The 57671-nt window shown below is 68.0% G+C and carries 46 protein-coding genes and 1 pseudogene (1 of these 47 running past the window's edge); 14 read left to right on the forward strand and 33 right to left on the reverse strand.

Going from position 1 to position 57671, the window contains the following annotated elements:
* Positions 1–48 precede the first annotated feature (48 nt).
* Entirely contained in the window at positions 49–204 is a 156-nt protein-coding gene (locus EV655_RS13385; protein ID WP_165905354.1) for a DUF2478 domain-containing protein, read from the reverse strand.
* A 252-nt stretch (positions 205–456) separates the two neighbouring features.
* Here EV655_RS13385 and EV655_RS13390 point away from each other — a divergent pair, with 252 nt between their 5' ends.
* The 3 genes from EV655_RS13390 to EV655_RS13400 all read left to right on the forward strand — a co-directional run bounded on the left by EV655_RS13390 (position 457) and on the right by EV655_RS13400 (position 7756).
* The gene (locus EV655_RS13390) at positions 457–6486 is read left to right on the forward strand and encodes a metallophosphoesterase (protein ID WP_132545684.1); all 6030 of its coding nucleotides are present in this window, start codon (positions 457–459) and stop codon (positions 6484–6486) included.
* A gap of 61 nt (positions 6487–6547) precedes the next feature.
* Positions 6548–6964 carry a hypothetical protein gene (locus tag EV655_RS13395; RefSeq protein ID WP_132545686.1) on the forward strand — a complete coding sequence of 139 codons (417 nt, stop codon included), beginning with the start codon at positions 6548–6550 and terminating at the stop codon, positions 6962–6964.
* 81 nt (positions 6965–7045) lie between these two features.
* Entirely contained in the window at positions 7046–7756 is a 711-nt protein-coding gene (locus tag EV655_RS13400) for a transketolase-like TK C-terminal-containing protein (protein WP_243645081.1), read from the forward strand.
* Between the two features lie 98 nt (positions 7757–7854).
* Here EV655_RS13400 and EV655_RS13405 read toward each other — a convergent pair whose 3' ends face one another.
* Positions 7855–8838: a GlxA family transcriptional regulator gene (locus tag EV655_RS13405; RefSeq protein ID WP_132545688.1), complete on the reverse strand. Its 984-nt coding sequence runs from the start codon at positions 8836–8838 to the stop codon at positions 7855–7857.
* A gap of 123 nt (positions 8839–8961) precedes the next feature.
* Here EV655_RS13405 and EV655_RS13410 point away from each other — a divergent pair, with 123 nt between their 5' ends.
* The 4 genes from EV655_RS13410 to EV655_RS13425 are packed head-to-tail and all read left to right on the forward strand — an operon-like array spanning position 8962 to position 14046.
* Positions 8962–10215 carry a sarcosine oxidase subunit beta family protein gene (locus tag EV655_RS13410; protein WP_132545689.1) on the forward strand — a complete coding sequence of 418 codons (1254 nt, stop codon included), beginning with the start codon at positions 8962–8964 and terminating at the stop codon, positions 10213–10215.
* 8 nt (positions 10216–10223) lie between these two features.
* Positions 10224–10526: a sarcosine oxidase subunit delta gene (locus tag EV655_RS13415; protein WP_132545691.1), complete on the forward strand. Its 303-nt coding sequence runs from the start codon at positions 10224–10226 to the stop codon at positions 10524–10526.
* Complete coding sequence (locus EV655_RS13420) at positions 10523–13534, forward strand: sarcosine oxidase subunit alpha family protein (protein WP_132545693.1); 3012 nt, start codon at positions 10523–10525, stop codon at positions 13532–13534. The genes EV655_RS13415 and EV655_RS13420 overlap by 4 nt, the downstream gene beginning before the upstream one ends.
* Positions 13531–14046: a sarcosine oxidase subunit gamma gene (locus EV655_RS13425; protein WP_132545695.1), complete on the forward strand. Its 516-nt coding sequence runs from the start codon at positions 13531–13533 to the stop codon at positions 14044–14046. Before EV655_RS13420 ends, EV655_RS13425 begins: the two co-directional genes overlap by 4 nt.
* Before the next feature lie 174 nt (positions 14047–14220).
* On the opposite strand, the gene EV655_RS13430 is transcribed toward EV655_RS13425, so the two are convergent.
* The 8 genes from EV655_RS13430 to urtA form a co-directional block, all read right to left on the reverse strand.
* Positions 14221–15258: a Hint domain-containing protein gene (locus EV655_RS13430; protein ID WP_132545697.1), complete on the reverse strand. Its 1038-nt coding sequence runs from the start codon at positions 15256–15258 to the stop codon at positions 14221–14223.
* A 107-nt stretch (positions 15259–15365) separates the two neighbouring features.
* A complete protein-coding gene (locus EV655_RS13435) occupies positions 15366–15695 on the reverse strand; it encodes an FmdB family zinc ribbon protein (protein ID WP_132545699.1) in 330 nt (109 codons plus the stop codon).
* A gap of 53 nt (positions 15696–15748) precedes the next feature.
* Positions 15749–16978: a formamidase gene (fmdA, locus tag EV655_RS13440; RefSeq protein WP_132545701.1), complete on the reverse strand. Its 1230-nt coding sequence runs from the start codon at positions 16976–16978 to the stop codon at positions 15749–15751.
* A 33-nt stretch (positions 16979–17011) separates the two neighbouring features.
* Positions 17012–17701, reverse strand: coding sequence for an urea ABC transporter ATP-binding subunit UrtE (urtE, locus tag EV655_RS13445; protein WP_132545703.1), 690 nt, complete (start codon positions 17699–17701; stop codon positions 17012–17014).
* Between the two features lie 12 nt (positions 17702–17713).
* Entirely contained in the window at positions 17714–18463 is a 750-nt protein-coding gene (gene urtD, locus EV655_RS13450) for an urea ABC transporter ATP-binding protein UrtD (protein WP_132545705.1), read from the reverse strand.
* A gap of 8 nt (positions 18464–18471) precedes the next feature.
* Positions 18472–19632, reverse strand: coding sequence for an urea ABC transporter permease subunit UrtC (gene urtC / locus EV655_RS13455; RefSeq protein ID WP_132545707.1), 1161 nt, complete (start codon positions 19630–19632; stop codon positions 18472–18474).
* 13 nt (positions 19633–19645) lie between these two features.
* The gene (gene urtB / locus EV655_RS13460; protein WP_132545709.1) at positions 19646–20572 is read right to left on the reverse strand and encodes an urea ABC transporter permease subunit UrtB; all 927 of its coding nucleotides are present in this window, start codon (positions 20570–20572) and stop codon (positions 19646–19648) included.
* Positions 20573–20665: 93 nt separating this feature from the next.
* Positions 20666–21931, reverse strand: coding sequence for an urea ABC transporter substrate-binding protein (urtA, locus tag EV655_RS13465; protein WP_132545711.1), 1266 nt, complete (start codon positions 21929–21931; stop codon positions 20666–20668).
* 275 nt (positions 21932–22206) lie between these two features.
* Here urtA and EV655_RS13470 point away from each other — a divergent pair, with 275 nt between their 5' ends.
* Together EV655_RS13470 and EV655_RS13475 are read left to right on the forward strand one after the other, a co-directional pair.
* Positions 22207–25581 (forward strand): hybrid sensor histidine kinase/response regulator, encoded by a 3375-nt coding sequence (locus EV655_RS13470; RefSeq protein WP_132545713.1) that lies wholly within the window; start codon positions 22207–22209, stop codon positions 25579–25581.
* Positions 25571–26491, forward strand: coding sequence for a response regulator transcription factor (locus tag EV655_RS13475; protein ID WP_132545715.1), 921 nt, complete (start codon positions 25571–25573; stop codon positions 26489–26491). Before EV655_RS13470 ends, EV655_RS13475 begins: the two co-directional genes overlap by 11 nt.
* 342 nt (positions 26492–26833) lie before the next feature.
* Here EV655_RS13475 and EV655_RS18715 read toward each other — a convergent pair whose 3' ends face one another.
* The 11 genes and pseudogenes from EV655_RS18715 to EV655_RS13520 all read right to left on the reverse strand — a co-directional run bounded on the left by EV655_RS18715 (position 26834) and on the right by EV655_RS13520 (position 38709).
* A complete protein-coding gene (locus EV655_RS18715; RefSeq protein ID WP_243645082.1) occupies positions 26834–27127 on the reverse strand; it encodes a hypothetical protein in 294 nt (97 codons plus the stop codon).
* Positions 27128–27130: 3 nt separating this feature from the next.
* Positions 27131–28023, reverse strand: a pseudogene (locus EV655_RS18895) (DUF4857 domain-containing protein); the annotation flags it as partial.
* A gap of 231 nt (positions 28024–28254) precedes the next feature.
* Positions 28255–28467, reverse strand: a complete 213-nt coding sequence (locus EV655_RS18805; protein WP_207901965.1) for an ATP-binding cassette domain-containing protein — start codon at positions 28465–28467, stop codon at positions 28255–28257.
* 479 nt (positions 28468–28946) lie between these two features.
* The gene (locus EV655_RS13490) at positions 28947–30122 is read right to left on the reverse strand and encodes a M20 aminoacylase family protein (protein WP_132545719.1); all 1176 of its coding nucleotides are present in this window, start codon (positions 30120–30122) and stop codon (positions 28947–28949) included.
* A gap of 3 nt (positions 30123–30125) precedes the next feature.
* A complete protein-coding gene (locus tag EV655_RS18810) occupies positions 30126–30593 on the reverse strand; it encodes an L-2-amino-thiazoline-4-carboxylic acid hydrolase (protein WP_207901967.1) in 468 nt (155 codons plus the stop codon).
* Positions 30594–30605: 12 nt separating this feature from the next.
* Positions 30606–31910 (reverse strand): NAD(P)/FAD-dependent oxidoreductase, encoded by a 1305-nt coding sequence (locus EV655_RS13495; protein ID WP_207901969.1) that lies wholly within the window; start codon positions 31908–31910, stop codon positions 30606–30608.
* Positions 31907–33547, reverse strand: a complete 1641-nt coding sequence (locus EV655_RS13500) for an aminotransferase class V-fold PLP-dependent enzyme (RefSeq protein ID WP_132545721.1) — start codon at positions 33545–33547, stop codon at positions 31907–31909. The genes EV655_RS13495 and EV655_RS13500 overlap by 4 nt, the downstream gene beginning before the upstream one ends.
* Before the next feature lie 10 nt (positions 33548–33557).
* Positions 33558–35195 (reverse strand): ABC transporter ATP-binding protein, encoded by a 1638-nt coding sequence (locus EV655_RS13505; protein WP_132545723.1) that lies wholly within the window; start codon positions 35193–35195, stop codon positions 33558–33560.
* Positions 35192–36070 carry an ABC transporter permease gene (locus EV655_RS13510; RefSeq protein ID WP_132545725.1) on the reverse strand — a complete coding sequence of 293 codons (879 nt, stop codon included), beginning with the start codon at positions 36068–36070 and terminating at the stop codon, positions 35192–35194. Before EV655_RS13510 ends, EV655_RS13505 begins: the two co-directional genes overlap by 4 nt.
* A complete protein-coding gene (locus tag EV655_RS13515; RefSeq protein WP_132545727.1) occupies positions 36067–37050 on the reverse strand; it encodes an ABC transporter permease in 984 nt (327 codons plus the stop codon). The genes EV655_RS13510 and EV655_RS13515 overlap by 4 nt, the downstream gene beginning before the upstream one ends.
* A gap of 63 nt (positions 37051–37113) precedes the next feature.
* Positions 37114–38709 carry an ABC transporter substrate-binding protein gene (locus EV655_RS13520; RefSeq protein ID WP_132545729.1) on the reverse strand — a complete coding sequence of 532 codons (1596 nt, stop codon included), beginning with the start codon at positions 38707–38709 and terminating at the stop codon, positions 37114–37116.
* A gap of 206 nt (positions 38710–38915) precedes the next feature.
* On the opposite strand from EV655_RS13520, the gene EV655_RS13525 reads away from it, so the two are divergent.
* Genes EV655_RS13525 through EV655_RS13535 form a run of 3 tightly spaced genes read left to right on the forward strand, consistent with a single transcriptional unit; the run spans position 38916 to position 41026 of the window.
* Entirely contained in the window at positions 38916–39644 is a 729-nt protein-coding gene (locus EV655_RS13525) for an SDR family oxidoreductase (RefSeq protein ID WP_132545731.1), read from the forward strand.
* A 9-nt stretch (positions 39645–39653) separates the two neighbouring features.
* Complete coding sequence (locus tag EV655_RS13530) at positions 39654–40514, forward strand: VOC family protein (protein ID WP_132545733.1); 861 nt, start codon at positions 39654–39656, stop codon at positions 40512–40514.
* Positions 40511–41026: an Lrp/AsnC family transcriptional regulator gene (locus EV655_RS13535; RefSeq protein ID WP_132545735.1), complete on the forward strand. Its 516-nt coding sequence runs from the start codon at positions 40511–40513 to the stop codon at positions 41024–41026. Before EV655_RS13530 ends, EV655_RS13535 begins: the two co-directional genes overlap by 4 nt.
* Positions 41027–41186: 160 nt before the next feature.
* On the opposite strand, the gene EV655_RS13540 is transcribed toward EV655_RS13535, so the two are convergent.
* From EV655_RS13540 to EV655_RS13585, 10 genes are all read right to left on the reverse strand, one after another.
* Entirely contained in the window at positions 41187–41858 is a 672-nt protein-coding gene (locus tag EV655_RS13540) for a cysteine hydrolase family protein (RefSeq protein ID WP_132545737.1), read from the reverse strand.
* 22 nt (positions 41859–41880) lie between these two features.
* Positions 41881–43674 (reverse strand): ABC transporter ATP-binding protein, encoded by a 1794-nt coding sequence (locus tag EV655_RS13545; protein ID WP_165905356.1) that lies wholly within the window; start codon positions 43672–43674, stop codon positions 41881–41883.
* Positions 43671–44615 carry an acetamidase/formamidase family protein gene (locus EV655_RS13550; RefSeq protein ID WP_132545741.1) on the reverse strand — a complete coding sequence of 315 codons (945 nt, stop codon included), beginning with the start codon at positions 44613–44615 and terminating at the stop codon, positions 43671–43673. Before EV655_RS13550 ends, EV655_RS13545 begins: the two co-directional genes overlap by 4 nt.
* Positions 44605–46230, reverse strand: a complete 1626-nt coding sequence (locus EV655_RS13555) for an ABC transporter substrate-binding protein (RefSeq protein ID WP_132545743.1) — start codon at positions 46228–46230, stop codon at positions 44605–44607. Before EV655_RS13555 ends, EV655_RS13550 begins: the two co-directional genes overlap by 11 nt.
* A gap of 22 nt (positions 46231–46252) precedes the next feature.
* Positions 46253–47173 (reverse strand): ABC transporter permease, encoded by a 921-nt coding sequence (locus EV655_RS13560; RefSeq protein WP_132545745.1) that lies wholly within the window; start codon positions 47171–47173, stop codon positions 46253–46255.
* Positions 47173–48066 (reverse strand): ABC transporter permease, encoded by an 894-nt coding sequence (locus EV655_RS13565; protein ID WP_132545747.1) that lies wholly within the window; start codon positions 48064–48066, stop codon positions 47173–47175. The genes EV655_RS13560 and EV655_RS13565 overlap by 1 nt, the downstream gene beginning before the upstream one ends.
* Positions 48063–48653, reverse strand: a complete 591-nt coding sequence (locus EV655_RS13570; RefSeq protein WP_132545749.1) for an ANTAR domain-containing response regulator — start codon at positions 48651–48653, stop codon at positions 48063–48065. Before EV655_RS13570 ends, EV655_RS13565 begins: the two co-directional genes overlap by 4 nt.
* The gene (locus tag EV655_RS13575) at positions 48650–49777 is read right to left on the reverse strand and encodes a transporter substrate-binding protein (protein ID WP_165905357.1); all 1128 of its coding nucleotides are present in this window, start codon (positions 49775–49777) and stop codon (positions 48650–48652) included. The genes EV655_RS13570 and EV655_RS13575 overlap by 4 nt, the downstream gene beginning before the upstream one ends.
* A gap of 192 nt (positions 49778–49969) precedes the next feature.
* The gene (locus EV655_RS13580; protein WP_243645084.1) at positions 49970–50473 is read right to left on the reverse strand and encodes a TRAP transporter large permease subunit; all 504 of its coding nucleotides are present in this window, start codon (positions 50471–50473) and stop codon (positions 49970–49972) included.
* Between the two features lie 170 nt (positions 50474–50643).
* Positions 50644–51069 (reverse strand): hypothetical protein, encoded by a 426-nt coding sequence (locus tag EV655_RS13585; RefSeq protein WP_279389341.1) that lies wholly within the window; start codon positions 51067–51069, stop codon positions 50644–50646.
* 27 nt (positions 51070–51096) lie between these two features.
* On the opposite strand from EV655_RS13585, the gene EV655_RS13590 reads away from it, so the two are divergent.
* Positions 51097–51978, forward strand: coding sequence for a polysaccharide deacetylase family protein (locus EV655_RS13590; protein WP_132545757.1), 882 nt, complete (start codon positions 51097–51099; stop codon positions 51976–51978).
* Between the two features lie 218 nt (positions 51979–52196).
* Positions 52197–53588 (forward strand): sigma-54 interaction domain-containing protein, encoded by a 1392-nt coding sequence (locus EV655_RS13595; protein ID WP_207901973.1) that lies wholly within the window; start codon positions 52197–52199, stop codon positions 53586–53588.
* A 175-nt stretch (positions 53589–53763) separates the two neighbouring features.
* On the opposite strand, the gene EV655_RS18815 is transcribed toward EV655_RS13595, so the two are convergent.
* The gene (locus EV655_RS18815; RefSeq protein ID WP_132545759.1) at positions 53764–55842 is read right to left on the reverse strand and encodes an eCIS core domain-containing protein; all 2079 of its coding nucleotides are present in this window, start codon (positions 55840–55842) and stop codon (positions 53764–53766) included.
* Positions 55842–57671: the end of a DUF6519 domain-containing protein gene (locus EV655_RS13605; RefSeq protein WP_132545761.1), read on the reverse strand. Its footprint extends 2637 nt past the window's final position; the window shows 1830 of its 4467 coding nt (coding positions 2638–4467); its start codon lies off the right edge, out of view; its stop codon occupies positions 55842–55844. Before EV655_RS13605 ends, EV655_RS18815 begins: the two co-directional genes overlap by 1 nt.

The raw sequence follows: 57671 nt of genomic DNA on the forward strand, positions 1-57671 counted from the left end.
TCGAGCCATGTGATCCTGGCCCTGCCCTGAGCCCCGGCGGGGGCCTGATCAGGCGCGGACCGGCATCGCCCGGCGGCACCAGTCGAGCACGGCCTGCGGCTCGGGCGCCAGCCAGTCGGCGCAGCCGACGGTGAAGTCCCCCCACGAGGCGATGCAATCGCGGCGGACCGCGGCAAGGACGGGGATCGGGAACGCGAGCAGCATGGCGCATCGCCCGCAGGCCGCCGGGTCGCGCGCACCCCACGTGCCCCGGGGCTGCGCCGGCATCGCGGCGCAGAACTTCGCCGGGAGTTATCGCCACGTGCACATCATCAAGGCCCGGCACCGATGACAGGCGGCCCGGCCAATGCTGTCACAGGAACGATACCGGACCGCCCCATCAATAGCGCGAGCCACCCCGAGTCGGGGCACGGACGGGATCAGGTCCAGAACGGACCGATGGGAACGGGGGTTACCATGACGCGCGATCTGGGAGACGTCTTTCTGGGCAAGGCCAGCGCCTTCGGCGTGCCGGCCATCGGCGGCATCGACACGGATGTGCTGGCGCTGCCGGCCTTCGGCGTTGACCGTGCGCTGACGCTGAAGGTCGGGGCGGCCACGGACTGGGCCATCGGCTTTGACCTCTATGTTCCGCAGCCCGCCGGCAGTTATGTCTCACTGCTTCAGACCGGCACCGGCGACGGCGAGCTGTTCCTGCGCGACAACGGTGACGGGACCGCGGGGCTCGGCATCTCGAGCGTTTACGAGGGCGCGGTGCCCTTCGACACCTGGGTGCGCCTCGTGGCCACCTTCACCGTCGAGGGCGGCGAGACGATCCTGCGCAAATTCGTGAACGGCGCGCTGGTGGGCGAACAGAACCTCGGCGCGACCGACCGCTGGGCGGTGCCCGAGGTCGGGCTGCGGCTGTTCACCGACAACGACGGCGAGACCGCGCCGGTCTTTGTCTCGTCGATCTTCTTCACCGACGAGGTGCCCAGCGCACCCGAGGTTGCCGCGATCCTTGGCGCCTATGCCAGCCCCGACGCCGCGGGCTTCTTCCCGGTGCAACCCTCGGAGGGGGCGGTGCAGGTCGACTTTGCCAACGAGGACGTGGTGCCGACCTATGGCACAGCCGAGGTGATCCTCGATGGCGCGGGCTTCCGCACGCCGGTGGTCTTTGGCGACAGCACCGTGGCCCTTGCCTCACAAATCGGGATCGAGGGGCCGGGCGGGGCCGATATCCCGGTGCTGGCCTTCCCCGCCTATGCCCGCGACGAGGGACTGCGGCTCGACCTGCCCGCGGGGCTGGGCACGGTGACGAGCTACACCATGGTCTGGGACGTGCGCGTGGGCGCGATGGAGTCGGGCTGGTTCGCCTTCCTTCAGACCGACGTCACGCAATCGGGCGATGGCGAATTCTTTGCCCGCGCCTCGGACCGCGCGATCGGCATCGGTGGCGATTATGACGGTGCTCTGCCCCAGGACGCCTGGGCGCGGGTGGCGATCACCGTCGCCGACCAGGGCGACGGCACCGCGCTCCTGTCGAAATACATCGACGGCACGCTGATCGATACGCAATCCGTGAACTCGGACCGCTTCGCGCTGAACAGCGACACCGGCTTCCTGATCCTGACCGAGAACGACGGCGAGACTGCCAAGGGCTATCTGTCCCATTTCGGCGTCAGCGCAGCGGTGCTGGATGCGGGTGCGGTCGCGGCGCTGGGCTCGGCCGATGCCGCGGGGCCGTTCGCCGATGATGGCCTGTCGGCGCAGATCGGCTTTACTGGCTATGTGCCCACGGTCGAATTCGGCTTCGCCGGGGTCTCGCTGACCGACACCCTGCCGGCCGAGGAGGCGGGGATCGCCAACCCGATCAAGGACATGCTGGTGGCCGAGGGCGCGGCCGCGATGACGTTCGACCTGGCCCAGGTGTTCGGCGCGGGCGCCACGGCCTTTGCCGTCACCACGTCGCACGGCGAGGTGGCCGCCGCCCGGATCGACGGCACAACGCTGAGCGTCGACTTCGGCGCGCTGGGTTTTTCCGATCTGGTGATCTCGGCCACAGCCGCCGACGGCACCGCGCTGGCCGACAACGTGCGCGTCCGCGTTGCCGGCGAGGGCGCCTATACCATCGCGATCCTGCCCGACACGCAGGATTACACATCAAACGGGTCGATCACGCCCACCTTCGCGCACATGACCCAGTGGCTGGCCGACAACGCGGACGGCAAGAACATCGGCTTCGTCACCCATGTGGGCGACATCACGCAGACCGCCACCACCGGCCAGTTCGATATCGCGCTGGCGGCGATGGACGTCCTGCGTGACGCGGGCATCCCGTTCTCGGTTCTGCCGGGCAACCACGACATTGGCACCGGCGGGTCGTCGGACGTTCGCGAGACCGACGAATACAACGCCGCCTTCTCGACCGTCTACATGTCCGGCGATCCGACCTTCGGCGGCGTCTATGACCAGGAACCCGGCCGCTACGACAACAATTATCACCTGTGGACCGCGCCCGACGGGACCGGGTGGATCATCCTCAACCTCGAATTCGGGCCGCGCGACGACGTGATGCGCTGGGCCGATGACGTGCTGACCCAGCACGGCGACCGCAAGGCGATGGTCCTGACCCATTCGATGATGAACTGGGACGGCCGCCACGACGCGCTGGGCGCCCCGCTGCAGGACGAGGGCGCGGGCTACGACTACGGCCTTGGCAACGACCCCCGGGGCGCCTGGGATGCCGAGACGCTGTGGCGCGAGGTGCTGTCGCGCCATCCCAACGTGGTCTTCACTGCGGGCGGCCACATCTTCGGCGACGGTGCGCAGACGCAGGTGTCCTACAACGATTTCGGCAACGCGGTGTACCAGTTCCTGGTCAACTACCAGAACGGCGTCGCGAACGAGACCAACGGCGCGGGCGATCCCGCCGCGGGCGGCAATGGCGGCAACGGCGCGATCCGTCTGGTGACCGTCGACCCGGCCAACAACGCCTTCTACACCGAGACCTATTTCACCGAGTTCGATGAATACTTCTCGGGTTCGCGCGGCTCGGACGAGCTGATCCGCGACGGCCTGCAAGGCCCCTATGCCGGGCACGAGGAAACCTATACCGGCGTCGATCTGGGCGCCCGCGAGGCCGAGGCCATCGCGGATGCGGGCGACGACATCGTGACCGCGGACCCGGTGACGCTGGACGCCGCGCGCACGTCAAATCCCCGGGGCGAGGAGTTGACCTATACCTGGACCGACGCCGCGGGCACCGTGATCGCCACGGGCGCGACCGCGACGGTTGCCCCGCCGCCGGGCGTCAACGATCTGGTGCTGACCGTGACCGCGCCCGATGGCGTGACCAGCCGCGACGACCTGCGGGTGATCGTCACCGACGCGAACACCCATCTGGCCGAGACCTTCGACGATGGCGATGCCGCGGGCTGGGTGCCCCCGGCCGCCGCGCTGGAAGGCGTGACCTCGGTCGGCACCGACCTGGGCTTCGCCCTGCCCTCGGCGGCGGGGCTGACGCAGGGCACCTATACGCTGGCCTTCGACAGCCACTGGCGCCCCGAGGACAGCCAGACCGCGCAGGTCCTCGTCTCGATCGACGGGGCGGCCCCGGCCGAACTGCTGCGGCTGGACAGCGATACCACCACCGATGACGGCTCGAACCAGAACGAGCATGTGGAGCTGTCCTTCCTGGTCCCCGACGCCGCCGCCTCGGTCGAGGTGTTCTTCCGGATGAGCGAGGCCGGGAACGACTGGTTCTGGGCGATCGACAACGTCACCCTGACCGGGCCGGACGGTAGCCTGCTGATCGACGAGGATTTCGAGGGCCTGACCCTCACCCCGGCGGTGAACGAATCCATCGCGGTGCCGGGCTGGACCCATGACGCCCCGGCGGGCTGGACCGTCGACACCCCCGCCAGCGTGCCGCAGGGCGCCGACGAATGGCGCGGCTGGTCCTTCACCACGCCCGAGTTCTGGACCTCGGCCGACGGGCAGGACCGGGCGAACTTCACGCTGGGCACCGGCATCATCGCGGTGGCTGATCCCGACGAATGGGACGATTTCAACGGCGGCTCGGAAACCGGCGCCGACTACGAGACGACCCTTGCCGCCCCCCGGATCGACCTGGACGGGGCAGGGGTCACCGGCACCGGCGTGCTGCGTGTCCCGGCGCTGGCCGACACCCGCGGGCTGAAGGTCACGCCCACGGTTTCGGGCCCTGTGACCGACTATACCCTGGTCTTCGATCTTTACGTCGAGGACGGGCAGGGCACCTGGGCCGCGCTTTTCCAGACCGACACCGGCAACACGTCGGATGCCGAGTTGTTCCTGCGTAACGCGGGCGACGGGACCGGCGCCATCGGCACGATGGGCGACTACGACGGTGCCGTGACCTATGGTGGCTGGACCCGGCTGGCCTTCACCTTCTCGGTCGAGGGCGGTGCGCAGGTGCTGCGCAAATATGTCGACGGCACGCTGGTCGGCACCCAGACGGTGGATGCGGACATCTCCGATGGATCGCGGTGGACCATCGACGGTGACCGGGGCTTCCTGCTGTTCTCGGACGAGGATGGTGAGACCGCCGAGGTCCATGCCGCCGCCTTCGCCTTCGCGGGCCGGGCGCTGGATGCCGCCGAGATCGCCGCGCTAGGCGGTGTGGACGGCGACGGCCCGTTCGACGCGGCGCCGGACGCGGCCGCGGTGCAGTTCGGCTTCGACGGCACGCTGGCGGGAACCGACTTCGGCACCGCGGGGCTGGAAGAGGTCACCTTCGGCACCGAGACCGGCACTCCGTTCTTCGTCAAGGGCTCGGCGCTGTCGCGCCCCGGCAGCGATGGCCTGGCCGCGCCCCAAGGGGCGCTGTTCGACCAGTCGAACGGGGCCGACAACCTGCTGCTGTGGCAGGACGGCGCCTGGGGCGATCTGGTGATGGACGTCACGCTGAAGTCGCTGGACAACGACACGATGGGCGTGGTCTTCCGCTATGCCGACGCGCAGAACCACTATCTTCTGACGCTCGACAGCCAGACCAACCTGCGCCAGCTGATCAAGGTTCAGGGCGGGGTCCAGACCGTGCTGGCCTCGGAAACCGGCGGCTACCGCTTCTACGACGAGGTCGACCTGCGTCTGCGCGCCGAGGGCGGCGAGATCGCCGTGGGCCTTGACGGCGTGCTGCTGTTCGGTGGCGCCGTGACCGATGCCGCGCCGCTGGGTGCGGGCACGGTCGGGCTCTATTCCTCGGGCCAGGACGGCACGATCTTCGACGATATCGTGGTGCGTGTGCCCGCGGCCGAGGCGGTGGTCGGCCCGCGGATCATGGTCGTCGATTTCGACGGCGACGGGCGCGAGATCGTGACACTGGACGCGGCCCTGTCGGTCGGGGCCACCGGCTGGAACGGCGGCGACGAGACCCGCGTCGAGATCGAGGCCGTGGCGGGCCGCACCCGCCACACGCTGACCGCGGGCGAGGATACGGCGGTGCAGGTCGTCGACGTGATGACCGGCGACCGCCTGATCGCCGCCGACCGGTTCGAGGACGGCGATGCCGCGGGCTGGCGGATCGTCGACACCACCGAGACCGGCGGCCCGGCCGACTGGCAGGTGATCGACGGTGCGCTGACCGAACTTTCGGGCGCCGCGTCGCGCGAACTGACCTGGGCCGGGGCGTCGAACCCCGATGTCTGGGCCACCGGCTGGTCGCCCCATGGCGACGGCGTCTTCGCACTGCACAAGGGCACATACGCGCTCTGGGAGGGCGACACCGCGCTGACCGACTATGCGATCGAGGCGCAGATCGCGGTGCCGGGCGCGGGCGGCGTCGGCTTCATGCTGAACTGGCAGGATGCGGAAACTTACTATAAGTTCGAGATCGACGCGCGGGTGGGCCTGACCACGCTGGTCAAGGTGGTCGAAGGCTATGAGAGCCATATCGGCCGGGTCCTGACCACCTATACGCCGGGCGACAGCTTCCACCTGCGGGCCGAGACGGTGGACGGCTTCATGCAGGTCTGGCTCGATGGCCAAGAGCTGTTCGCCTACGCGATCGAGGACCGCGACCTCGATGGCGGCGCCGCGGGGCTCTATGCCTGGGGCGCTGCGGGGGCGCGCTTCGACGATGTGGCAATCGTCGATCTGACCGGGCCGCTCCTGAACGAGGTCACCGGCACCGCGGGCGGCGACCTGCTGTCGGGCACCGCCGCGGACGATCTGATCCTGTCGATGGGCGGCACCTACGACCGTCTCGCGGGCGGCGCCGGGGCTGACGTGTTCTGGTTCGCCGACGAGCTGGCGAATGGCCGGCGCGAGCGCGACCTGATCACCGATTTCGAGGTTGGCGTCGACTCGATCCTGCTCGGCTCGGACGCGGTGACGGTGCGCGAGACCGCGTCCTCGCTGATCCTGCAGGTCGGGCCGGACGGCGACCTGATCTACGTGATCGGCGCGGGCCTGACTGAACAGGATCTGGGCCTCGTCTTCGGCACGCCGGACATGCTTGCCTGACCACGGGGTGCAATCAGGCGGCTCGAAACGGTCGGGCTGTCCCAGGTCTGGGGAAAGAACCATGACCAACCTTCTGAAAACCGCCGCGCTGGTCGCGGCACTGGCGGCGCCGGGTGCCGGTCACGGGGCTTCGCTGGGCGTCGTCACCGCGGGCGAGACGAGCCTTGGCGCGGGTAGCTTCGACTATGTTCCCGACTTCGACGACCTGTCGAGCGTCGACACCGCCTTTGCGTCGGGTCCGCTGGCCCCGGCGGCGGCCTTCATCGCGATCACGATCGGCGCCCCGGCGGCGGTGTTCGACTTCGGTAGCGGCACCGCGCCCGAGGTTCTCGACATGGGCTTCACCGACGATCGCATGGAATTCCTGCTCGGCGCCTTCACCGGTTTTGCCAATGGCGCGCCGGTGACGCTTCCGGCGGGCGCGGTGCCGCTGCTGACGGGTCTGGGCGACATCACCGCCCTGCGTCGGCGCCGCTGAGCCGCGCGCGCGCCCCCCGCCCGATATCGAAAACCGCGGGTCCGGCTCGGCGCCGGACCCGTTCATCTTGCAGCCGCACTCTTGCGGACACGAGTCTCGCCCTTCGCGGATTACGAGCGCCCGGCGATGCGGATGGCCGCGCTGATGGGCCTGCCCGCGCTCTTCGTCTTCAGCCATGACGGCATCGGGGTGGGCTCGAACGGCCCGACGCATCAGCCGGTCGAGATCCTCGCCAGTTTCCGCGCGATGCCGAACATTCGGGTGTTCCGCCCCGCCGACGCGGTCGAGACCGCCGAGGCCTGGGCCATCGCGCTGGAAGCCCGCGACGGGCCGAGCCTGCTGGCTCTGTCGAAACAGCCCGCCGAACAGGTCCGCCGCGAAACCGGCGAGAACCTGACCAGGCGCGGCGCCCATGTCCTGTCCGAGCCGGACGGTGCCCGGGACCTTGCGCTGATCGCCACGGGCACCGAAGTCGGTCTTGCGATACGCGCAGAGCGCGCACTCGCCGATCAGGGTCTGCGCGCGGCGGTCGTCTCGATGCCCTGCCGGGAGCTTTTCGCGGCAGAGGCCGAGGCGTATTGCGCCAGCGTGCTGGGCGACGCGTCGCGCATCGCCATCGAGGCCGCGCTGTCCTTCGGCTGGGAGAGATGGCTGCGTCCGGGCGATCGCTTCATCGGCATGCAGGGCTTCGGTGCCTCCGCCCGGGCCGAGGTGCTTTACGCGCATTTCGGCCTGACGGTCGCCAGCATCGTGGCGCAGGCGCGTGACGCCCTCGGAAACTCGCGTTCCTGAACCGGCAGTGGCGGTCGATGAAACCTGCGCCGAAATCGAGGCTGAGGTGTTCGATGGAGTGCCCGGCCATGTCACGGCAGGTCGGCGGGGGGACGGCGTCACTCATCGGGGATGACCGTCGTCCGCCAGGCCTCGGGCGTCTGGCCGAATTCTTCCCGGAACGCGCGGATCAGGTGGCTGGCATCGCAAAAGCCTGTCTCGGCGGCGATGTCGCTGATTGTCCGGTTGGTGCGTTGCAACAGGTGTCGGGCCTGGGCCAGTCGCACCTTGCGCCCGACCGCGCGCGGAGACAGGCCCAGAGCGTCCTGGAAATGCCGTTCCAGCTTGCGCCGGCTCACCTGCAGCCGCTCGGCCAGGCGTGCCACCGTCAGCGGTGCCTGCATCGTCTGCTGCATCAACAGCAGCGCGCGCTTCACCACCGGGTCGGCGGTCGTCAGGTCCAGCGGCAGGCCCGGCTGTGGCCGGTCGGCCTCCATCGCCTCGTCGATGATCATGATCGCCAGGCTCTTGCGCGCGGCGGCCGCGCCGATGTGCCGATCCACCAGGAACGCGGCCAGATGCGCCGACGAGACCCCGCCCGAACAGGACAGCCGGTTGCGGTCGACCACGAAGATACGGTCCGAGATCGGGTTCAGTCCCGCGAACTCGGTCAGGAAGTCGTCGTGGTGGAACCAGCTCACGCAGGCGCGGTAGCCGGTCATCAGCCCGGCCCGGTGCAGGATGAAGGTGCCGGTGCACACGCCGACCAGCGGCACCCCCGCTGCGGCGGCGCGTCGCAGAAACCGCACGCTGTCCGGGTGCAGCTTCTCGATCTCGTCGATCAGCCCGCCCACCACCACGATGTAGTCGAACCGGCCGGGGTCGCCGGGCCGCTCGTCGGGCGCGATCCGCACCCCGCACGAGGATCCGACCGGTTCCATCGTCGGCGACAGCACGCGCCAGCGGCACAGGATCGGCCTCGACCGGTCGCCCTCGTCGGCCGCCAGCCGCAGCACGTCGACGAAATTGGCAAACGCACACAGCGTGAAGCGCGGTGCGAGCAGAAAACCGATGCGCAGGCGGGGGGTCTCGGAACGGGGCATGGGGTGGGCCTCCGGCGGTCTGGCGATTGGCGCAATCCTACCACGTACCTGACGCACTGATACAGGCGCGCCACAGAATTCCGCGCGATACTGTTTCCGACCGCAGCCCGCCCGAGTGCCCCGATGACGCATTTCTCTGCCCGCTCGCTTCTGAAAAATGCCCTCTCCGGGCACAAGGACTGGCCCGCGCAATGGCCCGAATCCCAGCCAAAGGCGGAATACGACGTGGTGATCGTGGGCGCGGGCGGGCATGGCCTTGGCGCGGCCTATTACCTGGCCAGCCAGCACGGCATCACCAATGTCGCGGTGATCGACAAGGGCTGGCTCGGCGGCGGCAACACGGGGCGCAACACGACGATCATCCGGTCGAACTACCTCTACGACGAAAGCGCGCGGCTCTACGACCACGCGCTCGACCTGTGGGACAATCTCAGCCAGGAGCTGAACTACAACGTCATGTATTCCCGGCGCGGAGTGATGATGCTGGCCCACAGCGTCCATGACGAGCAGAGTTTTCAGCGGCACATCCACTCCAACCGGCTGAACGGGGTGGACAATTGCTGGCTGACGCCGGCCGAGGCCAAGGCATTCTGCCCGCCGCTCGACATCACCGCCCGCCGCCGCTTTCCGGTGGTGGGGGCCGCGCTTCAGCGGCGCGCAGGGACCGCGCGGCACGATGCGGTCGCCTGGGGCTATGCCCGCGGCGCCGCGGCGCGCGGCGTCGACATCATCCAGAACTGCCCGGTGACGGCGATCCGCCGCGGCCCCGACGGCGCGGTGACCGGGGTGGAGACGGCGAAGGGCTTCATCCGCGCGAAGAAGGTCGCCGTCTCGGCGGCGGGCAGCACCTCGGTCGTGCTGCAATCGGCGGGCCTGCGGATGCCGCTGGAAAGCTATCCGCTTCAGGCGCTGGTCAGCGAACCGGTCAAGCCCTGCTTCCCCTGCGTGGTGATGTCGAACACGGTGCATGCCTACATCAGCCAGTCCGACAAGGGCGAACTGGTGATCGGCTCGGGCACCGACCAATACGTGAGCTATTCCCAGCGGGGTGGCCTGCCCCTGATCGAACACACGGTCGCGGCGATCTGCGAGGTGTTCCCGATGTTCCGCCGGATGCGGATGCTGCGCAAATGGGGCGGCATCGTCGACGTGACGCCGGACCGCTCGCCCATCCTCGGCAAGCTCCCCGTCAAGGGGCTCTACGTCAACTGCGGCTGGGGCACCGGCGGCTTCAAGGCGACGCCCGGCGCGGGGCACCTGCTGGCCTGGACCGTGGCGAAGGACGAGCCCCACCCGATCAACGCGCCCTTCACGCTGGAGCGCTTCACCACCGGCCGGCTGATCGACGAGGCGGCCGCCGCCGCTGTCGCACACTGAGGTCAAAGATGCTGCTGATACACTGCCCCTATTGCGACGAAACGCTGCCCGAGGCCGAATTCGCCTATGCCGGCGAGGCGCATATCGCGCGGCCCGCAGACCCAATGGCGCTGTCGGACGAGGAGTGGCGCGACTTCCTCTTCATCCGCTCGAACCCGCGCGGCACGCATTACGAACGCTGGCGCCACGTCCACGGCTGCGGCCGCTTCTTCAACGCGGTGCGCGACACCGTGTCCGACAGGTTCGTCACGACCTACCGGGCGGGCGAACCGCGCCCCGACCTTTCCGCATCGACGGGGGCCGCCCGATGACCGCCTTCCGCATCCCCGGCAAGGGCCGCATCGACCACGCGCGCCCCGTGCGCTTCACCTTCGACGGCCGCGTGGTCGAGGGGCGGGCGGGCGACACCGTGGCCTCGGCGCTCTTGGCCAACGGCATCCACCTGATGGGCCGCAGCTTCAAGTACCACCGCCCCCGCGGCGCGGTCACCGCCGGGTCCGAGGAACCGAACGCGCTGATCCGCACCGCGCGCGGGCGCGGCCGGGCCGAGCCCAACACCCGCGCCACGATGCAGGAAATCCACGAAAGCCTCGCCGCCGAAAGCCAGAACCGCTGGCCCGCGCTGGCCTTCGACGTGGGCGCCATCAACGACGGCCTCTACATGCTGTTTTCGGCCGGGTTCTACTACAAGACCTTCATGTGGCCCCGCAGCTTCTGGGACAGGGTCTATGAGCCGCTGATCCGCCGCGCCGCGGGGCTGGGCCGCGCGCCCACCGACCCCGACCCCGACCTCTACGCCAGCCGCAACCTGCATTGCGACGTGCTGGTGGTGGGTGGCGGTCCCGCCGGTCTGGCTGCCGCGCTGGCCGCGGCGCGCACGGGCGCCGAGGTGGTGCTGGTGGACGAACAGGCCGAGATCGGCGGCACGCTGCTGTCCGAGCCGCACCTCGTGATCGACGGCCAGCCCGCGTGGGACTGGCTTGCCGCCGCGCTGGCCGAACTCGGGGCGATGCCCAACGTGCGGCTGATGCCGCGGACCACGGCCATCGGCTATTACCACCAGAACATGGTCGGCCTCTGCCAGCGGCTGACCGACCACCTGGCCGATCCCCCCGCCGATGCCCCGCGCGAGCGGCTCTGGCGGGTCCGCGCCGGGCAGGTGGTGCTGGCCCAGGGCGCCATCGAGAAACCGCTGGTCTTCGACGGCAACGACCGGCCCGGCGTGATGCTTTCGGGCGCGGCCCAGACGTTCCTGCATCGCTTCGGCGTCCGCGTCGGGCGGCGCGCCGTGGTCGTCACCACCCACGACAGCGCCTGGCACACCGCCTTCGACCTGGCCGCGGCCGGGGTGCGCATCGCCGCCATCGTCGATCTGCGCCCCGGCGTCGATGGGGCGCTGACCGCACGCGCCGCCGCGCTGGGCATCGAGGGTCTGACCGGCCACACCGTCACCGACACGCGCGGGCGGCTGCGCGTCTCGGGCGTGCGGGTCAACCCCGTGGCGGACGGCCGCGTGGGGCCGGGCCGGATCGTCCCCTGCGACGCGCTTCTGATGTGCGGCGGCTGGACGCCCTCGCTGCATCTCTTCTCGCACACCCGCGGCACGCTCGCCTGGGACGAGGCCAGCGGCGCCTTCCTGCCCGACCGCAAGACCGAGGCTTGCCAGATCGCGGGCGCGGGGCGCGGGCTCTGGGGCGTTGCCGCGGCGCTGGAGGACGGCGCCAAGGCCGGGGCCGAGGCCGCCGCGGCCATCGGGCGCGCAACCGCCCCGGGCACCTTCGCCGTTCAGGGCGACCGCCCCGGCACAGGCCTCGTGGTCAGGGAACTGCCCACAGACGCCGACCCCGGCCGCGCCAAGGCCTTCGTCGATTTCCAGAACGACGTCACCGCCAAGGACATCCGGCTTGCCGTGCGCGAGGGGATGCGCTCGATCGAGCATGTCAAGCGGTACACCACCACCGGCATGGCGACCGACCAGGGCAAGCTCTCCAACATCAACGGGCTGATGATCGCCGCCGACGCGCTCGACCGCCCCGCGCCCGAGGTGGGCCTGACCACCTTCCGGCCCCCCTACACGCCGACCAGTTTCGGCGCGCTGGCGGGTTATCGCCGCGACGGCCATTTCGAGGTCACGCGCAAGACCCCCATCGACCCCTGGGCCGAGGCGCAGGGCGCCGTATTCGAACCCGTCGCGCTGTGGCGCCGCGCGCGCTACTTCCCCCGTCCGGGCGAGGACATGGACGCCGCCGTCGCCCGCGAATGCCGGGCGGTGCGGACGGGCGTCGGGATGTTCGACGCCTCGACGCTCGGCAAGATCGAGGTCGTGGGCCCCGACGCCGTGACCTTCCTGGAACGGATGTACACCAACCCCTGGGCCAAGCTGGGCGTGGGCCGCTGCCGCTATGGCCTGCTGCTGGGCGAGGACGGCTTCATCCGCGACGACGGGGTGATCGGGCGGCTGGCGCCCGACCGCTTCCACGTCACCACGACGACGGGCGGCGCGGCGCGGGTGCTGAGCGTGATGGAGGATTACCTCCAGACCGAATGGCCCGATCTCGACGTCTGGCTCACCTCCACCTCCGAGCAATGGGCCGTGGTCGCCGTGCAGGGGCCGAAGGCGCGCGCGCTGCTGGCCCCCTTCGTCCAGGGGCTCGATCTGTCCGAGGCCGCCTTCCCGCACATGTCGGTCGCGGAATGCACAGTCGCGGGCTTCCCCGCGCGGCTCTTCCGGGTGTCGTTCACGGGCGAGCTGGGCTTCGAGGTCAACGTCCCCGCCCGCCACGGCCGCGCGCTCTGGGAAACGCTGTGGCAGGCCGGGCAGGCGCACGGCATCGCCGCCTACGGCACCGAGGCGATGCACCTTCTGCGTGCGGAGAAGGGCTTCATCATCGTCGGCCAGGACACCGACGGCACGGTGACGCCGCAGGATGCGGGGCTCTCCTGGGCCATCGGCAAGGCCAAGCCCGACTTCGTGGGCAAGCGGTCGCTGGTGCGCCCCGACATCGTGGCGCCGGGCCGCAAGCAACTGGTGGGCCTGCTGACCGAGGACCCTGACGTCGTGCTGGAGGAAGGCGCCCAGATCGTCGCCGACCCGCGCCAGCCGGTGCCGATGAGGATGATCGGCCACGTCACATCGTCCTACCGCTCCGGGGCGCTGGGCCGGTCCATCGCGCTGGCCCTTGTCGAGGGTGGCCACGGCCGGATGGGCGAGACGCTCCATGTCCCGATGCCCGGCAAGACGCACGCCGTCCGGGTGACGGGCGTCACCTTCTACGACCCCGAGGGCGCGCGACTGAAAGGCGAGGAGGTCCCCGCATGACCGTGCATCTTCCCCCCCTTGCCGAAGCGGGCGTCACCCTCACGGAACTGCCCCCCGCTGCCCGCTTCTCGCTGCGCCTGCGCCCCGCGAACCGCAAGGCCGCTGCGAAAGGCCTTGGCGTCGCGCTGCCGGAAAGGGTGGGGGGGATTGCCGAGGGCAAGGGGCGCCGCGCGCTCTGTCTAGGCCCCGACGAATGGCAGATCGACGCCGCCCCGGGCGACACGCCCGATCTGCCCGCCGATCTGCCGCACGCGCTGGTCGAGATCACCGACCGCGAGATCACCTTCCGCATCGAGGGGCCGCGCGCGATGGAGTTGCTGTCCATCGGCATCGCCCGCGACCTGCGGAGACTGGTGCCCGGTACCGGCTGCCGCACCGCCTTTGATGGCATCTCGGCGGTGCTGGTGCGCGAGGGTGAGGTTGCGTTCACACTGGCTGTCTGGCGCAGCTTTGCGCCCCATGTCCGGGGGGTGCTTGAAGTCGGGCTGAGGGAACTTGCCTCTGGCCTCTGACGCGGCGCCACCCCGAAAGCGGGCGGCCTGTTGCGCGTGCAGGGTTGTGGCGTTGACCCTGCCGGGTATCTTGCGCGAACGGCGCCAAGCTGCTGGCGCGGGGTTCGGCGGCCCCGGAGATGGAGCGGTTGCGCATTGCGCTGCGCCGCGTGTGCGGGCGCGCAGGTCGGGTTCTCATGGTCCGCAGACCGCGACGGACTCATACGCCGATGTCCGCATGTCCTGGACGCCGGGGCACAGCGGGCCGAGCCCCATCTGTCGGCGCCAGGCGTTCGGGCCAAGTACCGGGCGAGCCATGTCGAACGGTCCCGACGCCAGCCGCGGACAAAGCGTCTGGAGATCCGCGCGGGTGGCGGGCGCCAGGTTTTTCCACGCCTCGGCGCCGGGATTGAAGCTTTCGGCACGCCTCCCCTCGGCGAACAGGATTTCGTGGCGATCCATCAGAAGATGGTAATAGGCGACTGTCCCGCCGGACTGGATCGTGACGCCGGGCCGCCCGACAAGGGCCTTGGCCGCCACCAGGATCTCCTGCCCCTTGCAGGTCTCGACCATGCGGTGCTGTTGCGACACCATGAGCCGCTTGCCGCCTTGCTCGTCCGGGGCGAACACCACCGGGGCGGCCGGGCCCTGCGCGATCACGCGTCGCCCGACGATCCAGCGCAGGGGCTGAAGCCCGTGATCGGCGGTTGCCAGACGGCAGCCGGGGCGCAGGTTTTCGACCGTCTGCCCACCGGTCTCGGTCAGGATGCGCGTGCCCTCGGCGAAGCAGACGTAAAGACCCGAATAGGCGGCCGCGGGGGAGTTGCCGGAGATCAGGATTACCTCGTAACTCACGCCGGGAACCAGCGGCCCGTCCGAGGCGACGCCCTCGATATGGTTGCCGATCTTCACGCCGTAGACGGTGATCCGTTCGCCAGGATCGGTCGACCCGGCGGGGCGGACGACATAGGCATATTCGGGCTTGATCGCCGTGTTCGCCGCGAAGGACGTGCCGTTGAAGACGGTTGCGCCCGTCAGCACCTGGCTCGAGGTATCGCTGTTGTTGAAGAACGCCTCGTTGTCGGTCACCTCGACCGGCACCGCCGATGCCCCCGGGGCGATGGTGAAGGACGAGTTGCCGACAGCACCCCCGTTGGCATCCTGCGTGTCCGAAAATACGTCGGGGCCGAAGGACGTGATGTCGGCCCTCTGCCAAAGATAGAGCGTCGCCATCTGTGACCCGTCCCGCTTCCCTGCCGGTCGCGTGGCTTGACCGATATGCTCAAGTATCTCGCGAATACGGTTTCTTCGGGGTTAATCCCGGGCAGGCAGGTGGGGGCCTAGTGCGAGATCATCCAGGGCCGCTTGCCCGGAAAGCTTTTCGACCCGTCGGGCCGGTGCAGAGTGCCGGATTTCTTCTTCGCCCCGCCCGAACAGCAGCCGCAGCCCGGCCCGTGGCCTGATCGTTTCGGTTCGTGGCTTGCGCGTTCGTTGGTCTCGTGCGCCTTGCGCACCGAGGCGCCGACGATGGCCAGCCTGGGTGGCGTGAACAGCGCGCGCCGGGCGGCGGCGCCGCAGGCGGGGCAGGGGGCGGGCTTGTCGTAATCGGCCATGGCGGCGAACCCGGTGAAGGGGCCGCATTCCTCGCAGAAATAGTCGTAGTGGGGCATGGGTCTCTCCCGTGGGAAGGGGACCGCGGCACATGCCGCGGCCCCGGTCTGTCTCAGAGATCGGGCGCGAGCGGCACGTCGACGGACCCGTCGAGGTATTTCGTCGGCCCCGCGCTGCCCGGCATGACGTCGAACTCGAAGATGTCGGTCGGCAGCCAGAGCGTGGCGCAGGCGTTGGGGATGTCCACCACCCCCGAGATGTGCCCCTGCACCGGCGCGGTGCCGAGGATCGCGTAGGCCTGCGCGCCGGTATAGCCGAACTTCTTGAGGTATTCGATGGCGTTGAGGCAGGCCTGGCGATAGGCGATGTGGACGTCCAGGTAATGCTGCTTGCCCTGCTCGTCGACCGAGATCCCCTCGAAGATCAGGTAGTCGTCGTATTTCGGCGCGATGGGGGACGGCTTGAAGATCGGGTTCTTGATCCCGTATTTCGCGCAGCCGTCCTTGATGAGGTCCACCTTGAGGTGCAGCCAGCCGGCCATCTCGATCGCGCCGCAGAAGGTGATCTCGCCGTCGCCCTGGCTGAAATGCAGATCCCCCATCGAAAGCCCCGCGCCGTCGACATAGACGGGGAAGTAGATCTTGCAGCCGCGGCTGAGGTCCTTGATGTCGCAGTTCCCGCCATGTTCACGCGGCGGCACGGTCCGCGCCCCTTCGGCCGCGGCCTTGTCGCGGGCCTCGCCCGTCATCTTGCCCATGTGGGCCGACTGGGTGTTGGGCAGCGCGGCCAAGGGCGGCACGCGGTTCGGATCGGTGTCGAACAGCGCCTTTTCGCGGCTGTTCCACATGTCCAGCATCTTGCGGTCGGGCAGACAGCCGATCAGGCCCGGATGGATCAGGCCCGCATACTTCACCCCCGGCACGTGGCGCGACGAGGTGAACATGCCGTGGAAGTCCCAGATCGACTTCTGCGCCTCGGGGAAGTGGTCGGTCAGAAAGCCGCCGCCGTTCTTCCTGGAGAAGAAGCCGTTGAATCCCCAGAGCATTTCCTCCTTGGCGCCGATGTCCAGGATCTCCACCACCAGCAGGTCGCCGGGCTTGGCGCCCTTCACGCCGATGGGGCCGGACAGGTAGTGCACCTGTTCCAGCTCAACGTCGCGCACGTCGGCGGCGTCGTCGTTGTTGGCGATCTGGCCGCCGGTCCAGTCATAGGTCTCGATCCTGAAATCGTCGCCGGGCTCGACCCAGACGGCGATCGGGATGTCCGGGTGCCAGCGGTTATGCACGCATTCGTTCGTATGCGGGCTGTCGCTGAGGTTCACCGAGATCAGGGTGTCTGCCATGGCGTGTTCCTCTCTTGCTGCCAGGGTTAAGGGTCAAACGGACAGGAATTTCGAAACCTTGGCCTCGTCGATCCCGTCGCGCGGGCTGTCATGGACGAAGCGGCCGTTCTCGATCACCATCACACGGTCGGCCACGTCGAGCGCGAAGCTCAGCACCTGTTCCGACACGACGATCGACAGCCCGCGCTGGTCGCGGATGCGGCGCAGCGTGCGGGCCATCTCCCGGATGATCGAAGGCTGGATGCCCTCGGTGGGTTCATCCAGCAGCAGCACCTTGGGGTCGGACGCCAGTGCGCGGGCGATGGCCAGTTGCTGCTGCTGGCCGCCGGACAGGTTGCCGCCGCGGCGGCCCTTCATCTCCAGCAGCACCGGGAAAAGCTCGTAGATGTCGCCAGGCACCTCCTTCTTGCCGGTGACTGTCAGGCCGGTCTCGACGTTTTCCTGCACCGTCATGGCCGAAAAGATCATCCGGCCCTGGGGCACGTAGGCCACCCCGTTGGCGACCCGCTGGTGCGGTTTCAGCCCGCCGATCGCGGCCTCGCCCACGCGGACGGTCCCGGCGGTTGCGGGCACGATCCCCATCAGGGTCTTCATCAGCGTGGTCTTGCCCATGCCGTTGCGGCCCATGATCGCCACGATCTCGCCCGGCGCGACGTTCAGGTGCAGGCCGTGCAGGATTTCCGATTGCCCGTAGGCGGCGTGCAGGTCGGTGACGTTCAGCATCTCGCGCCCTCCTCAATGGCCCAGGTAGACTTCGATGACCTTGGGATCGTTCTTCACCCGCTCCATCGAGCCCTCGGACAATGTCTGGCCCTGGTGCAGGACGGTGACGCGGGTGGCGATGTCCTCGACGAAGCCCATGTCGTGCTCGATCACGATCACCGAGCGGTGGTCGATGATCCGGTTCAGAAGTTCGGCGGTCTTCTTGCGCTCGGCCACCGACATGCCGGCCACGGGCTCGTCCAGCATCAGAAGCTCGGGGTCCTGGATCAGCAGCATGCCGATTTCCAGCCACTGTTTCTGGCCATGGCTGAGAAAGGCCGCCTTTTCGTCCAGCAGATCGGCCAGGAAGATCGTCTCGGCGATCTCGGCGATCCGGGTCTTCACCTCTGCATCGCGGCGGAAGAACAGCGAGCCGAAGACGCTGTGCCCGCGCGGATAGCTGAGTTCGAGGTTCTCGAACACGCTGAGATCCTCGTAGACGGACGGGGTCTGGAACTTGCGACCGACGCCCGCCAGAACGATCTGGTCCTCGCGCATGGTCAGCAGCTCCTTGCCCTTGAACCTGACCGAGCCCGAGGTGGCGCGGGTGCGCCCGCAGATCAGGTCGAGAACGGTGGTCTTGCCCGCGCCGTTCGGCCCGATCATCACCCGGCACTCGTTCGGTTCGACCTCGAAGCTGAGGCCGTTGACCGCCTTGAACCCGTCGAAGGACACGGTGAGGTCCTCGACCATGAGCACGAAATTGGGATTGACGTTGGTCATGGCTCACCTCACTCGGCTGCGGCCTTGCGGACCTCGGAAAGGCCAGCGACGGGGGCGGGGGATGCGGGTGCGCCGTTGCCGCCCCCGGTGCGCTTTCTCAGGCGCGGCATGATCTGTTCGGACCAGAGCCCGGCAAGCCCGTTCGGGAAGGCCATGACGACGGCGATGAACAGCGCGCCGAGACCGAACAGCCAGAGTTCCGGAAAGCTCTCGGAAAAGGTGGTCTTGGCCCAGTTGACCAGAAGCGTGCCGTAGACCGCGCCGATGATCGACAGCCGTCCACCGACCGCGGCGAAGATCACCATCTCGATCGACGGAACGATGCCGACCAGCGTGGGCGACATGAAACCCACCTGAAGGGTGAACATCGCCCCCCCGATCCCGGCAAAGGCTGCGCCCAGGCAGAAGACGAAGACCTTGAAGCTGGCCACGTCATAGCCCGAGAAGCGCACCCGGTCCTCCTGATCGCGCATCGCGATCAGCAGCCGGCCCAGTTTCGAGCGGCGGACGTATTGCGCCACGAACAGGCAGGCGAACAGCAGCGCGCCGTTGACGAAGTAAAGGATTTCCTTGGCCTCGTCGGACCGGATGTCCCAGCCCTTGAGGGTCCGGAGGTCTGTGATGCCGTTCAGCCCGCCGGTGAACCCCTGCTGGCCGATGATCAGGATCGTCAGGATCGCGGCAAGGGCCTGGGTGATGATCGCGAAATAGACGCCCCCCACGCGCCTGCGGAACATCGCCACCCCGATGATGAAGGCGACGGCCACGGGAACGATCACCACGGCGATCATCGTGAAGGCAAGCGAGTGGAACGGCTCCCACCACCAGGGCAGCGCGGTCAGCTGGTTCCAGTCCATGAAATCGGGGATTCCCGGCGTCGACTGGATCGCGGTCGCCTCGGGCGTCGAGGCCTCGAGCTTGAGGAACATGGCCATGCCATAGCCCCCGAGCCCGAAGAAGACGCCCTGTCCGAGGCTGAGGATGCCCCCCGCCCCCCAGCACAGCACCAGGCCCACGGCGACGAAGGCATAGGTCAGGTACTTGCCGAAGAGGTTCAGACGGAAGGTGTCCAGCGCCAGCGGCAGCACCAGGAAGATCACCACGGCGAGGATGGCAAAGCCGATCATCTCTTCGCGGGTCAGGAAGCGGCTCTTGCGGTCGATCAGCATCGGTCGGACCTCCCTACTTGCGAAGTTTCAGGGTGAAGAGCCCCTGCGGGCGCAGCATCAGGATGCCCACCACGGCCAACAGCGTCAGAACCTTGGCCATGGACCCCGAGAGGAAGAATTCGAGGATCGACTGGGCCTGGCTGATCGAGAAGGCCGAGGCGACCAGACCCAGCAGGCTGCCCGCGCCGCCGAACACCACAACAAGGAAGGTATCGACGATGTATTGCTGGCCCGCCGTCGGCCCGGTCGAGCCGATCATCGTGAAGGCCGATCCGGCGACGCCGGCGATCCCGCAGCCAAGACCGAATGTCAGACGGTCGATTTTCTCGGAGTCGATGCCCACGCCTTCGGCCATCGTGCGGTTCTGCACCACCGCCCGCATGCTGCGGCCCCAGGTGGACCGGAACATCAGGGCGCCGACGGCAGCGAAGATGATCACCGTCAGGCCCATCACGAACAGGCCGTTGATCGGCACCTCGATCATGTCGGTCAGATAGACCGAGCCCATCATCCAGTCCGGGATGGTCACGCCCACTTCGCGGGCGCCAAAGATCGAGCGGTAGGCTTGCTGAAGGATCAGGCTGAGGCCCCATGTCGCCAGCAACGTGTCGAGGGGACGCTTGTAGAGATGGCGGATAAGCGCCCATTCCACGAACATGCCCAACGCGCCCGACGCGATGAACGCCAGGATCATCGCGACGAAGAAGTAGATGCTGAACAGGCCGGGCATCACGTCCTGAAAGACATGGGACGTGATGTAGGTGACGTAGGCGCCGAGGATCAGGAACTCGCCATGCGCCATGTTGATGACGCCCATCTGGCCGAAGATGATGGCCAGACCAAGCGCCATCAGCACGAAAATGGAAAAAAGGATGAGGCCAGCGAAACCCTGCATCGCGAAGATCGCGGTCAGTTCGCCCATGGAATAGTCGGCAAACATGGGGAGGGTCCTCCTTCAACGGGGACTGATGGACGTGGGATGGACCGATCCGGCCCGGTCGCCGCAAAGACGGCCGGGCCGCGCGGGTGCCGCTTACTGGTAGCCGTCCGGGAACGGATCGGGCTCGACCAGGTCGGCGGTCTCGAACACCACGTCGAACTGCCCGTCATCGCGCGCGCGGCCGACACGGGTCGTCGACCAGAGGTGATGGTTCTCGTGAATGCGCACCATGCCGGCCGGGGTGTCGAGTTCCAGGCCGGGCGATGCGGCGCGCACCTTGTCGATGTCGAAGGATCCGGCCTTTTCGACCGCAAGTTTCCACAGCCAGGGGCCGATATAGGCGTTGTGCGTCACCTCGCCGACCACAGATTCCGGGCCCCACATCGCCTTGAAGTCGCTTACGAATTTCTGGTTTATCGGGTTGTCGAGCGTCTGGAAGTACTTGGCGCTGAAGAACATGCCGTTGGCGTTCTCGCCCCCGACCCCGAGGATCTCGTCCTCGGAGGTCGAGATCGACAGGACGATCGGCTTTTCCTCGGTCATCTCGATCCCGGCTGCCTTGAGCTGCTTGAAGAACGCCACGTTCGAGCCGCCCACGATGATCGCGTAGATGACGTCGGGCTTCTTGAGCTTGATCTTGTTGATGACCGAATTGAACTGCGTGTGGCCGAGCGGATAGTACTCTTCGCCCACGACCTTCTTGCCGAGGAAATTCTCGATGTGCTTGCGCGCGATCTTGTGCGAGGTGCGCGGCCAGATGTAGTCCGAGCCGATCAGGTAGAACGTCTCGGCGCCCTTGTCGCGCGACACCCAGTCAAGCCCCGCGATGATCTGCTGCGTCGCCTCCTGCCCCGTGTAGATCACGTTGGGCGACTGTTCGAGGCCCTCGTACTGCGTCGGGTAGTAGAGCATCCCGTTGTACTGCTCGAAGACCGGCAGCACGGCCTTGCGGCTGGCCGAGGTCCAGCATCCCATGACCGAGGCCACCTTGTCGTTGACCAGCAGCTTGCGCGCCTTTTCGGCGAAGGTCGGCCAGTCCGAGGCGCCGTCTTCCTGGATGAACTGGATCTTGCGGCCAAGCACGCCGCCCTGGGCGTTGATCTGCTCGATCGCCAGCTTCTCGGCCTGAACCGACCCGGTTTCCGAGATCGCCATGGTGCCGGTCACCGAATGAAGGATTCCGACTGTCACGGTATCGTCGGTGACGGCAAGCCCGGTAGTGTTCACCGCGGCGGTCGGGAAATCCTGGGCGCGCAGCCCCTTGGGCGTGAACAGCGACGCGGTCAGCGCGGCGCCGCCAGCCAGCACGGCCCGACGGCTCGGGCCGGCCGGTTGCCTGGGTTTGGTGAAATCGGTCATCTCGCCTCCTTGTCTGGTCAGGTCCGCTTTCGGGAGAACGGCGAGGGGTCGTCCCTCGTCCATGACAGGAAGGCTCGCAGAAAAGGTGGCGCAGCCTTATACGTCAAATGACGTATGCGATTGCGCGTTTTTCCTCCTATCATCCTGAGGTGGGTGGCGACCGGCGACGAGTGCAACCGGTTGCGAAATCACCGGCTATACAATGGCTTGGGCCAATGCCGGGCATGGCGCGCAGCGCGGCATGCACGGGCGGTCCACGAATGGGTGTTGGGTGCATGCAGGTTCCGTTCAGCGCGACCGGCGGCCGCCGAAGCTACAACCGATGGGTCGCCAACGAGACGATGGAGGATTTCGCGCTGCGCTTCACCGCGCGGCGCGCCCGGCGCTGGAGTCATGCCCGCGTGGCCAATACCGCGCTGGGCTCGATCTCGTTTCTCGCGCTCGAGGCGATCGGCGGCGCGATCACCCTGACCTACGGTTTCGACGCCGCCATCATCGCGATCATGCTGGTGGGCGCCCTGCTGTTCCTGACGGGCCTGCCGATCAGCTATTACGCTGCGCGCTACGGGGTCGATATCGACCTGCTGACCCGGGGGGCGGGGTTCGGCTATATCGGCTCGACCGTGACCTCGCTGATCTATGCCAGCTTCACCTTCATCTTCTTCGCGCTTGAGGCGGCGATCCTTGCCTTCGTGCTGGAGCTGTGTTTCGGAATCCCGGTCACGGTCGGCTACGTGCTGTCGGCCTTTGTCGTGATCCCGCTGGTGGCAAACGGGTTCTCCAAGATCTCGGCGTTCCAGATGTGGACGCAGCCGGCCTGGGTGGTGCTGCACCTGATGCCCTTCGTCCTGCTGGCCTGGGCGGGCACGGATCTTTCGGTCTGGACCGGCCACGCGGGCCTGCATGGCAAGGAGGGCGCCACCATCCTGATGATCGGCGCGGCCTCGGGCGTGGTACTGTCCCTGATCGCGCAGATCGGCGAACAGGTCGATTTCCTGCGCTTCCTGCCGGAACCGAAGACTGCCGCCGATCGCAGGCGCTGGTGGGCGACGCTGTTGGCCGCGGGGCCGGGCTGGTCGGTTCTGGGGGTGGCCAAGATGCTGGCGGGCTCGTTCCTGGTCACGTTTGCCCTTGGCGCAGGCATGTCCCCGAAGGACGCGAACGATCCGACGCGGATGTATCATGCCGCGTTCGAACATGTCGTCGCCTCGCCGGGCCTTGCGCTTGCGCTGACGGGTGGCTTCGTGATCCTGAGCCAGCTCAAGATCAACATGACCAATGCCTATGCGGGCTCGCTGGCCTGGTCGAATTTCTTCTCGCGGCTGACCCACAGCCACCCGGGCCGCGTTGTCTGGCTGGTGTTCAACGTGGCCATCGCACTGATGCTGATGGAGCTTGGCGTCTTCGGGGCGCTGGAACGGATTCTCGGCCTCTATTCTCACGTTGCGCTGGCCTGGATCGGCGCGCTGACCGCCGATCTGGTGATCAACAAGCCGCTCGGCCTCAGCCCGAAGGGAATCGAGTTTCGCCGGGCGCATCTCTTCGACGTGAACCCGGTCGGGATCGGGGCGATGATCGTCGCGGTGATCCTTTCCCTTCTGGCGTACATGAACCTTCTGGGCGAGATGGCGCAGGCACTGTCGGCCTTCATGGCGCTTGCCACGGCCTTTGCGCTGGCGCCGCTGATCGCCTGGGCCACCGGGGGGCGTTTCTACATTGCGCGCCCCGCGCCAGAGGGCGCCGCCGCCCATGCCGCCGGTGCCTGTGCCACCGAGGCCTGCAGCATCTGCGAATACCGCTTCGACCCCGAGGACATGACGCATTGCCCGTTCTATGCAGGGCCCATCTGTTCGCTCTGCTGCACGCTCGACAGTTCCTGCCGCGACAGTTGCAAGCCGCATGCGCGGCTCGACTCGATGGTCGTCGGTGCCCTGTATGCGGCATTGCCGGACCCCGTGGCGCGTGCCCTGATGACGCGCCTCTCGCTGTTCCTGATCGGCACGGCGGTTCCTGTCGCGTTCTGCGGCGGGTTGCTGCTGCTGATCCGGGCCCATTCCGTAAGCGCTGATCTGGACGCGATCCTGACGGTCATCTTTTGCACCGCGCTGGTGGTGATCGGGGTCATCGCCTGGACCCAGATCCTGGCCCTGGAAAGCCGGCAGAAGGCGCGCGACGAGGCCGATCTTCAGACCCAGAGGCTGGTCCGGGAGATCCGCGCGCACGAGCGGACCGACGCCGAACTGCAGCAAGCCAAGGAAAAGGCCGAGGCCGCGAACCTCGCCAAGACGCATTACATGACCGAAATCAGCCACGAGTTGCGCACGCCGCTGAATTCGATCTACGGTTTCGCGCAACTGCTCGAGATCGACCCCGGCATCCCCGCGGGACGGCGCGATGCGGTCCGCGCGATCCGGCGGGGGTCCGAGCATCTGGCAGGGCTGATCGAGCACCTGCTTGACATCTCGAAGATCGAGGCCGGGCGGCTGGAGATCTATCGCGACCGGGTCAACCTGCCGATCCTGCTGCGCCATGTCACCGAGATCTTCGAGGGCCCCGCGCGCGAAAAGGGGCTCGATTTCGGCATCCGCACCAGCGGCAACTTGCCGGAATGGGTCGATTTCGACGAGAAAAGGTTGCGCCAGATCATCATCAACCTGTTGTCGAACGCGATCAGCTATACCGAGCGCGGCTCGGTTTCGCTGCATGTCCACTACCGCAACGAGGTGGCGCTGATCGAGGTCAGCGACACCGGGATCGGCATCCCGCCGGACCAGATCGAGCGCATATGGAAACCCTTCGAACGGCTTGTGCCCAGAGGTGGATCGGGCTCGGGGCTGGGGCTGACGATCACCCGGCTGCTGGTGGACATGCTGGGCGGCGAGATCACCGTCGAAAGCGTCCCCGGCGAGGGATCGACCTTCCGGGTGCGGCTGATGCTGCCCTCGGTCATACCCGAGGCCGACCAGCCCCGCGCCGCGTCATCCGACCCCGAACGGCTCAAGGCGCAGGGATATCTGGGGCCCCGCAAGACGATCATGGCGGTGGACGACGATCTCGATCACCTGCGGCTGCTGGACAACGTGCTAAGGCCGATGGGGTTCCTGGTGCAGGCCGTGCCCGATGCCGAGACCGCGCTCGATGTCCTTGACGACTGCGTGCCCGATCTTTTCGTGCTCGATATCGACATGCCGGGAATGGGGGGCTGGCAACTGGCGCAATGGCTGCGCACCCGGGCCGAGCACCGGGCGACGCCAATCGTGATGGTCACCGGCCACGCGCTGGAAGCGCGGGCACCGGCCGACCGCAAGGGACTTTACGATGCCTTCGTGGTCAAGCCGTACTCGCTGCGGGATGTGCTGGTGCGGTTCGCGGACCTGATGAAGATCGAACTCGTGTTCGAGGATCCCTTCGCCGCAGAGACCGCCCCGGCCGCCGGGCGGCGGGCGCCGGCCGCCCCGGAGGCGCTGATCCGGCTCAAGAGCCTCGCGGCTATCGGCCATGCCGCCGGTCTCCAGCGCGAGCTTGACACGCTGGAGGCTGCGGCCGCGCTGGACGAGGACGCACTGGCGCGGCTGCGCGGTCGGCTGGCCGAGTTCGATATGGCCGGGCTCCAGCGCCTCCTTGAGGAGATGACACGCGATGCTGCCTGAGACCCCCTCGCCCGTGCTGCCCGCGCGGTCGATCGCGCTGGTGATCGACGACGCGCCCGAGACGCTGGGGCTTATCTCGTCGGCGCTGGAAGAGAACGGCATGACCGTGCTTGTCGCCCGATCCGGCATCGAGGGGATCGAACTTGCCCGCCGGGTGCGGCCCGACGTGATCTTGCTGGACGCGCTGATGCCGGGAATGGACGGGTTCGAGACCTGCCGCATCCTGAAAGGCGGGCCAAGCCCGGAACCGGCACCGGTGATCTTCATGACCGGACTGACCGAATCCGAGCACATCCTGAAGGGGCTCGGGGCGGGCGGTGTCGATTACATCACCAAGCCCGTGGTGGTGGATGAACTGATCGCGCGGATCATCACCCATGTCCTGAATGCCCGCGCCATCGCCTCGGCGCGCTCGGCGCTGGAACATGCCGGGCAAAGCGTGCTGGCCTTCGCGCGGGACGGGCGGCTTGCCTGGGGATCGCCGGGTGCGCTGGGGTTGCTCGAGACCGAGGCCGGGCGGGCGCTTGTGCCGCGGGGGCGTGCCGCGGCGGGGCTTGCGGCCTGGCTTGCGGGACTTGTCGAACAACCGATCTCGGCCGCGCGGCCCTACGAGGCCGAGGGCTACATCCTGAAATACCTGGGCCAGGGGCCGGGCGAGACGATGGTGCGCATCCGCCGCCAGCAGGAGGGCGGCTGCGAGGCGCGGCTTGCCGGGTCCTTCGGGCTGACCGACCGCGAGGCCGAAGTGCTGTTCTGGCTGACCCGCGGCAAGACCAATCGCGATATCGCCGAGATCCTCGAACTCAGTGCGCGGACGGTGAACAAGCACCTTGAACAGGTGTTCCACAAGATGGGGGTAGACAACCGCACCTCGGCCGCGGTGATCGCCGACCGGATGCTGAACCACTGAACCGGCCCCGGCCATCGGGCCGTTCGGGCGCAAGCTGCACCCGGATCGTTGCCCTCCGGCTGGCGGCGGTTGCGACCCGTGTCAGGCCCTGCCATGGACGCGATGCGACATGCCGGGTCCCGACGGCCCCTGCGGGCCAGGGGGGCGACATGTTTCGCTGGGGAAAGCGGCCGGGCGATGCGGCGGTCAGTGACCCGGCGCGCGCGATGACCGGCCGGGGACGGCCAGTGCCGCCGCCAGTCCCGCGGGTCCTGTCAGTGCGATCAGTCCAAGGACCGGCAGGGCATCATGCCACGCGCCACCCCCACGGCGGCCCAGCGTGGCAAGGGCCGACAGCAGGGATCAGGCCAGCGCGGCCCACCCGCCCCAGGCGATCTGCCAGCCGAGATAGCCGCCCTGGCCCCCGGCAAGGGACAGTCGCAGGGGAAAGAGCGCGCGGCTGATCCGGGCGGCCGTGCTGTCCTCGGCACCGCGCACCGCGCGGGAATGGCGGGCAACGGGAACGAAATCGCGGGTCATCGCAACGCCGTGGATCGCTCCGCCGTCCGCGAAGGTGGCGGTGGCACCGACCGGATCGACGAACAGCCGGTAGCCCGGCATCGTCAGCAGGAACAGCCGGCCATCGCGCGTCAGCACCAGTCCCAGTTCCGCGTGCCGTGCGGTTTCGGCCACCTTGATGTGGCGGATGTCGAGATCCGGCGGGATCGGCGTGCGCGCCACGTGCTGCGCGCCGCCGACCCGCAGCACATGGAACACCGCGCCGGTGGAATCGGCGATAAGGCCCCCGCGTCCCAGGGTTTCAGGATCGTCTGCTTGCCTGCCACCAGGCGCGCCGGAAAGACGAAGCCCTGCGCCCTCAGCGCCGCGGTGAAACGGGCCGTCAGGTCGGGGTCTGGCGTCAGCGTGTCGACGTTCAGGAACACCATTGCGTCGGCGGTCCGGTGGCACAGTCCCGCCGACCCGCCCGCGACCGCAAGGTTTACCGCGCGATAGCGGAAATCGGATTCCAGCAGCACCAGCGCCGCGCCGAGATAGCCCACGATGCCCCCCAGCACCCAGGGCGCGGCCGTAGACAGCGCGCTGGTCACGAACTCGACGGGGAAGAAGGCGCCTACGCTCAGCGCCAAAAAGCCCCATCTGAAAGCCGAGGAACGCCACCACCAGGCCGAGGCCGATCCCCAGATGCGCCAGAACCAGCGGCGCAAGGCCGATCGGCAGGTGCATCGACAGCCGTTGCCGACGAAGGCGTCTTCCAGTGTCATCGGCCGTTCGGTCAGCCCCGCCGGGTCGATTCCCCGCGCCGGCAGCGCCGCCGACACCGGTTCGGGCGCGGCGAAGACAAAGATCGACAACGCGCCATCCGCCTCGCGCTCCAGCGCATGGATCGGCGCGGCGGGCACAGGCAGCGGGCCGGGGGCGGACGTGGCGGGCAGGTGATAGGCGCAAGAGTCTGCCATGAAGTCAGGCAGCGCGGTCTGGTGTGCGGGTGTGCCCCGGCGCAGCAGGATCACGTCATCGACCAGCCGCTCCATGTCCTGCACGACATGGCTGGTCACCAGCACCGTCTTGCCCTCCTCGCGCGCGTAATGGACGAGATAGTCAAGAAACAGCCGCCGATAGCCCGCATCCAGCCCCACCTGGCTGCGCTGTCCTTCGGAAATGTGGCGGATGCGGTGGCCGGACGGCAGCCCCAGACGCCCGACGCGGTCGTGGAACACGTCGCGCCGCCAGCGCGGATACCAGGCGGCGAAGAAGCGTTCGGTCTAGGCGATTGACAGGAAATCGTAGGCAAGGTGCCCCTCGAACACCAGCCCGATCCGCCTCTTGGCCGCGGACGAGAGCGCATGAGAGGGTTCGCCCAGCACCCGGCATGTTCCGGCGGTTGGCGAAAGAAAGCCCATCAATATCTTGATGAGCGTGGTCTTGCCCACCCCGTTCTTGCCCAGAAGCCCCAGGATGCGCCCCTGTCCAACCATAAGGGACAGCCCCTCGTGAACCGGCCGCCCGTCTTAGCGATGGCAAAGTTCATCGACCGCAATTGGTGCCGCGCTGCGATCGCTCATCGCTCGCCCTGCGCAGGCCGTTGGCCGCGATGGCAGGGCGACGGCGTGTCATCGGTGCCGAAACCGTACCCCTCGCGCATTTGCCGCACCTCTTCCTTCCCGCCCGGGCGGGCGCTGGAAGATCGCATACTAAAACTGTCGGCAATTCCACGGGCATGCAGCCCTGGCTGGGCAACGCGAAACCGTTCGGCGCGGTCGGCGGCCCGGCGGGGCCCTTTGCGCCGAAGTGAACGTCCAGGCGTCCGCCACGGCGGAGGTTCGTTCAGGATGTCCAGATCCTGTGCGACCCCGCCTGCAGGGCCTTGCAATGCCCCGGTCCGCAGGCTGCATCCGCAAGGCGAACGTGACGGGTCGGCCGCGCCGACTGGCGAACGGGGTGATGTGCCTGTGCCTTATGCGGCCGATAGCGGCAGGCGCTGGCGCACCAGCGATATCCAGTAGGAACAGCCCCAGCCGATGGCCTCGTCATCGAAATCGTATTCCGGGTGATGCAGGCCCGCGCTGGGTCCGTTGCCGATATTGATCAGCGCGCCGGGCACCTCGTTCAGCATGAACGAGAAATCCTCGCCGCCCAGCGTCGGCGGCATGTCGGTGGTGACATTGCCCTCGCCCGCTACCGCGCGCGCCGCCGCCGCGGCCTTTTCCGTCTCGGCGGCGTGGTTCACCGTCACCGGGTAGTGGCGGATGTAGTCGACCCGGCCCACCGCGCCGCATCCCGCCGCGATGCCCTCGACCATCTGCGTCAGCCGCGCCTCGATGTGGTCGCGCACCTCTTCGCGCAGGGTGCGGACGGTGCCGGTGATCGTCACGTCGCGCGGGATCACGTTGAACGCATCGCCCGCGTGGATCGTGCACAGCGACACGGTCGCGCTGTCGATCGGGTCTATGGTGCGGGAACAGAGCGTCTGCACCGACTGTATCACGGCCGCCGCCACCGGCAGCGGGTCCAGCGTCGCATGCGGCCGCCCGGCATGGCCGCCGCGCCCCGAGATCGTGATCCGGACCTCGTCGACCGAGCCCATGATCGCGCCGGGCGCGATGGCGAAGCGGCCGACCTCGAGCCCCGGCCGGTTGTGCATCCCGTAGACCTCGTCGCACGGCCAGCGGGTGAAGAGCCCATCCTCGATCATCGCCCGCGCGCCCGCGCCGCCCTCTTCGGCGGGCTGGAAGATCACCACGACCGTCCCGTCGAAGGCCCTGCTTTCGGCCAGATGCCGCGCCGCGCCCAGAAGCATGGTGGTATGCCCGTCATGCCCGCAGGCATGCATCTTTCCGGGAACGGTCGAGGTCCACGCGGCCCCGGTTTCCTCGGCGATCGGCAGCGCATCCATATCCGCGCGCAACCCGATGGTGCGCCGCGACAGGTTCGTCTGCCCCCGGATCACACCCACGACGCCCGTGCGGCCGATACCCTCGTGCACCTCGTCCACGCCGGCCGCACGAAGCGCCTCGGCCACTTTCGCCGCCGTGCGGTGCACGTCGTACAGCAGTTCGGGATGGCGGTGCAGGTCATGGCGGAACGCCACCAGGGCATCGATCTCTTTCGCCACCCAGTTCTCGACTGCCATCGCCTAGTCCCCCTTCATCCGGTAGCGGAAATCGCAATGGCTGGCGCCCTGCATGATCGTCTGGGTGCGGGTCATCTCGATGTCGGGGTTGTAGCCGATGCAGAAATCGCCATCGCGGTTGCAGGACAGAAGGTGCCCGATCCCGCCCAGCCCCATCTCGCGATACATCTCGGCATAGCGACAGCGGGTGACGTTGAACGCCATCCTGTCCGCCGACATTTCAAGCGGTTCAATCTCCAGCGCGTCCTCGCGGGTCCAGTTCGGCAGGATCGCGGCGAAATCCTCCAGCGTGGGGGGATGATCCAGGTCGGCGGCCAGTGCGCGGCCCTGCTCGATGGCCGAGCGCGAACAGGTCTCGCCGATCACGGCCTCGGCCTCGGCACGGTTCGTGCGTTCGCAGATCACATCGAACACGTGCTTGAGGATCATCGCCTCGATGCGACGGCGTTCCAGGATGGGCAGGTCTTTCATCGCGGATCCTTTTCAGAGATCGGGTTCGGTCATGTCCTTGCGGCGCAGCCAGGCCAGATAGGCCGGCGCGGTGCGGGTCAGGACGGTGTGATAGGGGAAGACCTGCGGCTCTGTCACCGGCAGGGCCAGACCGCGGGGATCCTCGCCCGCCACGGCGCGTGCCATCTCGCGGCCGAGCGCCGTGCCCAGTGCCACGCCGCGGCCGTTGCAGCCGACCCAGGCCCAGCCATCGGGGCCCAGCCGGTGGACGCGCGGGAAGCGGTCCCAGTTCATCGACAGATAGCCCGACCAGACATGGGTCATCTTCGGCACGCCAAGATCGGGAAAGGCCTCGGCCAGGTTGCGCGCGGCCTTGGCGCGGGCGCGTTCGGCGTCGTTCACGCCCGCGATGATCGCGGCCCCCGTGATCAGCCGGTTGCGCGCGTCGTAGCGGAAGAAGCGCAGATCGCCGCGGGTGTCCGAGACCGCCTGCCGCCCGGGCAGGATCTTGCGGCGCAGGTTCGCGCCCACCGGTTCGGTCGCCATCTGCCAGGAATGGACGGGGATGAAGCTTTTCGCGAGCCTTGGCGCCAGGGTCTTCGACAACTGCCCGGTATAGGCGTTCGTGGCCAGGATCAGGGCGCGGGCGCGGACGGTGCCGCCCGGTGTCGTCACCACCCATTCCGCGCCCTCGCGCTCGACCCATGTCGCGGGGCTTTGCTCGAAGATGCGCCCGCCATGGCGCTCGGCGGCGCCCGCCAGCTCGCGGGCCAGCGCCAGCGGATTGATATGCCCGCCAGAGGGCGCGAGCATCCCGCCGTGCCAGAAATCGGTGCCCAACAGGTCGGCGGTCTGGGCCGCGTCCTTGAACTCGACTTCAAGGCCGAACCGGGTCCATGCCTCGACACGCGCTTGTGACAGCCGGATGCGGCCCGGCGAGTGGGCGGGCTGGAACCAGCCCGTCTGTTCTGCCTCGGCCGCCAGCCCCTCGCGCCGGACGATGTCGAACAGGAGGCTTGCGCTGCCGCCGATCAGTTCGGCAAAGCGGCGCCCGGTCTCGCCATGGCGGGCGACCCAGGCGTCGGGCTCGGCGGCGGTCAGCGTCGGGATCACCTGTCCGTTGTTGCGCCCCGAGGCGCCCCAACCCACGGCCTGCCCCTCCAGCACGACGACATCCTTGCCCTCCCGCGCCAGGTGCAGCGCGGCGGAAAGCCCGGTAAAGCCGCCACCGATCACCGCCGTGTCGGTTTCGATGATACCGGTCAGCGCCGCGGCGGGCACGCGCCCGGGCGCGGTCTCGGCCCAGATCGACGGGGGAAAGCGGACGGGCGCGGTCATGCAATGGTCTCCTCTTGGGCGAGTGCGGTCTTTGCCTCGTGCGGCAACCAGAACCAGCGCAGCGCCTCGTCCGCGGGATCGAACGGCGTCGCCGGGGCGGCGCGGGCGCGGCCAGCCTGGGCCAGGCGGGCGGCTTCGGCGAGGCAGGTCTCGAAATCGGGGGCGGTCTCTTCGGCTGGCGGGTTGTGCCAGAGGTCGGACAGCCGGCTGGGCGCATCGGTCGGCACCGTTCCCCCGGCCCGCCAGATTCCCCTTTCCACGTCAAGCCGGTAAAGCGGCAACAGCGCAAGACCATTGCGCGCGATGAAGGTGATCGCGCGGGCCAGCCGGTTCACGTCCTCGTCCGAGAAGAAATAGTTCACGCCCAGCCGCACCCAGCCCGGGCGCAGCGCGGTCTTTCCGCGCGCCACGGCGCCGGCGAACCGGGCGCTCTGCGCGGCCGTGATCCCCAGCAGACTGTGCCCGTAGGGCCCCGCGCAGGAACAGCCGCCGCGGGCCTGGATGCCGAACAGGTCGTTCAGGGCCGCCACGACGAAGCCGTGGTGCAGATGCCGCGCGCCCGCCCGGATGTTGAACGAGAAGATGCCCAGCCGCGGCCTATTCCGGGGCCCCAGCAGTTCGACCCCCGGTTCGGTGGCCAGCGCCGCGTCCAGCCGGGCGGCCAGTTGCGCCTCGCGCGCCTCGATCGCCTCGGCGCCCAGCTCGGATTTCAGCGCCAGCACCATCCCCGCGCGGATATTCTCTATGATGGCGGGGGTGCCCGCCTCTTCGCGGGCCTCGATCCCGTCGAGATAGCACTGGTCCTCGGCCGTGACGAAGGAGACGGTCCCGCCCCCCACGACCGTCGGCCGCTCGGTCGCCAGCAGGGTCCGGTCTGCGATCAGCACGCCCGAGGCGCCAGGCCCGCCGGGAAACTTGTGCGGCGACAGCAGCGCGGCATCGACCCTGTCGCCCGCGCCGGGTGCGCTTTCGGCCAGACGGATCGCGACATAGGGCGCGGCGGCGGCGAAATCGATCACGCACCAGCCGCCCGCCGCGTGCATCAGCCGCGCCACGGCGCGGATGTCGGTGCGGATGCCGGTGACGTTCGAGGCCGCCGAGAACGCCCCCAGCAACAGCGGTCTTCCCCGGTGCGCCGCGATCTCGCGGGCGAGCGTGGCAAGGCAAAGCCCCCCGGCCTCGTCCAGCGGGATGCGCACCAGCGTTGCCCCGCTTTCCCGCCAGGGCAGGTCGTTGGAGTGGTGTTCGTAGGGGCCGACGAACACCACCGCCCCGGGCCCGAGCCGCCCGGCCGGCGTGCCCATCTGCAAGGCCCGCACCAGCTTGTCGGCGGCGGCCGTCGTCCCGGCGCCGCAGAAGATCACCGCGTGGCCATCGTCGACCCCCATCCCCTCGCGCACGGCGTGGCGGGCAAGCTCGCGCAGTTCGGTCGTGCGGCGCCCGGTAAAGGAGGTCTCGGTATGGGTGTTGCCGTAATAGGGCAGGACATGGTGCCGGATCGCATCCTCGATGAAGCCCAGCGCGCGACCCGAGGCCACGTAATCCGCATAGATCAGGGCGCGCGGCCCGAACGGGCCCGGAATGGACGTGCCTTCCCCGATCAGGGCGCGGCGGATATCCTCGAATTGCAGCGACATCGGTTTTCCTTCAGGCGGCGTCTGTCTTCAGGTCCGGCGGGGTCCATCCGCGCCCCGGGATCGACGCCAGAAGCTGTTGGGTATAGGGGTGGCGCGGATCGGCGAAGAGATCGGCGGTGACGCCGCTTTCCACGATCTCGCCCTTCTGCATGACGATCACCCGGTCACAAAGCTGGGCCGCCACGCGCAGGTCATGGGTGACGAAAAGCAGCGACAGGTGCAGCCGGTCGCGCAGGTCGGCCAAGAGCTTCAGCACCTGCGCCTGTACCGAAACGTCCAGCGCCGAGACGGGTTCGTCGGCGACGATCACCTTGGGCTCCATGGCCAGCGCCCGGGCGATGCCGATTCGCTGGCGCTGGCCGCCCGAGAATTCGTGGGGAAAGCGCGTGGCCGCGGCAGGCGAAAGTTCCACCAGTTCCAGCAGATCGCGCGCCCTTGCCCTTGCCGTGGCCGGGTCGGTCCCGTGCACGATGGGCCCCTGGGCGATGATGTCCTGAACCCGCTTGCGCGGGTTCAGGGATGCCATCGGATCCTGGAACACCATCTGGATGTGGCGCCGCATCTCGCGCAACTCGCGCGGTGAACAGGCCAGCAGGTCCTTGCCGTTCACCTCGACCGCGCCGGTATCGGCCTCGAGGAGGCGCGTGACGATGCGCGACACGGTGGTCTTGCCCGAGCCGCTTTCGCCGACGACGCCCAGTGTCTCGCCGCGGTGCAGGTCGAACGACAGATTGTCCACCGCCTTGACCGTGCGCCGCTTGCCGCCTAGGAGCCCGCCGCGCGGCGCGAAGGTCTTGGTCAGGCCCTGCGCCCTCAGCACGACAGGCGCGCCCTGGAAATTCCGCGGCTTGGGCGGGATCAGCGCGGGGATCGCCGTGATCAGCGCGCGTGTATAGGGATGCTGCGGCGCGTTCAGGACCTCGGCCGCGGGCCCGTGTTCGACCATCTCGCCCTGGCTGAGAACGACCACCCGGTCGGCGATCTCGGCCACCACCCCGAAATCGTGGGTGATGAACAGGATGCCCGCGTCCTCCTTTTGCTGCAATTCGCGGATCAGCTTGAGGATTTGCAACTGCGTGGTCACGTCCAGCGCCGTGGTCGGTTCGTCCGCGATCACCAGCCGCGGCGACAGGCACAGCGACATCGCGATCATCACCCGCTGCCGCTGCCCGCCCGAGATCTGGTGCGGATAGGCCCCATGGACCGAGGTCGGATCGGGAATATGCACGAGGTCAAGCATTTCCAGCACCCGGGCGCGGCGTGCCTTGCGGTCCATGCGCGTGTGCAGGCGCAACACCTCGTCGATCTGCCAGCCGACCGTCTTTTGCGGGTTCAGCGCGGTCATCGGCTCTTGAAAGATCTGTGCGATGCGGTCGCCGCGGATCGCCTTCATCTCGCGTTCCGGCAGTGCCAGAAGATCCCGCCCCTCGAACAGGATCGCCCCCCCCGCAACATGGACGTGGGGTTCCGGCAACAGCCGCATGATGGCGCCCGCGGTCAGCGACTTGCCCGAGCCGCTTTCGCCGACAAGACACACGATCTCCCCGGCGTTCACGCTCAGGTCCAGGCCGGCAAGGGCAAAGGGCCGATCCGCCCCTTTCGGCAAGGCGATCCTGAGGCCGCGGATATCGAGGACGGGGCCGGTCATGTCTTCTTCTGCCTCGGGTTCAGGGCGTCGTTCAGCCCCTCGCCCAGCAGCGAAAAGGACAGGACCGTCAGCAGGATCGCGATCCCCGGGATGGCCGCGCAGTACCAGTCCGTGCGCAGCACCGAGCGGCCTTGCCCGATCATGTTGCCCCAACTGGCAAAGTTCGGATCGCCCAGTCCGAGAAATGCCAGCGCGCTTTCCAGCAGGATCGACAGCGCCATGATGACCGAGGCGTAGACGATCACCGGCGGCAGGGCGTTGGGCAGGATCTCGCGGAAGATCAGCGATGCGTTCGATACGCCGAGATTGCGCGCCGCGTCCACGAATTCCCGGTGCCTCAGCGACATGAACTCGGCCCGCACCATGCGTGCGGGCGCGGTCCAGGACACGATGGCGATGGCCAGCGTGATGTACTCGATGGATGATCCTAGGATTGCCACCAGCGACAGAAGCAGCACGAAGTTCGGAATGGTCTGGAACGCCTCGGTCACGCGCATCAGGACGTCGTCGACCCAGCCGCCGAAAAAGCCCGACAGCGCCCCCACCAGCACCCCGATCCCGATCGACAGCAGCGTGGCGAGCACCCCAACCAGCAGCGAGATCCGCGCGCCATGGAACAACCCTGCCAGGATGTCACGGCCCAGTTGGTCGGTCCCCAGCGGCACCGCCCAGTCGGTGAAGGGCCGGGTCAACGGATCGCCCGCGCGGCGCAGCGGATCGACCGGCTCGACCAGCCCGGCGGTCAGCGCCATTAGCACCACGAGACCGAACAGGAACAGGCCCAGCAGCGCCGCCCGGTTCCGGGCGAAGCGACGCCAAAGCGTCACGGCGCGCGGTGCCTCGGCGCGGGGCAGATCGGTTGTCGCGGCCGTCATCGCAGGGCGATCCTTGAATCGAGGCGGGCATAAAGCAGGTCGGTCAGGAAGTTCACGATCACGACGATGATGGCGCAGAGGAAGATGATGCCCATCAGCATGTTCATGTCGCGCTGGATCACCGACTGGTAGGCCAGCTGGCCCAGGCCCGGCAGCGCGAAGATCGTCTCGACCACGACCGAGCCGCCCAGAACGGTCGAGAATTGCAGTCCGAGCAGCGTGACCACTGGCAGCAGCGCGTTGCGCATGATGTGGTGGACCATCAGCCGCGCCTCGCCTGCGCCCTTGGCCCGCGCGGTGCGCACGAAATCCAGTTCCACGACCTCGAGCACGCTGGCGCGCATCAGCCGCAGGTAGAAGGACAGGTAGATCAGCGACAGCGCCGCGGTCGGCATGATCAGGTGCAGCGCCACGTCCCAGACATGGGCCCAGCCGGTATGGAAGGCCGCGATGGTCTTGACCCCGCCCACCGGCAGCCAGCCCAGCTTGACCGAGAACAGCAGGATCATCATCAGCGACAGGAAGAAGCTGGGCGTGGCGTAGAAGACCAGCCCGAGCGTCGAGATCATGTTGTCGGTCAGCGAATAGGCCCGCCGCGCCGCGACCGCACCGAGCACAACACCGATCGTGAACGCCAGCGACAGCGAGGATCCCATCAGCAGCAGCGTGGTCCCGAGCCGTTCCCACAGGATCGTCGCGACGGGTTTCTCGTAGACGAAGGACCACCCGAAATCGAACTGGACGATCTTGGCCATGTACCGCCAGAGCTGCACCCAAACAGGCTGGTCCAGCCCGTATTCGGCGCGCAGCTTCTCGATATAGGCGGCGTCCGCGCCCCCCATGTCGCCCACCAGCGCATCGACCGTGTCGCCGGGGGCCATTTTCAGCAGAAGGAAGGTGCCCACCATGATGAGCAGCACCACCGGCACGGCCTGAAGAAGCCGCCGCAGGGCGTAGGACAGGACCTGGGAAAGATGCATCGCGCGGTTCCGGGGGCTTGGCACCGGGCGCGGAGGCGCGCCCGGTGCCGGAGGGTCAGGGGATCACTCGTCGAGCCAGAGGTCGTACCAGCTGGACGAGTTCCACCGTGGCGTGTTGTGGTGGTTCTTCAGCTTGGTCGTGGTGACCGAGATGAAGGGATGCTCGATGGCGAAGATCACCGGGATCTCGGCCATCGCCTTGGCCTGGATCTCGTGATAGCGCTCGGCCCGTTTTGCGGGGTCCAGTTCGGCCTGCGCTGCGTCGATCATCTGGTCCATCTCGTCCGACTGCCAGCCGAACTGGTTCGACCACGGCGTGCCCTCGGGCGAGCCCGAGCGCAGCCAGACCATGGTCGAGACCGCGGGGTCGGACCGGAACTGGTGCCAGCCGTTGGCGGTGTCGAAATCGTGGTCGCGATAGACCCCGTTCAGGAAGCCCGGCGCATCGTTCGTCAGGATTTCGACGTCGATGCCGATCTCCTTCATCGCCTGCGAAAAGTACTCGGCCCAGAACTGGGTGTATTCACCCCAGGGCGCGGGCCGGTGCCGCAGCTTGAACCGGATGCCGTCCGCACCCGCGGGATAGCCCGCCTCGTCCAGCATCCGTTTGGCCAGTTCCGGGTCGTAGGCATAGGTCGGAACGTCGTCGGTATAGTTCGCGCCCCCCGCGGACGGGATCGGTCCGCGGCCCGGCTTGGCATAGCCGCGCATGATCGTCTGGATCGCATAGTCGATGTCGAGCCCGTGATAGATTGCCTGGCGCACCTTGAGGTCCGCGAGGATCGGGTTGCGATGGTTGAACTCGACGGTCGAGTGCGCGACGTTGTTCTCGTAGCCTTGGGTGCCGACATCGAACCCGCCCATTTCGGACAGGCGCTGAAGGTCGGCCATGGATATGCCGTTGAAGCCCGACTCGTGGATCTCGCCCGCCTCGATCGCAGCGGCTGCGGCCGACTTGTCGGGAATGAAGCGCCAGACGATGCGATCCAGATACGGATATTCCGCGCCGCGCCAGTAGTCGTCGTTGCGCTCGGCGATCACGTACTGGCCGCGTTCGTACTCGACGAACCTGAACGGCCCCGTGCCCACCGGCGCGGTGTTGTACTCGCTTTTCATGATGTCGGTGCCCTCGTACAGGTGCCTGGGCACCGGGTGGCCGAGGTCGGGCATCGCCGCGACGAACAGGTCCAGCGGCATCGGCTGCGAATAGTTGAACACGGCAGTGTGGTCGTCCGTGCAGTCGACCGACTCGAGGTACTGCTGAAGCGTCGACGAGTAGTTGAGCAGCGGCTTCCACAGCTCCATCGCGGAAAATGCGACGTCGTCGCAGGTGAACGGCTTGCCGTCGTGCCAGTTCACGCCCTCGCGCAGCTTGACGGTAATCTTCAGCCCGTCCTCGGTCGAGGACCACTCGGTCGCCAGCACGCCCACCGGCCCGTCATAGGTCTTGTCGATCAGCGGCTCCATGATCTTGCCGGTGATGTTGTAAACCCCGGTCGAGGCCCGGAGCGCAGGATTCAGGATCCGCTGTTCGGACGGCATATGGACGATGATGGTGCCGCCACGTTTGGGCTCCTGGGCGGCCGCGGGGCCCGCAAGGGCCGAAAGCGCGGCTCCGGCCAGAAGCCATCCGCGCGCCGATCTGCTGGTCTGGATCATGTCGCACTCCCCGTTCTTGTTGTTCTGCTTTTCGCCGCCCTCTGCCCCGTGCAGGCAGCCGCGCGCATCCCCTCCATGGAAGCTGCAAGCAGGCCCTGAGGTCAACAGGATTTTTCGCTTGAGAGGCAAGGTCTGAAAGTTCATTCTATGAATGATCCGAAATACGCGAAAATTCTCCATCTCACTTGCGGCTTGGACAACGAAACATGCGGGAATGTGTCTGGATCACCGGGGCCGGATCGGGAATCGGTGCGGCAATGGCACGAACCTTCGCCGGCGCAGGGTATCGCGTCGCGCTGACCGGGCGATCGGTGGACCGCCTCGCCGCGCTGTGCGACGAGATCGGCGGGGATGAGGGCCGGGTGCGGATCTTTCCGGCCGATGTCACCGACCGCGCGCGGATCCTTGCCATGGGCGAGGACATCGTCCACTGGGCTGGGCGGGTCGACGTGTTGTGCAACAATGCCGGGCTGAACGTACCGCTCAGGCGCTGGGATCAGCTTGACTGGGACAGCTGGGACCGGGTGATCGCGACCAACCTGACTGGCGCGCTGAACGTCATCGCGGCGGCGCTGGGGCCGATGCGGCGCCAGAAATCGGGCGTGATGATCCATACCTCTTCGTGGGCCGGGCGCTTCCATGCCGACGCGGCGGGTGTGCCCTACGGCGCCTCGAAACACGCGCTGACCGATCTCAGCGCCAGCCTCAACGCGCAAGAAGGGCCGAACGGCATCCGCTCGACCGCGCTTTGCCCCGGCGAGGTGGCGACCCCGCTTCTGAACAAGCGGCCGGGTTTCGACCCGGCCCGCGCCGCGCAGGTCATCCAGCCCGAGGATGTGGCCGGCCTCGCGCTGCATGTCGCGCGGATGAACCCCAATGTGGCCGTGCACGAGATCACCGTGGCCCCGGTCATCCGGACACCCCCGCAGCCCTGAGGAGAAGCCATGGAACATCCCGTCAAGGGCGTCGATCACGTCTTCCTTCTGGTCGAGGATCTCGACCGTGCCGCCGACGCCTACCGGCGTCTCGGTTTCACCCTGTCACCCAGGGGGCTGCACAGCGCGGCCAAGGGCACGGCGAACTACACGATCATGTTCCCCCGTGACTACATGGAACTGCTGGGCGTCGTGGCCCCGACCGAGGGCAATGCTGCCCGGCGTGCCGCGCTTGCCCGTGACGGGGAGGGGCTGCAGGCGGTGGCCTGCCGGATCGCCGATGCCGACGCCGCCAGGGCCGCGCTGGATGCGCTGGGGATCGGCACCGAAACGGTGGGCCATTTCGAGCGCCCGGTCCCGCTGCCCCGCGGCGGAACAGCGCCCGCGGCCTTTGCCACCCTGGCTTTCGCGACGACCGAGGTGCCGTTCGGTACCGTTTTCATGTGTCAGCACAAGACGCGCGAAACCGTCTGGCTGCCCGAGTTGCTGACCCATCCGAACGGCGCCTGCGGACTGGCCGAGATTCTGGCCCGCACGGCCGATCCCGATGCCAACGGCACGAAACTGGCACGCCTGTTTGCCGCCGGGCGCGTGACCGGGATCGCGGGGGGATGCCGCGTCGAGACCGGCTCCCACTCCGCCCCGATCACCTGTCTGACCGAGGCCGCCCTTGCCGCGCGGTTTCCCGGTCTCGACCTCGCCGCGCTACCGGCAGAGGGTTTTGCCGGAGTGTCGCTGCATACCGCCGATCCGGGCCAGACCCGGGCATGGCTGGAGGCCAATGGCCTTTCCGTGGTCGAGACGGCGGACGGAATCGCGCTGCCGCCTTCGGTCTGTGCCGGCGCGGTGCTGGAGTTCGTTTCCGGATGAGTGGTCCCCGAAAACCGCGGAACGCGGACCGGAAATCGTCCGACGCATCCGACTTCGACGATATCGACCGGCACATCCTGGAGGTTCTGCAACGCGATGCCGAACTGGCCGTCAACGCCCTGGCCGATATCGTCGGTCTCAGCCCGACGCCCTGCTGGCGCCGGATCAAGCGGCTCGAAGAGGCTGGCGTGATCCGCGGGCGGGTCGCCGTCGTCGACCATGCCCGCGCAAATGTCGGGATGACCGTGTTCATCGGCATCACCGCGCCGCGCCATGAAGCCGCGTGGCTGAACCGCTTTCGTGATCTGATCGACGACATCCCCGAAATCGTCGAGGCCTACCGGCTGACCGGGGTGACCGACTACATCCTCAAGGTCGTGGTGCCGGATATCTCGACCTATGATCTGGTCTACAAGAAGATGATCGAGAGGCTGGACTTTTCCCAGATCAATTCCTCGATCTCGATGGAGGAACTGAAGTTCACCACGGCCGTGCCGACGAAGTACCTCTGATCTGGGCTGCCGTTTCCCGGTTTCGGCGCGCTGCGATCCGCAGAGGGGCCGGTCCCGCGGCAGCGGGCCCGCGAACTCGTCGTTCGGCCATTCGGCGCCGTGGGCAGGCCGGGGCCCGTCGATCAATCCCGCAGGAGACCCGGCCGGGGTGATCCGGTGGTCAACTCGGTAGGAACTGCCTGACCTCGGCGCTGCTGACCACGTGGCAATAGATCATGTTGATGACCGCCAGTTCATGGCGGTGCAGTTCGTCCGTGGCGGCTGCGCAGCAATCCTCGACCACCACGACACTGAAGCTTTCGTCGGCGAGGCTGCGCACGCTGGACGAAATGCACTGGTCGGTGAAGATCCCCGCCACGATCACGTGCCGGACCCCCATGTTGTGCAGGATCATCCGCAGGTTGGTGCCGGTCAGCGCGCTGTCGGTGGTCTTGGTCACCACGATCTCGTCGGCCCTTGGCGCGACCTCGTCCACGATCTGGCTGTCCTCGCGATCCTTGGGCAGCAGGAGGTAGTTGAAGCCGGGCTTTTTCTGGCTGAGCGACCGGTCGCGCCCGTCCTGTTTCAGGCAGGCGATGCGGGCGTGGATCACCTCGATCCCGTTCTCGCGGGCCCAGTCCTGCAAGCGGCGGGTATTGGGGATCACCACCTCGCGCATCCGGTCGAAGAAAGGCTGCCAGCGGGTGTTTTCCTCGGGCGTATCCTTCGGCTCGAGATAGGTGTTCTGGATGTCGATCACCAAGAGCGCCGTCTCGGCCGGCGGCAGCACGATATCCTCGGGCTCTTCGGCGGTCTCGTAATAGAAGGATCGGAACGCGGTCTTCCAGCTCATGCGGTTCTCCTTGGGGCGGCGATCAGGCGGCGCGCGAACGCGGGGCGCGCGCGACCCAGTGGCCGGGGGCGATTTCGTGCATCTCGTGGCGCGCGGGGGACTGCCCCAGCGGCCAGACCGGCGAGCCGACCTCGCCCTCGCGCGGCAGGACGGGCGGGCGCACATGCTCGGGGTCGGGCACCGGGACGGCGGACAGCAGGCGCCGGGTATAGGCGTGGGCGGGGTCGCGCAGCACCTGCTCGCGGCTTCCGGTCTCGACGATCTGGCCGAGATTCATCACCGCCACGCGGTCGGCCACCTGGTCGATCACCGCCATGTCGTGGCTGATGAACAGGTAGGCAAGGCCCTCCTCCTGCTGCAACTCGCGCAAGAGGTCCAGCACCTGCGCCTGCACCGAGACGTCCAGCGCCGACACGCTTTCGTCGGCGACGATGACCCTGGGCCGCAGCGCGAGCGCCCGGGCGATGCAGATGCGCTGGCGCTGGCCGCCCGAGAATTCATGGGGATAACGGTCGATCTGGTCGGGCGTCAGACCCACCCGGCGGAACAGCCAGGCGACGCGGTCCTGCAGCTCGCTGCCCGAGGCGAGGCCGTGCACCTGGAGCGGCTCGGCCACCTGCCGGCCCACGGTCATGCGCGCGTCCAGCGAGGCGCCGGGATCCTGGAACACCATCTGGATGTTGCGCCGGATCGGTTTGAGACCCTTTGGTGACAGTCCCGCCATCTGGTGCCCGTCGACGCGGATGCTGCCCTCCCACGGCACGAGACCCAGCAGCGCCTTGCCGATGGTGGACTTGCCGCAGCCGGATTCGCCCACCAGCGCCAATGTCTCGCCCGGGCTGATGCGAAAGCTCACGCCCTCGACCGCATGCACCTGCGCCGTGATCCGGTTCAGCACGCCGCCCCGCATCGGAAAGCGCACGGTCAGGTCGGCCACGTCCACCACGTCGCGGGTGCGGTCGGGGGCCGGGCGCGCAAGCGACCGGCCGAGACGCGGCACGGCATCCAGCAGTTCGCGGGCATAGGACGTCTTCGGGGCCGCGAAGAGCGTACGTACCGGCGCGGCCTCTTCCTGCCGCCCGTTGCGCATCACCACCACCCGGTCGGCCATCTCGGCCACCACGCCCATGTCGTGGGTGATCATCAGGACCGTGGTGCCATGCTCGCGCTGCAGCGCGCGGATCAGTTCCAGCACCTCGGCCTGCACGGTGACGTCCAGCGCCGTGGTCGGTTCGTCGGCAATCAGGATTTCCGGGTTGCAGGCCAGTGCGATGGCGATCATCACCCTCTGGCGCATGCCGCCCGACAATTCATGCGGATACTGGGCCAGCCGCTTCTCGGCATCGGTGATCTGCACGTCGCGCAACAGATCGAGGGCGCGCGCCCGCGCCTCGGCGCGGGGGCAGGCGCGGTGTTCCAGCAGCACCTCGGTCAGTTGCCGCCCCACCGTCATCACCGGGTTGAGCGAGGTCATCGGCTCCTGGAAGATCATCGAGATCCGGTTGGCGCGGATGTCGCGGAAGTTGCGCTCGCTGCGGCCCGCCAGTTCGGTGCCGTCGGCCAGCCGGATCGAGCCCCTGGCGATCCGCGCCATCGGCTGCGGCAGAAGCCCCATGATCGCCAGCGCCGTCATCGACTTGCCCGAGCCGCTTTCGCCGGCAAGGCACAGGGTCTCGCCCCGGTTCAGGGTAAAGCCCAGATCCTCGACCACCGGCTTGGCGCCGTCGGGGGTGGCGACCTGGATCGTCAGCCCCTCGACGGTCAGCACCGGGCGCGGGGTTCCTGCGCGCCCGGGCATTTCGGCAGGTGCCCTCATTCGAACACCACCCGCGGCAGGTAGAACGAGACGACCCAGTTGGGCATGTCCACGATCTCGGAGATGCGCAGGTCGCCGCAGACCGAACACAGCATGTAGGCCTCGACCGGGGACAGCTTGTGGCTCGCGCAGATCAGGTCGATCATGGCTGACAGCGCGTCCCGCGCCCCGGTCATCAGGTCGGGTCCGATGCCGGTCGTCACCTCGTAACCCCTTGCATCCAGATGCCGTGTGACCGGCCCCGGCGTGGTGAAGCGCGGGAACCTCAACGGCTGGTCCCGGATCAGGTCGAGGGTCAGTGAGACGTTCATCGGGCTTTCGATGGCGGTGCCGCAGACCTCGCCATCGCCCTGGGCCGCGTGGGTGTCACCGATGGAAAACAGCGCCCCCTCGACCTCGACCGGCAGGTAGAGCGTGGTGCCGGCGGCCAGGTCGCGGATGTCCATGTTGCCGCCCATCCGCCGGGGCGGCACGACCGAATGATGCCCCGCCTCGGCCGGCGCCAGCCCTATGGTCCCGGCAAAGGGTTTCAGCGGCACGCGGGCCACGCCGCAGTAAAGCGCCGGGGCAAGCGTTTCGGCCTCGTAGTCCCAGATGTTCAGCGCGCCCTCGGGGAACTGGTCGGCCAGAAGGCCGAAGCCCGGGATGTTCGCCGTCCAGCCCCAGCCCGACGGCGTGAAGCCGTCGAGCGTGATCTTCAGCACGTCGCCCGGCCGGGCCCCGTCCACATAGACGGGGCCGGTGACCGGGTTGACCTTCTCGAAGGACAGGCTGGCCAGATCGGCGGCGGTGCTGTTCTGCGCGAGTTGCCCGCCCGAGGCGTCGATACATTCGAAATGCACCGACTCCCCGGGCGCCACGGTGGCGACGGGGGGGATCGACCGATCCCACCCGAAATGATGATGACGACCGTGGATCGTGTGGCCGCAGTTATTGCACATCGGTCGAATACACATAGTCGTAGTTGACCGGCACATGCACCGGGTCGACGAAGATCGCGTCCGGACCGCCCAGTTTGGCCGAGCGCATGGTGAACCGCTGCTCGTTGAACACCGGCACCCAGGGCGCGTCCTCCATGATGGAAAGGTAGATGTCGCGCCAGGCGGCCTCGCGCTGCTCGGCCATCGCCGGGTCGGTCATGGCGTCGGCCGCGTCCGCCGCGGCGTCCAGTTCCTCGTTGCAGTACCACGACCAGTTCCAGCCGCCCTGCACCGCGCCGTCGCAGCCCAAGATCGGCCCGTAGAAGTTTGACGGGTCGGGGAAGTCGGCGATCCATGCCATGCCGCCCGACCAGATCATTGGTGCCTGGTCCGGCTCGCCGCCCGCGGCGATCACGTTGGCCTGTGCCAGCGACCGGATTTCCGCGGTGATCCCGATGGCCGCCAGGTCCTGCTGGAAGCTTTGGGCGATGCGCGGGTTCGGGTCGGTGTTGTAGACGTAAAGCTCGGTCTCGAACCCATCCGGGTAGCCCGCCTCGGCCAGCAACGCCTTGGCCGCCTCGGGGTCGAAGGGATAGCCCTCGTAATCGGGCGCATAGCCCGGCATCGTGGGCGGCAGCGGCTGGTTGGCGGGCACCGCGCGGCCGTTGATGATGCGCACGGCACGGTCCTTGTTGATCGCCATGTTCACCGCCTGGCGCACCTTGACGTTGTCGAAGGGTGGCATGTTGACGTTCATGGTGATGTAGCCGGTGTGCAGCTGCCCGCCCTCGATCACGAAATCCTTGAAGGCCGGGTCTTCGGTCACCTCAAGGAATTTCGCGGGCGGGATGCCGTCGCCGGGGATGTCGGCCTGGCCCTGTTGCAGGCGCAAGAGCGCCACGATGGGTTCCAGCCCGATCTCGAAGGTGATCTTGTCAAGCTTGGGCAGACCCTCGTTCCAGTAGTCTGTGTTGCGCGCGAAGGTCAGCGACTGGCCCAGCGTCCAGTCCTCCAGGTAGAACGCGCCGGTGCCCACGGGGTTCTTGCCGAAATCCTCGCCGAACTCCTCGACCACCTCTTTCGGCACGATGGACGAGAAGTTGATCGCCATCACGTGCAGGAAGGTGGCATCGGGGCGCGACAGCTTGATTTCGACGGTGTAGGGGTCGATCACGGTCACGCCGGACAGGCTTTCCGCCTCGCCCGCGGCCATGGCGTCATAGCCTTCGATCGAGCCGAAGAACCCGGCGCCGGGGCTTTGCGTCTTGGGGTTGGTGACGCGGTCGAGCGAGTATTTCACGTCCTCGGCCGTCATCTCGCGGCCGTTGTGGAATTTCACCCCCTCGCGCAGCTTGAAGGTGAAGACCGTGCCGTCCTCGGAGATCGTGTAGTCCTCGGCCAGATCCTTTTTCAGCACCGTGGTGCCGGGTTCGTAGTCCATCAGCCCGTCGAACAGCGACTTGATCATCGACCAGTTCTGCCAGTCATAGCCGATCGCCGGGTCCAGGGTCGAGACGTCGTCCTTGTAGGTGACGATCATCTCGCCGCCCTGCTTGGCGTCGGTGAAGTCCTGGGCCAGCGCCGGGCCGAAGGCCGTGCCCAGCGCCAGAACGCTTGTCAGAAGTGTCTTTTTCATTGGTCTTTCCCTCTCCTGTTGGTCATTTCAGCTTGATCCTCGGGTCCACCAGCGGCGCGATGAGATCCGCCAGAAGGTTGCCGAGGACGATGAAACAGGCGGACACCAGCGTGACCCCCATGATGATGGGAATGTCCACGCGCTGGATCGCCTGCCAGGCCAGCTGGCCGATGCCGGGCCAGCCGAACACGCTTTCGACGACGACGATGCCTGACATGAAGAGGCCGATGTCGATGCCGATCATGGCGATGACGGGCAGGATCGCGTTGGGCGCGACATGGCGCAGGATGATGCGCAGCTTGCCCAGCCCCTTGGCCCGCGCGGTGCGCACATAGTCCTGCGCCAGCACGTCGATCATGGAACTCCGCATCATCCGTGAATACCAACCGGTGCCCAGAAGCCCGATGGTGATGGCCGGCAGCACGAGATGCGCGAAGGTGCCGTAGCCGCCGATCGGGAACCAGCCCAGTTGCACCGCGAAGACGTAGAGCAGAAGGATGCCCACCACGAATTGCGGGGCCGAGATGGTGACGAAGGAAAACACCATGAGCGACTGGTCGACGGCGGAGTTCCGCTTGAGCGCGGCGATGGCGCCGATGGTCAGCCCGAGGATCAGTTCCACCACGATGGCGGCACCCATCAGCAGGAGCGTCGCCGGCATCCGCGCCGCGATCAGTTCTGACACCTCTGTGCGCTGCAGGTAGGACCGGCCCAGATCGCCCTGCAGCAGGTTGCCGAGATAGCGGACATACTGGACGTGGAACGGCTGATCGAGGCCCAGTTGCGCTCGGATGTTGGCCACCGTCTCGGCGGTGGCCGACCGACCGGCGATCTGGCGTGCGGGGTCTGCGGGCACGAGGTAGAGAAGCGCGAAGGTCACCAGGCTGATCCCCAGCAGGATCAGCAGCGACTCGCCCAGGCGCCGGATGACGTAAGCCCACATCAGTGCCGCCCCTTCAGCCGCGGGTCGAGCGTGTCGCGCAGCACGTCGCCCAGCAGGTTGAACGCCAGCGCCAAGAGCACGATCGCGAGGCCGGGGAAAAACACCAGCCACGGCGCGGTCGCGAAATAGGTCTGGTTCTCGAAGATGATGTTGCCCCAGGACGGCGTCGGTGGCTGCACGCCCACGCCAAGGTAACTCAGCGTCGCCTCCAGAAGCACGGTGGTGGAAATGCCCAGCGTGCCGAACACGATGATCGAATAGACCAGATGCGGCAGGATGTGGCGCCCGAGGATGCGGAAGGTCGACGACCCCATCGCGCGCTGCACCTCGATGAATTCGCGCTGGGCGAGGCTGCGGGTTTCGGTATAGATCACGCGGGCCATCTGAACCCAGTTCACCATGGCGATCACCATCGCCACGATCAGCAGCGAGGGCTTGAAGATCGCGGCCAGCACGATGGCCAGCAACAGCGCGGGAAAGGCCATCATCAGATCGGTAAACCGCATCAGGATGCCGCCGATCCAGCCGCCGAAATAGCCCGCCGTGATGCCCACCGTCGCGCCCAGCACCACCGCAATCCCGTTGGCCAGTACCCCGATGATCAGCGAGGTCTGCGCGCCGAGGATCAGCCGCGAGAACAGGTCGCGCCCCAGAAGGTCGGTGCCCAGCCAGAATTCCGCGGACGGTGGCAGCGGCGCGCCCTCCAGACTGAGGCCATCGAACATCTGATCGTTGGGGTCGTAGGGCATGATCCAGGGCGCGAATATGGCCGCGGCCAGCATCGTGACGATCACGGTCAGGCCGAAGGCCGATCGCGGGCGGCGGACGAGGTCGCGCAGCACCCTGCCCGTGCCGCGGCCATGCGCGGGCGAACTGGCCACTGCCTCGGTCATCGATGCTCTCCCTTTCGGCGTGCGGTGCCCTGTTGCAGGTAGCGCGCAGCCGCGTCTTCCAGCGGAATCCGTTCGATCATGGCAAGCGCGCGCAGCCGCTTCAGCGCGGTCAGGTCGTCCAGGCCCTCTGCCGCCATGATCGCGAGGACCGCGCGCACCAGCACGTCGCGCAAGCCTGCCCGGCGGGCGATCTCGGCCTCCCGGTGGATGGTCCGCAGCCGCTCGGCGCATTTGGCGCTTGCGATCACCAGTGTCGAATAGACAAGCCCCAGCGCCGCCTGCGAGAGGAAGGCGTCACAGTGCTGCCCCAGCGCCCAGGCCAGCCGGCCCGGGCTTTCGGAGCGGATCAGCGCGATCAGGGGGATCGGCGCGGTCCCGGGCGGCCACGGTATCTGACCGTCATGCCCCATGTCCACGTCCAGGAACACGAAATCGGCCCCGGCAAGGTCGCTGGCCTCGGGCCAATTCCCCGTGGCCGTCACGCCCAGTACCGCAAGCCGGGCGATCAGTACGTCGCGGACGGTCTCTGCCGGGTGCAGGACGACGGCGCGCCGGCCGGTGAAATTCAGGTCCAGGGGCTGCGTCATGATACGATCCTGAGCGCGGGCGCGGAGCGGCGCGGTGTGGTTGGAGCCACGCGGGTCAGATAGGGGTCGGGCGCGGCGGCGGTCGCGGGGTCGGACACGATGCGGAACGCGCCGCCCTCGGCCATGGCAAGGCGCGGGATCAGGCTTGTGTGGCGGGTGACGGGGTCGATGCGGATGCGGCCCAGAACCGTCGCGTGATCCGCCCCGGCCACCGCGTCGAACACGGCGCGCGGATCGGCATGTCCGACGCGGGCCAACCCCAGGGCCAGCAGGTGCACCGCCGTATAGGCCGTGGCGAAATTGCACGAGGCGCGGTACTCGGCCCCGAACTGATGCGCGATGCGCGCCCTGAACCCCGCGGTCGGCGCGCCTGCCACGGTTTCGAACCAGGCGCCTATCGACAGCATGCCATCCGCCGCCGGTCCCAGCGCGGCGAGATCCGCTTCGGTCTGGTTCGCGCTGACCACCAATGGCCGTTCCGCCGAAAGGTCGGGATGCGAGAGTGCCTGCATGAAGGCGTGGTTCGACGGACCGATCAGGCTGTTCACGATCAGGTCGGGTCTCTGGGCGGCGATTTCCTCGATCAGATGGGCGCAGGCCGTATCGCCCAGCGGCAGATAACGTTCGGCCACGACCTCGGCCCCCGCCGCGCCCAGGCGCTCGCGCGCGACGCGCAGGGTCTCCCATCCCCAGACATAGTTGGATCCGACCATGAAGGCGCGGCGGCGGTGCTGCCCGAGCACGTGGTCGATCAGCGGCACCAGATGCTGGTTCGGGCAGGCACCCAGATAGACGACGTGATCGTTGCACTCGAAGCCCTCGTAGGGGCAGGGGTACCAAAGCAGCGCGCCATGCCGTTCCATCACCGGGATCATGTCCTTGCGCGACCAGGAGGTTATTCCGCCGACAATGTGCCGCAGATCGCCCGCGCCCAGCATCCCGGTGGCCAGGCGCTCGTATTCGGACGGAACGCCCTGGGGGTCCGCGCATACCGGCACCAGGCGCAGGGCCGCCTGCTGGTTGATCTCGCGGATCGCCATCATGGCGCCATCCAGCGCGCTCTTGCCAAGCGCCGAATAGGGGCCGGTCGTCGAGAAGAGCAGTCCGATCCTTGCTGTTCGCAATTCGCCCCCCGTGCGAATGGATCCCAGAACGCAAAAGGCCCCGTTCCCCGCTGGTGGGGGATTGGGGCCCGATTGCCGACGCGTGCATCTTTATCCCAACAAGACCACAGGAGCACGAAACGAGCAAGCCAGACCATGGCCCCGGCGCGGCGCCCCGGTGATGGCGCCGGTTTTTCGGGCGCGCCGCTCAATTCATCGGCAGGAAGGGCATGCCGCCCGCGCCTGGTGGCGAGGCTCGGCAAGACCGATGTCTTCGCCCCGTGCCTGGTCAGTCCCGTTGCGGCCGCATCGCAGGGCGTCGTGTTCCGCCTCGGGAATGGGCGGCATCAGATCGGGGTGCAGCCGTCCGAGGATCAGGATGAACGCAATGTAAAGCCCGGCCAGTATCAGCCCCGGGATAATGGCCGCCGCAAACAGCGTGCCGACGCTTTCGCCCATGATGTCGGCAAGCAGGATCAGCACCAGCGAGGGTGGGATGATCTGGCCCAGCGTCCCGCTGGCGCAGATCGCGCCCGCGGGAAGGGCGCCGTGATAGTTGCGCCGCAGCAGCGCCGGCATGGTCAGCGTGACGACCGTTGTCCCCACGATGCCCGTGGACGCGCCCATCAGCACGCCGACCACGATCAACGCCACCGCCATACCGCCGTTCAGCCGCCCCGAAAGCCGCCCGACCACTTCGAGCATGTCCTCGCCCACGCGCGACCAGCGCCAGCAACAGCGCCGCGGCCAGACGTGCGCGGATCCGCGTCATGCGGTCGATGATGTCGGCGATGGCAGGTGCCCGTCCCATGTCCAGTCCTGTCCCTTGTCATGCAGCCGGGCGGCACCGCGGGGATGCCGCCCGGTCCGGGTTTCGGCGGCGGCCCTCAGGCATCACGCAGTTCCGAGTGCCAGATCTGCTCGGAGGCGCGGGCCCAGACGTCGTGCTGTTGCTTGAAGACGAAGTAGTTCTCAATCACCTTGCGAAATTGCGCAGCCTGGCTGGCGAGTTCGTCATAGAGCGGCCCCATCTCGCGCCTCAGCGCCTCGACCACGTTCGGGGGCAGAACGCGCAGCTCGGTTCCCGACGCCTCGAATCCCTTTAGCGCTAAGGCGTTGTTCGCCTCGGCCCAGCTGTGCGAGATGAGGTTGCAGGCGGCGGCCGCGTTCGACACGATGGCCTGCAACTCGGCGCCGAGGCTGTCCTGCCTGGCCTTGTTGATCGCAAGCTCGGTCACGGAGGCCGGTTCGTGCCAGCCGGTCATATAATAATATTTCGCGGCGTTGTTCAGCCGAGGATATTGTCTCTGCAAGGCCGCTATCTGCCGCGAAGGAACGTCATGTCACATCTGCCCCACCACGGCCGCTACGCCTATTCGGCGATCTCCGACCGGCCTGACTTTCACTGGCCCGGGGGCCGCCGCCTTGCGGTCTACCTGGGCATGAACCTCGAATGTTTTGCCTTTGGCGAGGGGCTTGGTGCCGAACTTGCGCCGGGCGGACCCCAGCCCGACGTGCTCAATTACGCGTGGCGCGACTACGGCAACCGGGTTGGCGCCTGGCGGATGCTGGAGTTGTTCGACCGTCTGGGCGTGCCGGTCACGGTGCTGGCGAACGCGTGGCTTTACGACGAGGCCCCCGGCCTGATCGAGGCGTTCCGCGCCCGTGGCGACGAGATCGCCGGACATGGCCGCACCAATGCCGAAAGGCAGGGCGTGTTGGCCGAAACCGACGAACGCGCGCTGATCGCCGAGGCGACCGCGATCCTGACCGAAAGGGAAGGGCAGGCGCCCAAGGGCTGGCTTGGCCCCTGGATCAGCCAGAGCGCGGTCACCCCCGACCTGCTGCAAGAGGCGGGCTACGAGTACCTGCTGGATTGGTGCCATGACGACCAGCCGGTGTGGATGGCAACGCGGCAGGGCCGCATCCTGTCGGTGCCCTATCCGCAAGAACTGAACGACATTCCCCAGATCGTTGGCCGCAAGCGAGAAGGGGCGGACTTTGCGGACATGATCTGCGACGCCTTCGACGTGATGCTGGAGGAAAGCGCGCGCCGCCCGCTGGTGATGGGGATCGCGCTGCATGGCTATCTGATGGGGCACCCGCACAGGCTGCGGCACCTGGCCCGCGCCCTGGGACACATGCAGGACCGCGGAGGCGATGCCGTCTGGTGGACGACCGCGGGCCGGATCAACGACCATTTCAGGTCGCTCGGCCGGTAGCGGGTGCGGGTTTCGCCCGCGGTCCGCACCGGTCCGCAGAGCCTGTTCCCCGACCCTGGCACCGTGGCCCCGGGCGCGGCGCCTTCGGCATCGCGCTGCTCACATGCGCCGTTGCGGGCACGGGTCATTGCAGGATGGGCCGGCAGCGCGCATACTGACCAAAGGTAAGGTTGTGACGCGTGTGCGGTGTACCCGCGGCGATGCTTGGGGGGAGCGTCATGACACAATCTGCTCGCACCGGGCCCCGGCTCCCGATCCTGAACTTCGCCTCATCAGAGGCAGCCGCGGCCCTGTCGCGCGACGTAGCCGCGATCGGGTTCGGCAACCGGATCGAGAGCGGCGCGAACTGGCTGCGTTCTGCGGCCTCGGCGCCGCGCCGGGGCTGCGTCGTGCTGGTCGGGTGCGATCCCGCCCGTGGACCCGATCAGGCCGAGATATTGCGGCGGCTGGATGCGCGGCCCTGGGTCTGCGTTCTGGCGACCCGCGAGAAACTGGACGCGCGGGGTCTGATGCGTGCGGCGACAGAGTTCATCGAGGCGCCCTGGAGCCACGCGGAACTGGCCATCCGCTTCGAGCGGTTCGCGGATCGGATCGGCGCCGCGCAGCGCCAGCTTGACGAGACGCGGGCCGGCATGGAGATCGTGGGCGACGCGCCCGCCTTCCGCGATGCGCTTGCGACCGCACAGAAATTTGCCGCAAGCCACGCGCCGGTTTTCGTCGAGGGCGAGACCGGCACCGGAAAGGAGCTTTTTGCCCGTCTGATCCACCGGCTGGGCGCGCGCCAGCAGCGTCCCTTCGTGCCGGTCAATTGCGGCTGCCTGCCGCGTGAACTGGTCGAGAACGAGCTTTTCGGCCACGAGGCGGGGGCCTTTACAGGGGCGGCACGGGCGGCGCTGGGGCTGGTGCATCAGGCCGAGGGCGGCACCCTTTTCCTGGACGAGGTGGACGCGCTGCCGCTGCGCGCGCAGGTGGCGCTTCTGCGTTTCCTGCAGGAACGCGAGGTGCGCCCCGTTGGCGCCGGGCGCCTGCGCAAGGTCGACGTGCGGGTGATTGCCGCCTCGAACCGGCCCCTCGCCACGCTGGTCGAGGCCGGAACCTTCCGCGAGGATCTCTATTTCCGGCTCAACGTGCTGACGCTTGCCCTGCCACCCTTGCGCCAGAGGCGCTGCGACATTGCCGATCTTGCACGGCACTTCCTGGACCGGCTTGCCGCCGATTATGCACGCCCTGCGATGTGGCTGTCCGATCCGGCGCGGGACTGGCTTATGGCGCAGAACCTGCCCGGAAACGTTCGCCAGCTTGAAAACCTCCTGCACCGTGCCGTGCTCAAGGCGGCGGGCGCGCGGATCGAGCTTGCCGATATCGCCCCTCCGGGAACGCCCGTCCCGCCGCCTGCGCCGCCCGAAGGGATCGAACCCTTCGCCAAGGCAAAGGCGCGTGCCGTCACGGTCTTCGAGCGGCGCTACCTTACCGGGTTGATGCAGGATGCCGGGGGTAACGTCACTGCCGCGGCCGAACGCGCCGGAAAGGAGCGCCGCGCGCTTGGCCGGCTGTTGAAGAAGCACGGCATCGGCCCGCACTGGACCCGCCCGGACGACCGCCTGGGCTGAGGGCGGTTCGGGTTCGGCCCACCGAACGGAGGTGCAATGCCTGCCGTCCTTCGCCTTTGGCGTCCGGCCTGCCCCGAGGACGGATTTCGCAGCGGTATTGCGGCGGTACGTCTGCGTCCTGCGCAGCCGTTGCCCGCGCACCGGAAAGGATCGCGCGCCGCCCACCGGAACCGCGTCATGGCCCGCCCGTCCCGCCAGGCAGCGTTGCGGGGGGCGGCGCCGTCTGGGCGGCCTTTCGCCGGTCGATCTCGGCGCGAACCGCCGCCCCCAAGGCATCCGGTATGTGGCTGAGAAAAGCGGAGGACAGCGTGGTCGAGATGAGGTTCTCGAAGGCGGTCTTCTGATCGGCCGAGAAGTCGTTGCTCCACATGTCGGCCACCGTGGTCACGACGGATTGCGCCGTGAACTGCGGCGCGGCCGGTGCCGGCGAAGGCGTCGGTGCCGGTGTTGGCGCTGGTGTTGGCGCTGGTGTTGGGGTTGGCGCCGGTGCCGGGGTTGGCGTTGCAGATGGTGAAGGGCCTGGCGCTGTGGGCGTGGACCCCGAGCCGGACGCGGCCGTGGACGCCGGAGGCTGGCGCAGCACCTCGTAGTTCAGCGACACGAAGGCCCAGTGGTTCGCCGCGTCGGCCGACATGTTGCCTACCGCCCCGCTCAGGGTAAGGCCGCCGGGGGCCAGCAGTGCGCGCCGAAGTTCCGACAGTTCGTTGCCAAGATGCACCGAACCGACCCGGCGCGTCGGCGATTCCACCCGGCCGTGTTCTGCCCCGGCGAAACGATCAATGTATTCGCGAACCGTGCCGGTGAACACATTACCGAAAGGATCGGTCACCCCGTGCGAGGCGGTCAGGCTACCCAGCCGCACATGGCGCTGGGATATTGCGCGGATCTCGTCTTGAGTGAGGGTCTGCCCGCGATCCCGCGCGCGCTCCATCGCTTCGCGAAGGGTAGGCGGATGGGCCCAGGGATGCCCGTTCATGGCAAGCCAGTAATGCCCGTAGAACTCGTGGGCGAGCGAATTGCTGACCAGGAGACCTCCGCCCGAGCCTCGATGCTCGTAGAAGATCTTGTCCCTTGCCGGGTCGGCGCTCGCCGTGATGGTCGGGGCCCCCGCCCAGATCCTGCGCTGAAGCGACTCGCGCGGCAGCGTGATGCCACTGGCGCCGAAGGAGATCAGGTTTATGGGGATATCTGCGGACGTGGTCCCGGTGATGAGCCGGGACGGAATCGTGTCGGTCACCGAGACGGCCTTGATGTCCAGCGCGCCATTGTCGACGATGTCCTTGAGCTTGGTCCAGCGGAACGGGTCCTCCGGGTCGGTGTGCGAGACCTCGTAGCCGAGATCGCCGCCCAGAACCGCGATATGCGCCTGGTCGCTGCCCGGAAGCAGGGTTCGGTTTTGTGTGATATCGGTGGTGGCGGCGGTATTGTCGATGTGTACGCCGCCGACCTCGAAGATGCGCGCGGCCCGGCCCCGGCCGACGGTGACGCGGCGCCGCTGCACGGTCTTTGCGCAATCGCCTTCCTGCTGGCGGACATGGGTGAGTTCGTGTGCCAGCAGGTGGCGGCCCTCGGCACTGTCAGGCGCGTATTCGCCGCTGGCGAACGCGACGTCGTGGCCCAGCGTGAAGGCGCGCGCGCCGATCGCACGGGCGGCATGGTCGGCGGCAGCGCCGTCATGGATGCGCACGCCGGACAGATCGGCGGCAAAGCGCGGCTCGAAAAAGCTGCGGACCGGGGCGGGCAGCGGATGCCCGCCGCCCTGCAGCCGGCGGATCGCCTGCGTGGCGGCGGGGCCGGCCGTCACCGGCCCGTCCGCGCCCTTGGCCTGGATCTCCTCTTCCTCCTGCTCTTCATCCATCGCTTGGCGCAGGAGAGATGGCGCGGGAGGCGCCGCAACGACCGGTGTTGTCCGGGGTGGTTCGGGCCTGCCGGCAAGGTCGGGCGCCGTCATCCGCATGATGCGATCGGCCGTTGCATCCGCCTCGCGCTCGTGGATGTCGTCCGGCGCGCCGATGGTCAGCTTGGGTTGCAGCCCACCCGCCGCCGGTGCGAGGGTTGCGAATTCCGCACTTTCCGGGGCCTCGGATCGTGCCGTGACCGTCTGGGCACGACAGATCGGACAGCCGCCGCCGCAGGCGCAGGCGGTCTTTGCCTGCACGCGGATCGGGCCATGTCCGCGAAGCGCCACGGTGGATTTGCGTCCGGGCGCGGCCGGCGCCCGCTCTCGTCCGGGAAGAATTGCATGCCCCGCCATCACTCGGTCCCCCGGTTCCGGCCGGATCGCAGCAGCGGCGCAATACGGCCCGACGTGCTGCGCAGCCGGTTCGACGGCGTGAGAACCGGCCGGCGGAGCAAGGGCGGCTCCAGCCTGTCCGTGGGCCCGCGGCCGGTGTCGTCGTCGGGCCGGTTCGGTTCAGGGCGCGTCGGCCGGGAATCGGTTGCCAGCACGAAGACGATGTCGGGCACCAGGATCGCGCCGCCGTCGATCCGGAACACCTCGCTGCGGGCGGGCCGGATTTCCTCGGCCTCCAGCGTGGCGACCATCGTGGCCCCGCGCGCAAGGGCTTCGCCGATCTCGCGCATCTGCGCGGCGGCAAGCCCGAGGCGATAGGCGCCCTTGCCGTTGGTGCGCACCGGTTCGACAAGGTCGATCGCCCTGCCGCGCGCGTCCGACAACTGGACCGAGGCCTGCAGGATGCCGTTGCCCCTGGCGTCCGTCACGCGGCCCTGGATGACCACCCCCGCCTCCTCGGTCGCGGGCTCGGGCCGGGTGTCCGCGATCTCGCCCGCGGCGCGGATGCGATCGACGTCGCGGCTTATGGTGGCAAGCCGGGCCCGGTTGGCCGCCAGAATGTCCGAACGGACCAGCGGCTTGGCTTCAAGCCGCGCGATCTCGTTGCCCAGCAGGGCGGCGTTGGCGATCTTGTACTCGGCGGCTTCGGTGACGCGCTCGGCACGGTAGGCGTTGATCGCCGCCAGGTTCCGGTCAAGCCCGGTGGCAAAGGTGCGTCCGGTGCCCTGCGGCTGCGCCAGTCCGGCGACGAAGGAGAGGCTTGCCAGGTTGGCGGTGCCCAGCACCGGGTTGCGCGCCGCCCCCGCCGCCGCGTCGCGCATCTCGGGGCAGAAGGTGGTGTCGAATTCGAGGTTTGCCGTATCCACCAGCCGCGGCGGCATGCTCTGGTCGAAGGCATAGATGCAGTGGTCGCCCTGGTTCGAGGTGGTCACGTTCATCGCCGTGCTGAGTGCGATCAGCGAGACCTGCAAAGCACGTTCGGGCGCGCGGAGCGGTTCGCGGAAGCGGTTGCCGGTGGCGCGGATGGTGCGGGCGAAGATCAGCGTGTTCATCATCAGCGACAGGTCGCCGACCGGGAAGCCCGCCTGCAGCGCGTCGATCTGGTTTGCGTCGAGCGACAGATCCTCGCCCGCGGCCAGCGCCACCGCGGTGAAGGCGTTGCTGTCCGGGCCAAGCGCGATCTGGTTGGCCTGGATGAGGCAGCCGCCCGAGGGCAGGCGGCCGATCCCCGACAGACTGATCAGCAGCACCGTGCCCGCGATCAGGTCCAGCGCCTGCGGGCCGCTGCGCTCGGCGGTCAGGTGGTTGGCCACGATCGAGACCGGCCCCGCCGCCAGAAGCGTCAGCGTGCGGCCCTGCGGGTGCTGGACCACGTTGTCGTGGATGCGCAGCGCGGGCTTGACCGTCAGCGCGCCGCGGTTGTCGGCCGCGCCGAAATCGTCAAGTCCGACAGAGGCGAAGATGCCCGCGATGCCGCCGCGCTGGCCCTGGACGATGTCCTCGTCCAGGTTCACGAAGACGCCGTTGTCGCGGATCAGGTTGTCGGTGATTTCGACCTGTTCGCCGTACAGGATGAAGATGCCGCACACCGGGTCGATGTGGCGGCGGCCATTGTCCTCGATACGGTTGCCCGAGACGGTCACCGTTTCGGCAAGCCCGAGGCTGATGCCGCCGAACCCGGTCAGCCGGGCGGCGTCGCGCATCGCCGCCGTGAAGGGCGTGCGCAGGTTTCCGGTGATCCGGTTGTTCAGGATCGTGAGGTCGATGGCCGGATGGCCGAGCAGCGCCAG

Origin of the sequence: Rhodovulum euryhalinum, from assembly GCF_004342445.1 — a bacterium.
In the GTDB taxonomy this organism is placed as follows: domain Bacteria; phylum Pseudomonadota; class Alphaproteobacteria; order Rhodobacterales; family Rhodobacteraceae; genus Rhodovulum; species Rhodovulum euryhalinum.

What these genes read in the sequence shown, in the direction of transcription:
- EV655_RS13525 (WP_132545731.1), top strand. Translation starts at nt 38,916, where the DNA reads ATGCGGGAATGTGTCTGGATCACCGGGGCCGGATCGGGAATCGGTGCG.
- urtE (WP_132545703.1), bottom strand. Translation starts at nt 17,701, where the DNA reads ATGCTGAACGTCACCGACCTGCACGCCGCCTACGGGCAATCGGAAATC.
- EV655_RS13470 (WP_132545713.1), top strand. Translation starts at nt 22,207, where the DNA reads ATGCAGGTTCCGTTCAGCGCGACCGGCGGCCGCCGAAGCTACAACCGA.
- EV655_RS13595 (WP_207901973.1), top strand. Translation starts at nt 52,197, where the DNA reads ATGACACAATCTGCTCGCACCGGGCCCCGGCTCCCGATCCTGAACTTC.
- EV655_RS13385 (WP_165905354.1), bottom strand. Translation starts at nt 204, where the DNA reads ATGCTGCTCGCGTTCCCGATCCCCGTCCTTGCCGCGGTCCGCCGCGAT.
- EV655_RS13545 (WP_165905356.1), bottom strand. Translation starts at nt 43,674, where the DNA reads ATGAGGGCACCTGCCGAAATGCCCGGGCGCGCAGGAACCCCGCGCCCG.
- EV655_RS13515 (WP_132545727.1), bottom strand. Translation starts at nt 37,050, where the DNA reads ATGCATCTTTCCCAGGTCCTGTCCTACGCCCTGCGGCGGCTTCTTCAG.
- EV655_RS13490 (WP_132545719.1), bottom strand. Translation starts at nt 30,122, where the DNA reads ATGGCAGTCGAGAACTGGGTGGCGAAAGAGATCGATGCCCTGGTGGCG.
- EV655_RS18810 (WP_207901967.1), bottom strand. Translation starts at nt 30,593, where the DNA reads ATGAAAGACCTGCCCATCCTGGAACGCCGTCGCATCGAGGCGATGATC.
- EV655_RS13590 (WP_132545757.1), top strand. Translation starts at nt 51,097, where the DNA reads ATGTCACATCTGCCCCACCACGGCCGCTACGCCTATTCGGCGATCTCC.
- EV655_RS13405 (WP_132545688.1), bottom strand. Translation starts at nt 8,838, where the DNA reads ATGCCCCGTTCCGAGACCCCCCGCCTGCGCATCGGTTTTCTGCTCGCA.
- EV655_RS13410 (WP_132545689.1), top strand. Translation starts at nt 8,962, where the DNA reads ATGACGCATTTCTCTGCCCGCTCGCTTCTGAAAAATGCCCTCTCCGGG.
- urtB (WP_132545709.1), bottom strand. Translation starts at nt 20,572, where the DNA reads ATGTTTGCCGACTATTCCATGGGCGAACTGACCGCGATCTTCGCGATG.
- EV655_RS13425 (WP_132545695.1), top strand. Translation starts at nt 13,531, where the DNA reads ATGACCGTGCATCTTCCCCCCCTTGCCGAAGCGGGCGTCACCCTCACG.
- EV655_RS13560 (WP_132545745.1), bottom strand. Translation starts at nt 47,173, where the DNA reads ATGTGGGCTTACGTCATCCGGCGCCTGGGCGAGTCGCTGCTGATCCTG.
- EV655_RS18805 (WP_207901965.1), bottom strand. Translation starts at nt 28,467, where the DNA reads ATGGTTGGACAGGGGCGCATCCTGGGGCTTCTGGGCAAGAACGGGGTG.
- urtA (WP_132545711.1), bottom strand. Translation starts at nt 21,931, where the DNA reads ATGACCGATTTCACCAAACCCAGGCAACCGGCCGGCCCGAGCCGTCGG.
- EV655_RS13505 (WP_132545723.1), bottom strand. Translation starts at nt 35,195, where the DNA reads ATGACCGGCCCCGTCCTCGATATCCGCGGCCTCAGGATCGCCTTGCCG.
- EV655_RS13510 (WP_132545725.1), bottom strand. Translation starts at nt 36,070, where the DNA reads ATGACGGCCGCGACAACCGATCTGCCCCGCGCCGAGGCACCGCGCGCC.
- EV655_RS13475 (WP_132545715.1), top strand. Translation starts at nt 25,571, where the DNA reads ATGCTGCCTGAGACCCCCTCGCCCGTGCTGCCCGCGCGGTCGATCGCG.
- EV655_RS13495 (WP_207901969.1), bottom strand. Translation starts at nt 31,910, where the DNA reads ATGACCGCGCCCGTCCGCTTTCCCCCGTCGATCTGGGCCGAGACCGCG.
- fmdA (WP_132545701.1), bottom strand. Translation starts at nt 16,978, where the DNA reads ATGGCAGACACCCTGATCTCGGTGAACCTCAGCGACAGCCCGCATACG.
- EV655_RS13540 (WP_132545737.1), bottom strand. Translation starts at nt 41,858, where the DNA reads ATGAGCTGGAAGACCGCGTTCCGATCCTTCTATTACGAGACCGCCGAA.
- urtC (WP_132545707.1), bottom strand. Translation starts at nt 19,632, where the DNA reads ATGCTGATCGACCGCAAGAGCCGCTTCCTGACCCGCGAAGAGATGATC.
- EV655_RS13395 (WP_132545686.1), top strand. Translation starts at nt 6,548, where the DNA reads ATGACCAACCTTCTGAAAACCGCCGCGCTGGTCGCGGCACTGGCGGCG.
- EV655_RS13550 (WP_132545741.1), bottom strand. Translation starts at nt 44,615, where the DNA reads ATGTGCAATAACTGCGGCCACACGATCCACGGTCGTCATCATCATTTC.
- EV655_RS13565 (WP_132545747.1), bottom strand. Translation starts at nt 48,066, where the DNA reads ATGACCGAGGCAGTGGCCAGTTCGCCCGCGCATGGCCGCGGCACGGGC.
- EV655_RS13535 (WP_132545735.1), top strand. Translation starts at nt 40,511, where the DNA reads ATGAGTGGTCCCCGAAAACCGCGGAACGCGGACCGGAAATCGTCCGAC.
- EV655_RS13415 (WP_132545691.1), top strand. Translation starts at nt 10,224, where the DNA reads ATGCTGCTGATACACTGCCCCTATTGCGACGAAACGCTGCCCGAGGCC.
- EV655_RS13520 (WP_132545729.1), bottom strand. Translation starts at nt 38,709, where the DNA reads ATGATCCAGACCAGCAGATCGGCGCGCGGATGGCTTCTGGCCGGAGCC.
- EV655_RS13570 (WP_132545749.1), bottom strand. Translation starts at nt 48,653, where the DNA reads ATGACGCAGCCCCTGGACCTGAATTTCACCGGCCGGCGCGCCGTCGTC.
- urtD (WP_132545705.1), bottom strand. Translation starts at nt 18,463, where the DNA reads ATGACCAACGTCAATCCCAATTTCGTGCTCATGGTCGAGGACCTCACC.
- EV655_RS13555 (WP_132545743.1), bottom strand. Translation starts at nt 46,230, where the DNA reads ATGAAAAAGACACTTCTGACAAGCGTTCTGGCGCTGGGCACGGCCTTC.
- EV655_RS13500 (WP_132545721.1), bottom strand. Translation starts at nt 33,547, where the DNA reads ATGTCGCTGCAATTCGAGGATATCCGCCGCGCCCTGATCGGGGAAGGC.
- EV655_RS13390 (WP_132545684.1), top strand. Translation starts at nt 457, where the DNA reads ATGACGCGCGATCTGGGAGACGTCTTTCTGGGCAAGGCCAGCGCCTTC.
- EV655_RS13435 (WP_132545699.1), bottom strand. Translation starts at nt 15,695, where the DNA reads ATGCCCCACTACGACTATTTCTGCGAGGAATGCGGCCCCTTCACCGGG.
- EV655_RS13530 (WP_132545733.1), top strand. Translation starts at nt 39,654, where the DNA reads ATGGAACATCCCGTCAAGGGCGTCGATCACGTCTTCCTTCTGGTCGAG.
- EV655_RS13430 (WP_132545697.1), bottom strand. Translation starts at nt 15,258, where the DNA reads ATGGCGACGCTCTATCTTTGGCAGAGGGCCGACATCACGTCCTTCGGC.
- EV655_RS18815 (WP_132545759.1), bottom strand. Translation starts at nt 55,842, where the DNA reads ATGGCGGGGCATGCAATTCTTCCCGGACGAGAGCGGGCGCCGGCCGCG.
- EV655_RS13420 (WP_132545693.1), top strand. Translation starts at nt 10,523, where the DNA reads ATGACCGCCTTCCGCATCCCCGGCAAGGGCCGCATCGACCACGCGCGC.